This is a genomic window from Methylobacterium sp. OAE515 (genome assembly GCF_041806315.1).
Taxonomy (GTDB): domain Bacteria; phylum Pseudomonadota; class Alphaproteobacteria; order Rhizobiales; family Beijerinckiaceae; genus Methylobacterium; species Methylobacterium tardum.
The window spans coordinates 2845044-2902212 of record NZ_JBGMUV010000001.1 but is presented as its reverse complement, the minus strand read 5'-3'; the positions used below and the strand labels follow the sequence as shown (position 1 = coordinate 2902212).

General features: G+C 70.5%; 47 protein-coding genes and 2 pseudogenes (2 of these 49 only partly in view). 18 read left to right on the top strand and 31 right to left on the bottom strand.

Annotation, left to right across the window (positions count from 1 at the left end):
- Positions 1–556, bottom strand: the 5' end (the start) of a protein-coding gene (locus ABIE45_RS14270; protein ID WP_192711486.1) for an ATP-binding protein. It extends 1484 nt beyond the left edge of the window; the window shows 556 of its 2040 coding nt (coding positions 1–556); its start codon is at positions 554–556; its stop codon lies beyond the left edge, outside the window.
- Between the two features lie 250 nt (positions 557–806).
- Here ABIE45_RS14270 and ABIE45_RS14265 point away from each other — a divergent pair, with 250 nt between their 5' ends.
- Complete coding sequence (locus ABIE45_RS14265; RefSeq protein ID WP_192711485.1) at positions 807–2450, top strand: GMC family oxidoreductase; 1644 nt, start codon at positions 807–809, stop codon at positions 2448–2450.
- A gap of 1447 nt (positions 2451–3897) precedes the next feature.
- Entirely contained in the window at positions 3898–4836 is a 939-nt protein-coding gene (locus tag ABIE45_RS14260) for a LysR family transcriptional regulator (protein WP_192711484.1), read from the top strand.
- Positions 4837–4845: 9 nt separating this feature from the next.
- Here ABIE45_RS14260 and ABIE45_RS14255 read toward each other — a convergent pair whose 3' ends face one another.
- Positions 4846–6336 (bottom strand): DUF2252 domain-containing protein, encoded by a 1491-nt coding sequence (locus tag ABIE45_RS14255; protein ID WP_192711483.1) that lies wholly within the window; start codon positions 6334–6336, stop codon positions 4846–4848.
- A 260-nt stretch (positions 6337–6596) separates the two neighbouring features.
- Between ABIE45_RS14255 and ABIE45_RS14250 the strand changes: the two genes are divergently transcribed.
- The 6 genes from ABIE45_RS14250 (at position 6597) to ABIE45_RS14225 (ending at position 15075) form a co-directional block, all read left to right on the top strand.
- The gene (locus ABIE45_RS14250; RefSeq protein WP_192711482.1) at positions 6597–8249 is read left to right on the top strand and encodes an acetolactate synthase large subunit; all 1653 of its coding nucleotides are present in this window, start codon (positions 6597–6599) and stop codon (positions 8247–8249) included.
- Between the two features lie 43 nt (positions 8250–8292).
- Positions 8293–9468: an iron-containing alcohol dehydrogenase gene (locus ABIE45_RS14245; protein WP_192711481.1), complete on the top strand. Its 1176-nt coding sequence runs from the start codon at positions 8293–8295 to the stop codon at positions 9466–9468.
- Positions 9469–9619: 151 nt separating this feature from the next.
- On the top strand, positions 9620–10450 hold the full coding sequence (locus ABIE45_RS14240) for a poly(R)-hydroxyalkanoic acid synthase subunit PhaE (RefSeq protein ID WP_192711480.1): 831 nt from the start codon (positions 9620–9622) through the stop codon (positions 10448–10450).
- Positions 10443–11573, top strand: a complete 1131-nt coding sequence (gene phaC / locus ABIE45_RS14235; protein ID WP_192711479.1) for a class III poly(R)-hydroxyalkanoic acid synthase subunit PhaC — start codon at positions 10443–10445, stop codon at positions 11571–11573. The genes ABIE45_RS14240 and phaC overlap by 8 nt, the downstream gene beginning before the upstream one ends.
- Before the next feature lie 24 nt (positions 11574–11597).
- Positions 11598–13610 (top strand): acyl CoA:acetate/3-ketoacid CoA transferase, encoded by a 2013-nt coding sequence (locus ABIE45_RS14230; RefSeq protein WP_192711478.1) that lies wholly within the window; start codon positions 11598–11600, stop codon positions 13608–13610.
- Complete coding sequence (locus ABIE45_RS14225; RefSeq protein WP_192711477.1) at positions 13603–15075, top strand: NAD-dependent succinate-semialdehyde dehydrogenase; 1473 nt, start codon at positions 13603–13605, stop codon at positions 15073–15075. Before ABIE45_RS14230 ends, ABIE45_RS14225 begins: the two co-directional genes overlap by 8 nt.
- Before the next feature lie 238 nt (positions 15076–15313).
- On the opposite strand, the gene ABIE45_RS14220 is transcribed toward ABIE45_RS14225, so the two are convergent.
- From ABIE45_RS14220 to ABIE45_RS14195, 6 genes are all read right to left on the bottom strand, one after another.
- Entirely contained in the window at positions 15314–15592 is a 279-nt protein-coding gene (locus tag ABIE45_RS14220) for a hypothetical protein (protein WP_192711476.1), read from the bottom strand.
- A gap of 61 nt (positions 15593–15653) precedes the next feature.
- Positions 15654–16580 carry an HlyD family secretion protein gene (locus ABIE45_RS14215; RefSeq protein WP_192711475.1) on the bottom strand — a complete coding sequence of 309 codons (927 nt, stop codon included), beginning with the start codon at positions 16578–16580 and terminating at the stop codon, positions 15654–15656.
- On the bottom strand, positions 16577–16786 hold the full coding sequence (locus ABIE45_RS14210; RefSeq protein ID WP_010683917.1) for a DUF1656 domain-containing protein: 210 nt from the start codon (positions 16784–16786) through the stop codon (positions 16577–16579). Before ABIE45_RS14210 ends, ABIE45_RS14215 begins: the two co-directional genes overlap by 4 nt.
- On the bottom strand, positions 16783–18840 hold the full coding sequence (locus ABIE45_RS14205; protein ID WP_192711474.1) for an FUSC family protein: 2058 nt from the start codon (positions 18838–18840) through the stop codon (positions 16783–16785). The genes ABIE45_RS14210 and ABIE45_RS14205 overlap by 4 nt, the downstream gene beginning before the upstream one ends.
- Positions 18837–19322: a MarR family transcriptional regulator gene (locus ABIE45_RS14200; protein ID WP_192711473.1), complete on the bottom strand. Its 486-nt coding sequence runs from the start codon at positions 19320–19322 to the stop codon at positions 18837–18839. The genes ABIE45_RS14205 and ABIE45_RS14200 overlap by 4 nt, the downstream gene beginning before the upstream one ends.
- A 436-nt stretch (positions 19323–19758) precedes the next feature.
- Complete coding sequence (locus ABIE45_RS14195; RefSeq protein WP_192711472.1) at positions 19759–20418, bottom strand: response regulator transcription factor; 660 nt, start codon at positions 20416–20418, stop codon at positions 19759–19761.
- A gap of 276 nt (positions 20419–20694) precedes the next feature.
- Here ABIE45_RS14195 and ABIE45_RS14190 point away from each other — a divergent pair.
- From ABIE45_RS14190 to ABIE45_RS14180, 3 genes and pseudogenes are all read left to right on the top strand, one after another.
- Positions 20695–21176 (top strand): annotated as a pseudogene (locus ABIE45_RS14190) (4Fe-4S binding protein); the annotation flags it as partial.
- A complete protein-coding gene (locus tag ABIE45_RS14185) occupies positions 21173–22150 on the top strand; it encodes an FAD:protein FMN transferase (RefSeq protein ID WP_192711471.1) in 978 nt (325 codons plus the stop codon). The pseudogene ABIE45_RS14190 and the gene ABIE45_RS14185, both read left to right, overlap by 4 nt.
- Positions 22151–22449: 299 nt before the next feature.
- Positions 22450–23238, top strand: a complete 789-nt coding sequence (locus ABIE45_RS14180; RefSeq protein ID WP_192711470.1) for an SDR family oxidoreductase — start codon at positions 22450–22452, stop codon at positions 23236–23238.
- A 36-nt stretch (positions 23239–23274) separates the two neighbouring features.
- Here ABIE45_RS14180 and ABIE45_RS14175 read toward each other — a convergent pair.
- Positions 23275–24874, bottom strand: a pseudogene (locus tag ABIE45_RS14175) (ABC transporter substrate-binding protein).
- 191 nt (positions 24875–25065) lie between these two features.
- Here ABIE45_RS14175 and ABIE45_RS14170 point away from each other — a divergent pair.
- Entirely contained in the window at positions 25066–26196 is a 1131-nt protein-coding gene (locus ABIE45_RS14170; protein WP_192711468.1) for a serine hydrolase, read from the top strand.
- On the opposite strand, the gene ABIE45_RS14165 is transcribed toward ABIE45_RS14170, so the two are convergent.
- The 4 genes from ABIE45_RS14165 to rpoN all read right to left on the bottom strand — a co-directional run bounded on the left by ABIE45_RS14165 (position 26193) and on the right by rpoN (position 32529).
- A complete protein-coding gene (locus ABIE45_RS14165) occupies positions 26193–27350 on the bottom strand; it encodes a M20 family metallopeptidase (RefSeq protein ID WP_192711467.1) in 1158 nt (385 codons plus the stop codon). The two genes, ABIE45_RS14170 and ABIE45_RS14165, sit on opposite strands and share 4 nt — an antisense overlap.
- A 169-nt stretch (positions 27351–27519) precedes the next feature.
- Positions 27520–29346 carry a glutamine--fructose-6-phosphate transaminase (isomerizing) gene (glmS, locus tag ABIE45_RS14160; RefSeq protein ID WP_373622346.1) on the bottom strand — a complete coding sequence of 609 codons (1827 nt, stop codon included), beginning with the start codon at positions 29344–29346 and terminating at the stop codon, positions 27520–27522.
- Between the two features lie 155 nt (positions 29347–29501).
- On the bottom strand, positions 29502–30881 hold the full coding sequence (gene glmU, locus ABIE45_RS14155) for a bifunctional UDP-N-acetylglucosamine diphosphorylase/glucosamine-1-phosphate N-acetyltransferase GlmU (RefSeq protein ID WP_192707296.1): 1380 nt from the start codon (positions 30879–30881) through the stop codon (positions 29502–29504).
- 73 nt (positions 30882–30954) lie between these two features.
- Positions 30955–32529 carry an RNA polymerase factor sigma-54 gene (gene rpoN, locus ABIE45_RS14150; RefSeq protein ID WP_192707295.1) on the bottom strand — a complete coding sequence of 525 codons (1575 nt, stop codon included), beginning with the start codon at positions 32527–32529 and terminating at the stop codon, positions 30955–30957.
- Between the two features lie 425 nt (positions 32530–32954).
- On the opposite strand from rpoN, the gene ABIE45_RS14145 reads away from it, so the two are divergent.
- Positions 32955–33674 (top strand): Crp/Fnr family transcriptional regulator, encoded by a 720-nt coding sequence (locus ABIE45_RS14145; protein ID WP_192707294.1) that lies wholly within the window; start codon positions 32955–32957, stop codon positions 33672–33674.
- Here the strand turns inward: ABIE45_RS14145 and ABIE45_RS14140 are convergent.
- Positions 33656–33874, bottom strand: a complete 219-nt coding sequence (locus ABIE45_RS14140; RefSeq protein ID WP_373622881.1) for a hypothetical protein — start codon at positions 33872–33874, stop codon at positions 33656–33658. The genes ABIE45_RS14145 and ABIE45_RS14140 overlap by 19 nt on opposite strands.
- A gap of 471 nt (positions 33875–34345) precedes the next feature.
- On the opposite strand from ABIE45_RS14140, the gene ABIE45_RS14135 reads away from it, so the two are divergent.
- Positions 34346–34630, top strand: coding sequence for a hypothetical protein (locus ABIE45_RS14135; RefSeq protein ID WP_373622345.1), 285 nt, complete (start codon positions 34346–34348; stop codon positions 34628–34630).
- A gap of 9 nt (positions 34631–34639) precedes the next feature.
- Here the strand turns inward: ABIE45_RS14135 and ABIE45_RS14130 are convergent, their stop codons facing one another.
- From ABIE45_RS14130 to ABIE45_RS14115, 4 genes are all read right to left on the bottom strand, one after another.
- Positions 34640–35020 carry a hypothetical protein gene (locus ABIE45_RS14130; RefSeq protein ID WP_192707292.1) on the bottom strand — a complete coding sequence of 127 codons (381 nt, stop codon included), beginning with the start codon at positions 35018–35020 and terminating at the stop codon, positions 34640–34642.
- 4 nt (positions 35021–35024) lie between these two features.
- Positions 35025–35270 carry a hypothetical protein gene (locus ABIE45_RS14125; protein ID WP_192707291.1) on the bottom strand — a complete coding sequence of 82 codons (246 nt, stop codon included), beginning with the start codon at positions 35268–35270 and terminating at the stop codon, positions 35025–35027.
- Between the two features lie 97 nt (positions 35271–35367).
- Positions 35368–36957: a glucan biosynthesis protein gene (locus ABIE45_RS14120; protein ID WP_192707290.1), complete on the bottom strand. Its 1590-nt coding sequence runs from the start codon at positions 36955–36957 to the stop codon at positions 35368–35370.
- 90 nt (positions 36958–37047) lie between these two features.
- Entirely contained in the window at positions 37048–37713 is a 666-nt protein-coding gene (locus ABIE45_RS14115; protein WP_192707289.1) for an SCO family protein, read from the bottom strand.
- A gap of 259 nt (positions 37714–37972) precedes the next feature.
- On the opposite strand from ABIE45_RS14115, the gene ABIE45_RS14110 reads away from it, so the two are divergent.
- The gene (locus ABIE45_RS14110; RefSeq protein WP_192707288.1) at positions 37973–38875 is read left to right on the top strand and encodes an MBL fold metallo-hydrolase; all 903 of its coding nucleotides are present in this window, start codon (positions 37973–37975) and stop codon (positions 38873–38875) included.
- Between the two features lie 181 nt (positions 38876–39056).
- Here the strand turns inward: ABIE45_RS14110 and ABIE45_RS14105 are convergent, their stop codons facing one another.
- Positions 39057–40637, bottom strand: coding sequence for an EAL domain-containing protein (locus ABIE45_RS14105; protein WP_192707287.1), 1581 nt, complete (start codon positions 40635–40637; stop codon positions 39057–39059).
- 189 nt (positions 40638–40826) lie between these two features.
- Positions 40827–41099, bottom strand: a complete 273-nt coding sequence (locus tag ABIE45_RS14100; protein ID WP_373622879.1) for a hypothetical protein — start codon at positions 41097–41099, stop codon at positions 40827–40829.
- A 398-nt stretch (positions 41100–41497) separates the two neighbouring features.
- On the opposite strand from ABIE45_RS14100, the gene ABIE45_RS14095 reads away from it, so the two are divergent.
- Entirely contained in the window at positions 41498–41959 is a 462-nt protein-coding gene (locus tag ABIE45_RS14095) for a cupredoxin domain-containing protein (RefSeq protein ID WP_192707286.1), read from the top strand.
- 10 nt (positions 41960–41969) lie between these two features.
- Here ABIE45_RS14095 and ABIE45_RS14090 read toward each other — a convergent pair whose 3' ends face one another.
- From ABIE45_RS14090 to ABIE45_RS14040, 11 genes are all read right to left on the bottom strand, one after another.
- Positions 41970–42947 carry an NAD(P)/FAD-dependent oxidoreductase gene (locus ABIE45_RS14090; RefSeq protein ID WP_192707285.1) on the bottom strand — a complete coding sequence of 326 codons (978 nt, stop codon included), beginning with the start codon at positions 42945–42947 and terminating at the stop codon, positions 41970–41972.
- 126 nt (positions 42948–43073) lie between these two features.
- Positions 43074–43613, bottom strand: a complete 540-nt coding sequence (locus ABIE45_RS14085) for an inorganic diphosphatase (RefSeq protein WP_192707284.1) — start codon at positions 43611–43613, stop codon at positions 43074–43076.
- A gap of 100 nt (positions 43614–43713) precedes the next feature.
- Positions 43714–44964 carry an O-antigen ligase family protein gene (locus ABIE45_RS14080; RefSeq protein WP_192707283.1) on the bottom strand — a complete coding sequence of 417 codons (1251 nt, stop codon included), beginning with the start codon at positions 44962–44964 and terminating at the stop codon, positions 43714–43716.
- 145 nt (positions 44965–45109) lie between these two features.
- Entirely contained in the window at positions 45110–46633 is a 1524-nt protein-coding gene (locus ABIE45_RS14075) for a lipopolysaccharide biosynthesis protein (protein ID WP_192707282.1), read from the bottom strand.
- On the bottom strand, positions 46630–47967 hold the full coding sequence (locus ABIE45_RS14070) for a glycosyltransferase family 4 protein (protein WP_192707281.1): 1338 nt from the start codon (positions 47965–47967) through the stop codon (positions 46630–46632). Before ABIE45_RS14070 ends, ABIE45_RS14075 begins: the two co-directional genes overlap by 4 nt.
- Positions 47964–49211, bottom strand: a complete 1248-nt coding sequence (locus tag ABIE45_RS14065) for a glycosyltransferase family 4 protein (protein WP_192707280.1) — start codon at positions 49209–49211, stop codon at positions 47964–47966. Before ABIE45_RS14065 ends, ABIE45_RS14070 begins: the two co-directional genes overlap by 4 nt.
- On the bottom strand, positions 49192–50328 hold the full coding sequence (locus ABIE45_RS14060) for a glycosyltransferase family 1 protein (RefSeq protein ID WP_192707279.1): 1137 nt from the start codon (positions 50326–50328) through the stop codon (positions 49192–49194). Before ABIE45_RS14060 ends, ABIE45_RS14065 begins: the two co-directional genes overlap by 20 nt.
- A gap of 44 nt (positions 50329–50372) precedes the next feature.
- Positions 50373–51599 carry a glycosyltransferase gene (locus ABIE45_RS14055; RefSeq protein WP_192707278.1) on the bottom strand — a complete coding sequence of 409 codons (1227 nt, stop codon included), beginning with the start codon at positions 51597–51599 and terminating at the stop codon, positions 50373–50375.
- Positions 51596–53797 carry a polysaccharide biosynthesis tyrosine autokinase gene (locus tag ABIE45_RS14050; protein WP_192707277.1) on the bottom strand — a complete coding sequence of 734 codons (2202 nt, stop codon included), beginning with the start codon at positions 53795–53797 and terminating at the stop codon, positions 51596–51598. Before ABIE45_RS14050 ends, ABIE45_RS14055 begins: the two co-directional genes overlap by 4 nt.
- A gap of 11 nt (positions 53798–53808) precedes the next feature.
- Positions 53809–54978, bottom strand: a complete 1170-nt coding sequence (locus ABIE45_RS14045; protein ID WP_192707276.1) for a glycosyltransferase — start codon at positions 54976–54978, stop codon at positions 53809–53811.
- A gap of 337 nt (positions 54979–55315) precedes the next feature.
- Positions 55316–56416, bottom strand: coding sequence for an acyltransferase (locus ABIE45_RS14040; RefSeq protein ID WP_192707275.1), 1101 nt, complete (start codon positions 56414–56416; stop codon positions 55316–55318).
- Positions 56417–56801: 385 nt separating this feature from the next.
- Between ABIE45_RS14040 and ABIE45_RS14035 the strand changes: the two genes are divergently transcribed.
- Both ABIE45_RS14035 and ABIE45_RS14030 read left to right on the top strand, forming a co-directional pair.
- Complete coding sequence (locus ABIE45_RS14035) at positions 56802–57056, top strand: acyl carrier protein (protein WP_192707274.1); 255 nt, start codon at positions 56802–56804, stop codon at positions 57054–57056.
- Positions 57053–57169 carry the start of an acyl-CoA dehydrogenase family protein gene (locus ABIE45_RS14030; protein ID WP_192707273.1) on the top strand. Its footprint extends 1047 nt past the window's final position, so the window shows 117 of its 1164 coding nt (coding positions 1–117); the start codon lies at positions 57053–57055; its stop codon lies off the right edge, out of view. Before ABIE45_RS14035 ends, ABIE45_RS14030 begins: the two co-directional genes overlap by 4 nt.

Genomic DNA, 57169 nt, shown 5'->3' with positions numbered 1-57169 from the left:
GCATCTCGTGGCTGATGGTGGCCAGGAAGCGCGATTTCGCGACGCTTGCCGCCTCGGCCTTCTCCAGGGCGGCATCGCGGCTGCGGATCGCCTCAACGCGCGCCGTCACGTCCCGGCCGGCGCGCAGCCAGTGCATCGCGTCGCCGTGCGCCACCGGCATCTCCACGAAGGCGAACCAGCGGACCCGTCCGTCGACCGAGCGGACCTGCGCCTCCATGCGGCGCACGCCGTCCTCCCCGACCTCGACCGTGCCGCGCTCCAGGATCTCCAAATCGATCTGCGAGCCGAGCAGCGTGATCGGCTCGCGGCCGAGGAGCCGGGCGAAATCCTCGTTGGCGTAGGTGATGCGGCCGCTCGCATCCCGCTGGACGATGACCTCCGTGGTCGCCGCGACCAGGGCACGATAGCGGTCCTCGCTCTCGCTGATCCGCCAGAGGCGGTCGTGCATCCGCTCGGCCTCGTTCCCGTCGTCGGGCACACCGCGCGCCCGCCAGCGTCCCAGGGCGAGGGTCGCGGCGATCATGAGTGCCAGGACCAGCGCGATATCCTTGATCATCCGTGCCTCCCCGGCGGCAGGCCGGTTCGGTGCAGGATCGCAGGCGAAGCTGAAGGCGGCGTTGGGAAAGGCGCTTAACCGGCTGTTGCGGCATTCGCCGAATGCGGCGCGGCGGCCCTAGACCGGCCGCGGCCCAGGCGTATCTGCCGGAAACGCCGCCACAGCGCGATCCGAACAGCGGCTCGCGAGTTGCCTGCCAAGACCAAGGCCAGGACAAAGGCCAGGACAAAGGCCCGGACGGAGACCGCACATGCCCGGCGAGCATTATGACGTCATCATCGTCGGGTCCGGCCCGGGCGGCGGGACGATGGCGTGGCGCCTGGCCCAGACCGGCAAACGCATCCTGCTGATCGAGCGCGGCGACTATCTCCTGCGTGAGCCGCGGAACTGGGACAGCCAGGCCGTGATCGTCGACGGTTACTACCAGGCCAAGGAGACGTGGTACTCTTCGGACGGCAGCAGCTTCCATCCGGGGCTGCACTACTACGTCGGCGGGAACTCGAAGTTCTACGGCTCGGTCCTGTTCCGGCTGCGCGAGAAGGACTTCTCCGAGATCCGCCATCAGGACGGCATCGCGCCGGCCTGGCCGGTGGGCTACGACGAATTCGAGCCGTATTATCAAGCCGCGGAGGAACTGTTCCACGTCCACGGCCTGCGCGGTGAGGATCCCACCGAGCCGTGGTCGAACAAGCCCTACGCCCATCCGCCGGTCTCGCACGAGCCGCGGATCCAGGAGCTCTTCGACAATCTCAAGCAGGCCGGCCACCAGCCGTTCCACCTGCCGGTGGGCGTGCGGCTCGTCGAGAAGGATGGGCGGGCGGTCTCGACCTCGCCCTGCATCAAGTGCGAGTCCTTCGACGGCTTCCCCTGCCCAACCAACGGCAAGTCGGATGCGCAGACCATGGTGGTCGACCCCGCCCTGCGGGACTGCCCGAACCTCACGCTCCTCACCCGCACCTATATCGAGCGTCTCGTCACAGACGCCGCGGGCCGCACGGTGACGGGCGTGGTCGGCACCCGCGACGGCGATCCCTTCGAGGCCTCGGCCGACATCGTCGTGGTGGCCTGCGGCGCGCTGTCCTCGGCCCTGCTGCTGCTGCGCTCGGCGAGCGACCGGCACCCGAACGGCCTGGCCAATGGCTCGGACCAAGTCGGCCGCAACTACATGCGCCACAACAATTCGACGGTGCTGGCGATCTCGAAGACGCCGAACCCGACCCGGTTCCAGAAGACCCTCGGGCTCAACGACTTCTACTTCGGCGATCCGGATCCGAAGGACGATTGGGATTTCCCGCTCGGGCACATCCAGATGGTCGGCAAGTCCGACGGGGTCCAGATCCATGGCGAGGGCCTGCCGGGCTTCCTGCAATGGTTTCCCAACAAGCCCTTCGACTGGATCGCCAAGCATTCGGTGGATTTCTGGCTCACCTCGGAGGACATTCCTCTGGCCCAGAACCGGGTCTATTACCGGGACGGCAAGGTCCACCTCGATCTTACGGAGACGAACGTCGAGGCGCACAAGCGGCTGCGGCACAAGCTGCAGGAGATCTGCGCCTTCACCGATATCCATCCGCACCTGTTCGACCGCTCGCTCTATCTCGGCAAGAACGTCCCGATCGGCGGCACCGCGCACCAAGCCGGAACGCTCAGATTCGGAGTCGATTCCGCGAACTCCGTCCTCGACCGCAACTGCAAGACACACGAGCTCGACAATCTCTACGTGACCGACGCGAGCTTCTTCCCGTCGATCGGCGCCGTGAACCCGACCCTGACGATCATCGCCAACGCCCTGCGGGTGGCCGACCACCTCGTCCAGCGGATGGGCGCCCGGGACGAGATCGCACCGCCCCGGCTATTCGACCACACCGAGCCGCGCGAGCCTGTCCCGGCGTGATGCCTTCGGAGTTGGTCGGCAAGACCCGCCTGTGGGAGGGCCCGAGCCGCCTGCCGCCACGCCGTCATTCCGGGGCCGCGCAGCGGAGCCCGGGATCCAGAGCCGCCGCGGCGGCAGATCCTGCGACGACGCGTGTCTGGATTGCCCGCCTCCGGCGTGCCCCTCCGAGTCCGGGCTCGCCTGCGGCGCCCCGGAATGACGGCGCAGGGTGGGAAATCGGCAAAGCGTCCGGCAGGCAGGTTACCGCCCGCCATGCGCGATCGTCCCCGCGCGCCGTTCGGCGCCGGGGGCATGGCCCAAGAGACGAACACGCGGGACGCGGGACGCCGCGGGAACCCAGGTGTCGGCCAGTCAACGCGCGGGATCCGATCCCCGCGGCGCCCGCGGCATCGACCGGGCATGGTCCCCGGCCGGTGCCGTCTTTCTCGTCGCGGTGTCTCCGACGTCCCGGTCCTGCGCCGGCCTGCCAAGCGGTCTCGGGCGAGGCGCACGCGCCTCCGGAACCCGCTATCAATGCCGTGGCCTTCCAGCCGTGTGCCCGCCTCGTAGTGGGCGGATCCGCAGGGTGCGTAGGGTCGGCCCAGTGGCGGGTCGGCGCGGGGACATTTCGGCCCCCGCCGGGCAGACTGCCGCCCGGTCTCACGCCCGCCACCGAGACACGCCCCGTACCGGCACGCCGCCCGGGGCGATGGCGGCTGAGAGCCACCGACGCGGGCACCGCCCCGCGCCACGGACCCGCCCGGTCAGCCACCGGGCGGGCCCCGTCAAGGACGCCCCGGGATCGCTCCCGGGCCGCCGTGGGCAGGTGGCGGCTAATGAGCACAAAATAGGAACATTGTCAAGGGCGGAGCGTGCTCTTCGCCGCGTAGCTGTGTGCATAAACCCCCACCGTCGTTCCGGGGCGCCGCAGGCGAGCCCGGACCCGGAGGGGCACGCCGCAGGCGGGCAACCCAGACCCGCCGACGGCGCTAGGTCCTGCCGCGTCGGCGTGTCTGGATCCCGGGTTCCGCTGCGCGGCCCCGGGATGACGGGACGGCTTGCAGTGATGCGACGCTTTCCTCTCGGTGCGGCGCCCCGCATCGTCGTTCCGGGGCGCTGCAGGCGAGCCCGGACCCGGAGGAGCACGCCGCAGGCGGGCAACCCAGAGCCGCCGGGGGTGCAGGTCCTGGCGCGTCGGCGTGTCTGGATCCCGGGTTCCGCTGCGCGGCCCCGGGATGACGGGGCGGCTTGCGGTGATGCGGCGCTTCCCTCTCGGTCCTGCGTCCCGCACCGTCGTTCCGGGGCGCCGCAGGCGAGCCCGGAACCCAGAGACACCGGTGGTGCCGAGTGCTGGCGCGTCGGCGCGTCTGGATCTCGGGCGCCACTGCGCGGCCCCGGGATGACGGCGAGATGCAGACCGCCGCGTCTGCTATGTCGGGCGTCCGAGCCCTCATCGATCGCGACGCGCGTGGCCATCGACCATATCGACCTCACCCGGATCGACCTGAACCTGCTCGTCGCCCTCGACGCGCTGCTCGACGAGCGCAGCGTGACGCGGGCGGCCGCCCGGGTCGGCATCGGCCAATCGGCGATGAGCTCGAGCCTCGCCCGCCTCCGCCGCCTGTTCGACGATGAACTCCTGACCCGGGCGCCCGACGGGATGCGGCCGACGCCGCGCGCGCTCAAGATCGCCGAGCCCCTGCGCGCCACGCTCCGGCAAGTCCAGGCGCTGGTGCACCGGGAGGAGCGGTTCGATCCGAAGACCGTGGAGCGCAGCTTCACGGTCAGCCTGCCCGACAGTGTCGAGGTGCTGCTCGGGCCGCGGCTGATCGCGGAACTCCGCCGGGAGGCGCCCGGCATCCGGCTGCTGCTCCGCTCCGTTGACCGGGCGCGGATCCTCGACGAACTCGACGCAGACCGGGTCGATCTCGCCATCGGGTTGTTCTCGGAAGGGCAGATTCACCACAAGCAGCGGCTCCTCTACCGGGACAGCTACGTGGTCCTGTTCAACGCCGCGCTGATCGGGCTCCAGCCGCCGATCGGCCTCGACGATTACCTGCGCTTCCCCCACGTCCTGACCTCCCTGCGCGAGACCGCGCACGGGGTGGTGGACGACGCCCTCGCCCTGATCGGCCGGTCGCGGAGTCTCGCCGTGACGACACCGCGCTTCCTCGTCGTGCCGTTCCTGGTCCGCGCCGCGCCGGTGATCGCCACCATGCATGCCCGGCTCGCCACATCCTTCGCCAGCGCCCTGGCGCTCAGCGTCAGCCCGGTCCCGGTGCCGCTCGACGACGTGGCGGTCTCGATGCTCTGGCACGCGTCCTACGACCGCGATCCGGCCCACCGCTGGCTGCGCGACCTGCTGGTCCGGCTGGCTCACGAGCCGCCGGAGTTCGGCATCATCTGATGCGCAGCCTCATAGGCACGGGTCCTCGGCCGCCTCCAGGCGCCCGCTCGCGATGGCGTCGCGAAACAGGGCGTAATCCGCCGCGTTCCGCTCCGTGTAGGCGGCCGCCCAGTCGGCGATCGCGCCGCCGAGGTCGTGGTGCTTGCCGCTGCCGCAATAGCCGGTGATCGCCGCCGCGTCGCCGGTCCGGGCATGGGCCCGGGCGAGGAGCACCCCGTAGGCGTACGCGAAGGTCAGGAGCGAGACGCCGGACATGCGGGCCAGCGGGATCGCCCCCTTCAGGTTCTTCATCTGGCGCACGTAGTAGGGCCGGCCCGCGATGCTGGTCCAGCCGAGCAGCGGGTCGCCCACGGCCTGGAGCAGGCGCTGGCCGTAGATCACGCGCTCGCCCTCGTGACCGGCATAGGGCGCCGGCATGCCCGGCAGGTAAGGAGCATGGGCCGGGCGGACCGCTTCCTTGACCTGGAGGAAGAGCGCGTCCGCGTCGGAATTGCCGAACAGGAGCGCGACGTAGGCCCGGGTGCCGACGCTGCCGACACCGACGACGCGGTGGGCGACGTCGACGACGTGATAGCGGTCGAGCATGAAGCGCCGCTCGCGCGGCAGGGTCTCGGCATAGCGCTCCAGCCCCGTCACGATCCCGTCCCGCGTCGCATCGTCCACGGCTGTCAGGATCGGCGGGTCCACCTGCAGGCGCCAGCTGCCGTCGGTGCGCCGCTCGGCCAGCTGGCCGAGCAGGTTGCGGTTGTTGCGCCGCCGCGCCTTGTCCACCGCCCGCCGGACCACCCCCCGGGCCTCGGCATCCATCCGGATCCCGGTGAGTTGCGGGGTGTCGGCCCGCGTGGTCTGGTACCAGACGTCGAGGGAGCCCTGGGGCGCGAGGCGCCGCATCGTGTGCTGATAGCCGGCGACCACCTCCTTCACGGCGGCGCGGCGCTCGCTTCCCGGAACGCCGGCATCGGCAGTGGCGACCGCGATGCCGGCGGCGAGACGCTTCAGGTCCCATTCCCACGGGCCGATCGTGACCTCGTCGAAGTCGTTGAGGTCGAGGACGATGTCGCGCTGCGGCGTGCCGAACAGGCCGAAATTGTCGGGGTGCGCATCGCCGTTCATCACCACGTCGATGCCGCTGCGCGGCCCGCGCGAGAGGTCCCAGGCCATCACGTGGGCGGCCCCGCGCAGGAACGCGAACGGCGACGTCGCCATCCGGGCGACCCGCAGCGGGATCAGGTGCGGCTGCCGCCCCCGGTGCGCCGCCTCGATCAGCGCGATCGGATCGGGACGGTCCGGATCGGACGCGAGCGCGGCCTGCGCCGCGTGGGGAACCTCGCCGCGCAGCCGCTTGCCGGCGTGCCGGCGCTTGTCCCAGGACTCGACGCCGACCCGCAGGTCGATGCGCGGGAAATCCGCGATCGGTGCCAGCACCGGATCATCGGCCCCGTCGTCGGACTGGGCCTGACCGTGCGGCAGTTCAGTCCCGTTGCTCGCCGCCCGATCCATGACTTTCCGATCCCTTCAGGCGGGACAACCTTGACCGTGCCGCGCCGTTCCGAGATGCCGACAGTCTTGCACAGATAGCATCTGCCCGGCTCTGTGACTGTTCAGCCGTGACCGGGCCTTGACCACTCTCCGGGTGAGCCCTCTAACCGTTCGACTATTCGAGGGCGTCTGTCGTCCCGCGCCGTTCACGGTCTCGCGACCAGCGGGCCGGAACCGGGCCGGACGCCCGATCGGCCGCCGTTGCATCAGCGAGACGTCGCATGCCCAAGGGTTCAGATCTCCTCGTCGCCGCTCTCGAGAACGAGGGCGTCGATCGCATCTTCGGCATCCCCGGCGAGGAGAATCTCGATGTCGTCGAATCCCTGCGCAACTCCAAGATCGAGCTGGTCCTGACCCGTCACGAGCAGGCGGCGAGCTTCATGGCGGCCACCCACGGCCGCCTCACCGGCCGCCCCGGCGTCTGCCTCTCGACGCTGGGCCCGGGCGCCCTGAACTTCTCCACCGGCGCCGCCTACGCGCATCTCGGCGCCATGCCGATGATCATCATCACCGGCCAGAAGGGCATCCTGTCCTCGCGCCAGGCGAAGTTCCAGATCGTCGACGTGATCTCGTCGATGAAGCCGATCACCAAGATGGCCCGGCAGATCGTCTCGGCCTCCTCGATCCCCACCATCGTGCGCGACGCCTTCCGGGTCGCCACCGAGGAGCGGCCCGGCCCGGTGCTGCTGGAGCTGCCCGAGGACATCGCCTCCGAGGAGGCCGAGGCGGATCTGGTGCCCTCGCATCCGATCGACATCCCGGTCGCGCACCCGACCGCGATCGCGCGCGCCGCGGAGATGATCCTGAAGGCCAAGCGGCCGCTGATCATGCTGGGCGCCGCCGCGAGCCGCCCCCGCGCCACCGGCGAGCTCGGCGGCTTCGTGCAGCGCACCGGCATCCCGTTCTTCACCACCCAGATGGGTAAGGGCACCGTCGCGGGCGGGACCGACCTCTACATGGGCACCGCGGCGCTCTCGGAGCGCGACTATGTCCACGAGGCGATCGACAAGGCCGACCTGATCATCGCCATCGGTCACGACACGATCGAGAAGCCGCCCTTCTTCATGGGCCAGGCCGACCAGAAGGTCCTGCACATCAGCTACATGCCGGCCAACGTGGAGCAGGTCTACTACCCCGACGCCGAGGTGGTCGGCGATCTCGGCCCGACGCTGAAGCTGCTGGCCGACAAGCTCGACGGCAAGCTGCCCAACGCGGGCGCGCTGCTGCACCTGCGCGAGCACATCCTCAGCCATATCGGCGACCGGGCCGGCGAGGACCGCTTCCCGGTGACGCCGCAGCGCCTCGTGCGCGACGTGCGCCGGGTGATCCCGGAGGACGGAATCGTCTGCCTCGACAACGGGATGTACAAGATCTGGTTCGCCCGGAACTACCGCACCTACGTCGCCAACACGCTGCTCCTCGACAACGCGCTGGCCACGATGGGCGCGGGCCTGCCCTCGGCCATGATGGCGGCGATGCTCTACCCGAAGCGGCGCGTCATGGCGGTGTGCGGCGACGGCGGCTTCATGATGAACAGCCAGGAGATGGAGACCGCGGTCCGGCTCAAGCTCAACCTCGTGGTGCTGGTGCTCGACGACTCGGCCTACGGGATGATCCGCTGGAAGCAGGCGGTCGACAAGTTCGCCGATTACGGCATGACCTTCAACAACCCGGACTTCGTCCTTTACGCCAAGTCGTACGGGGCCACCGGCCACCGGGTCGAGTCGGTAAACGACCTCGTGCCGACCCTCGACCGCGCCTTCGCGGCCGGCGGGGTGCATCTCGTGGCGGTGCCGATCGACTATTCCGAGAACACCCGCGTGCTGGTCGACGAGCTGCGCGCCAAGGTGAAGGATTTCGAGCCCGCCGAGTGAGTTCGGCGTCGCAGTTGGGTCAGGATCAAGACAGGGCAGTGCGATGAACCCGTTCACCTTCCAGACCACGCCGAACGTGCTGTTCGAGGCCGGCGCCGCGAAGAAGCTGCCGGAGATCGTCGGCAGCTTCGGGGCCAAGCGCGTCCTGCTGGTCACCGACAAGGGCGTGCGTAGCGCCGGCCTCACCAAGGCCGCCGAGGCGGCGCTCGCGGAAGCCGGCGTCACCCTCGACGTCTACGAGGACGTGGTCGCCGACCCGCCCTCGACGGTGATCGAGGCGGCGGCCAAGCGCGCCCGCGAGCTCGGGACCGACCTCGTCCTGTCGATCGGCGGCGGCTCGGCGCTCGATACCGCCAAGCTGGTGGCCTATCTCGCCAAGTCCGACGAGCCGCTCGACGCGATCTACGGCGTCGGCCTCGCCAAGGGCGACCGCCTGCCGCTGATCCTCGTGCCGACCACCGCCGGCACCGGCTCGGAGGTGACGCCGATCTCGATCGTCACGACGCCGACGACCGAGAAGAAGGGTGTCGTCGCCCCGAAGCTCCTGCCCGACTGGGCGGTGCTCGACCCGGAGCTGACGCTCGGCCTGCCGTCCCACGTGACGGCGGCCACCGGCATCGACGCCATGGTCCACGCCATCGAGGCCTTCACTAGCAAGAACAAGAAGAACCCGATCTCCGACCAGCTCGCCAAGCAGGCGCTGGCGCTGCTCTCGGCCAACATCCGCACCGCCTGCACGGACGGGAAGAACCTCGAGGCGCGCTCGGGTATGCTGCTCGGCTCGATGCTGGCCGGCATGGCCTTCGCCAACGCGCCGGTGGCGGCGGTGCACGCCCTCGCCTACCCGGTGGGCGCGATCTTCCACGTGCCGCACGGGCTCTCGAATGCCCTGGTGCTGATGGGGGTGATGCGCTTCAACCTCTCGCACGCCGAGGCGCTGTACGCGGAGCTGGCGCCGATCCTCGACCCGGCCGCCGCGGATCTGCCTCAGCCTGAGGCCGCCAAGCGCTTCGTGGACAGCCTCGACGCGATCTGCCGCGACTGCAAGGTGCCGGCCTCGCTCGCCGAGGTCGGGGTCGCCCGGCAGGACCTGGAGCGCATGGCCACCGACGCGATGAAGCAGACGCGGCTCCTCGTGAACAACCCGCGCGAGGTCACCTACGACGACGCCTTCAAGATCTACGCCGAGGCCCTCGGGGAGGCGCGGCCGGCGGCGTGAACACGGGTCGCCGGCTCCGTCATCACGAGCGCAGCGAAGTGACCCAGGGTCGCGCGAGGTTGTCGAACGTAGCGCTGCTGGATTGCTTCGCTCCGCTCGCAAGGACGGAGGCGACGTTTTCAGCCTCGGCGATGTGAGGAGAAACGCCAGCATGGACCAGTTCGACGCGTTCCGGGCGATGAGCGAGTTCTGGACCCGGGCCGGCGCGGGCTTTTTCACCCAGGGCGCCGGGCAGGCCGCGCCCGGCTTCGGCTGGCCGACATTCCCGGGGGGCGACCTCGCGGATCTCGCCGCCGCCCAGGCCAAGCTGACCGAGGCCTGGACGGCCGCCACCGCCCTCTCGCAGACCCTCGCGAAATCCCTCCAGGTCGGCCCCGGCGCGCCGGACCCTACTGCCGGGGCGGTGCTCGCCAAAATCTTCGATCCGCAGGCCTGGCTCGGCGGCTCGGCCGAGTTCGACGCCGCCCTCACCCGCATGGCCGAGGGCCCGCAACTCGCCGACCTGTGGCAGACCGAGCGGCGTTACGCGGCCCTGTTCACCGCCTGGGCGACGCTCCGGCGGGCGCAGAGCGAGCACCAGGCCGTGATGCTCGACGCCTGGACCCGCGCCGCCGGGACCTTCGCCCATGAGGCCAATGCCCGTGCCGAAAACGGCGAGAGCTTCGCCTCCGCCCGCGAGATGATGAGCCGGTGGATCGAGACCGCCAACGCAGTCCTGCTGGAGGTCCAGCGCTCGGACAAATTCCTGGCCTCCCAGCGGGCCGTGCTCCGGGCCTCGACCGATCTGCGCCTCGCCCAGCAGGACGTCGCGGCCTTCCTGTCCGAGTTCTACGGCCAGCCGACCCGGGCCGAGCTCGACGACGTCCACAAGAGCCTGACCGAGCTGCGCCGGGAGGTCCGGGCGTTGCGCCGGGAGCGCCGGCAGGCCGGCAAGGTTGCGAAGGCGGGTGGTTCACAGGTCGGGGAGGAAGCCCATGGCTGATCAGGGAAGCCCGAAGGGGCCGGCCGCGCCGCTGAATCTCACCCCCGCCGCGTTGCTGGCCGAGGTCGGCACCCTCGGCCGCCGGATCAGCGAGGGGGCCAAGCTGTTCGCCGATGTCAGCGATGCGGATGTCGAGATCGCCACCACGCCGAAGGATCTGGTCTGGAGCCAGGACAAGGTCAGCCTCTATCGCTACCGGCCGCTCGCCGAGAGCAAGGGCCTCCCGCCGGTGCTGATCGTCTACGGCCTGATCGGCCGCTACACGATGGCCGACCTGCAGGAGGACCGTTCGCTCGTCCGCAACCTCCTGAAGCTCGGCCTCGACCTCTACGTGGTCGACTGGGGCAATCCGGGCCGGGCCGACCGCTACGTCACCATCGACGATTACGTGGACGGCTACCTCGCCGAGTGCGTCGCCTTCATCCAGGAGGCGGCCGGGCGGGAGACGGTCAGCCTGCTCGGCATCTGCGAGGGCGGCGTCTTCACCACCTGCTACGCGGCGCTCTACCCCGAGACCGTCAACGCGATGGTGCTGACCATCACGCCGATCGACTTCCACGCCGACACCCGGGAGAGCCGGGCCGGCCACGGCTTCATCAACGTCTGGACGCGCTCGCTCACGCCCGAGGATGTCGACCGGCTGATCGACGCGCAGGGCTCCCTGCCCGGCGCCTTCATGGGCTCGGTGTTCTCGATGATGACGCCGATGCGGACCATGACGAAGTACAACCTCGACCTGCTCGACGCCCTCGACGACAAGAAGAAGTTTTTGAACTTCCTCCGCATGGAGAAGTGGATCGCCGACCGGCCGGACCATCCCGGCGAGGCCGCCAAGCAGTGGCTGAAGGATCTCTATCAGGACAACAAGCTGGTCCAGAGCGCCTTCGAGCTCGGCGGCCGAAGAGTGGAACTGAAAGCCATCACCTGCCCGGTGCTGAACGTCTTCGCCCAGGACGACCACATCATCCCGCCGGCCACCTCGCAGGCGCTGAAGGATAAGATTGGCACCAGCGATTACACCGAGATGGGGCTGCCCGGCGGCCATGTGGGCGTGTTCGTCGGCGGCAAGGCACAGAAGCTGCTGGGCTCCGGCATCGTCGACTGGCTGGCCCAGCGGGGGTAGCGTGCAGTCTCGGGGGAGTGCCGCATGGGCAGCCTGAAGAACAAGATCGTCAGCGCCGACGAGGCCGCCGCCATCCTGCAGGACGGCGACATGGTGGCGGTGTCGGGCTTCGTCGGGATCGGCACGCCCGACGAGCTGATCTTGGCGCTTGCCCGCCGCTTCGAATCCGGCAACGGCCCGCACGGGATCGGCCTGATGTTCGCCGCCGCCCCCGGCGACGGCAAGGAGCGCGGTCTGAACAAGCTCGCGATTCCAGGCCTCGTCCGCCGCGTCGTCGGCGGCCACTGGGCGCTCGTGCCGAAGCTCGGCGCCATGGCGGTGGCGGGCGAGATCGAGGCCTACAACCTACCGCTCGGCGTGGTCTCGCACCTCTACCGCGAGATCGCCGCCCACACCCCCGGCCACATCACCAAGGTGGGCCTGCGCACCTTCGTCGACCCGCGGCTGGAGGGCGGCAAGCTCAACGCCGTCACGAAGGAAGACCTCGTCAGCGTGGTCGAGCTCGGCGGCGAATCCTGGCTCCACTACAAGGCCTTCCCGGTCAATGTCGCGCTGATCCGCGGCACCACGGCCGACCCGGCCGGTAACATCACCATGGAGCGCGAGGCGCTCACCCTCGACAACCTCGCCGCCGCCATGGCGGCGAAGAATTCCGGCGGCTTCGTCATCGCCCAGGTGGAGCGGCTGGCCGAGGCCGGCTCCCTCAACCCGCGCGAGGTGCAGGTCCCCGGCGTGCTGGTCGATTGCGTGGTCCTGAGCAGTCCCGAGAACCACCGCCAGACCTACGGCACGCCCTACAACCACGCCTTCACGGGCCGCCAGCGGGTGCCGCTCGACCGGATCGCCCCGATGGCGCTCGACACCCGCAAGGTCATCGCCCGGCGCTGCGCCTTCGAGCTGCCGCCGGGCGGCGTGGTCAATCTCGGCATCGGCATGCCCGAGGGCGTCGCGGCGGTCGCCGCCGAGGAGCGGGTGCTGAAATACCTGACGCTCACCGCCGAGCCGGGCGTGATCGGCGGCCTGCCGCAGGGCGGTCTGGATTTCGGCGCCGCCCTCAACCCGGCCGCTGTGCTGCACCAGAACCAGCAGTTCGACTTCTACGACGGCGGCGGCCTCGATCTCGCCTGCCTGGGCCTCGCCCAGTGCGACGCCGAGGGCAACGTCAACGTCAGCCGGTTCGGCACGCGGCTCGCGGGCGCGGGCGGCTTCATCAACATCTCGCAGAACGCCAAGAGCCTCGTCTTCGCCGGCACCTTCACGGCCGACGGCCTCAAGGTGGCGGTGGAGGACGGCGGCATCCGGATCCTCAGCGAGGGCCGCTCGCGGAAATTCGTCGCCGCTGTGGAGCAGGTGACCTTCTCGGGGGCCTACGCGGCCGAGCGCGGCCAGCCGGTGCTCTACGTGACCGAGCGTTGCGTGTTCCGGCGGACGCGGGCCGGCATGGAGTTGGTCGAGGTCGCGCCGGGCATCGACATCGCGCGCGACATCCTCGGGCAGATGGGCTTCACCCCGATCGTGCAGGATCCGCAGCCGATGGATCCGCGCCTGTTCCGCGAGTCCGTGATGGCTCTGGAGCCCTGGCTGCTGGGCCTCTCGCTGTCGGAGCGGATCAGCTACGACCCCGAGCGCAACATCCTGTTCTCGAACCTCGAAGGTTTCCAGGTCCGGACCATCGACGACGTCGAGCTTGTGCGCCGCGAATACGAGCGCGCCTGCCAGGAGATCGGCCGCAAGGTCCACCTGATCGCCAACTACGACGGCTTCGAGATCGATCCGACGGTGAGCGACGCCTACTTCTCGGCGATCGCCTATCTCGAAAACCGCTATTACGAGACCGCGTCCCGGTATACCACGAGCGCGTTCTTGCGATTGAAACTCGGCGCCTCGTTGGCGAGCCGCGACCTGGCTCCCCATGTCTTCGAGACAAAAGCCGAGGCGCAGGCGAGGAATACGGCCCAGAGCGTGCCTCTCAAGCCGCGGTCCGGCATGTCTCAGCCCGACATGCCGCGGCCGCCGAAGGAACCGTTGGATGCCTGAGTTCGAGACCCTCTCCCTGAAGGACCGCGCCCTGCTGGTCGATGCCTGCCTGATCGGCGGCGCATGGTCGAAGGCCGGTTCCGGCAGCATCGACGTCACCAACCCGGCGACCGGGGCGCTGATCGCCAAGGTGCCGAATGCCGGCGCCGACGAGACCCGGCAGGCCATCCAGGCGGCGCACGCGGCCTACCCGGCGTGGCGCGCCAAGACCGCCAACGAGCGCGCCGTGCTGCTGCGCAAGCTCGCGGCGCTCGTGACCGAGCATCAGGAAGATCTGGCGCAGATCCTCACCGCCGAGCAGGGCAAGTCGCTGACCGAATCCCGTGGCGAGGTCGCCATGTCGGCCGCCTACGTGCTGTGGTTCGCGGAAGAAGCGCGCCGCGTCTACGGCGACGTGGTCCCCTCCCCCTGGGGCGACCGCAAGATCCTCGTCACCAAGGAGCCGGTCGGCGTGGTGGCGGCGATCACGCCGTGGAACTTCCCGTCCTCGATGATCGCCCGCAAGATCGCTCCGGCTCTGGCCGCCGGCTGCCCGATCGTGATCAAGCCCGCCTCGCAGACCCCGCTCTCGGGCCTCGCCTGGGGCGTGCTGTGCGAGCGCGCCGGCTTCCCAGCCGGCACGGTCTCGATCCTCACCGGCTCGGCCCGCGCCATCGGCGCCGAGATGACCGGCAACCCGCTCGTCAAGAAGATCACGTTCACGGGCTCCACCGAGGTCGGCAAGGTGCTGCTGGAGCAGGCCGCCCACACGGTGAAGAAGGTGTCGATGGAGCTGGGCGGCAACGCGCCGTTCATCGTGTTCGACGACGCGGACCTCGACAAGGCGGTCGCCGGCGCGATGCTCGCCAAGTACCGCAACTCCGGCCAGACCTGCATCTGCACCAACCGCTTCCTGGTGCAGGACGGGATCTACGACGCCTTCGCGGAGAAGATGGCCGAGGCGGCCAACCGCCTGAAGGTCGGCAACGGCGTCGAGGACGGCGTCGCCCAGGGGCCGCTGATCGACATGGCGGCCGTGGAGAAGACCGAGGCCCATATCCGCGACGCCGTCGAGAAGGGCGGCCGGGTGGTGGCGGGCGGTCACCGCCACGCGCTGGGTGGCCAGTTCTTCGAGCCGACGGTGATCACCGGCGCCACGCCCGCCATGGCGGTGGCCCGGGAGGAGACCTTCGGGCCGCTGGCGCCGCTGTTCCGCTTCCGCGACGAGGCGGAGGCGATCCGCATGGCCAACGACACGGAGTACGGGCTCGCCTGCTACTTCTACACCCGCGACCTCGGCCGCACGTTCCGGGTCGCGGAGGCGCTGGAATACGGCATGGTCGGCATCAACGAGGGCATCATCACCACCGAGGTGGCGCCCTTCGGCGGCGTGAAGGAATCCGGCCTCGGCCGCGAGGGCTCGTATCAGGGCATCGAGGATTACCTGAACACCAAGTACCTGTGCGTGGGCGGGCTGGGGGCGTAGGGGCCGCGTTCACGATGACCCGCCGGGGACCTGACGGGTGCTCTCACTGCGGGCAACCGGGTTCACACACCTTGGCCTGGCACTGATGCCTTGAGAGAAGGGCGCTTTTCCCTCCCCCTTGTGGGGAGGGGTCAGGGGTGGGGGTGGTGCAGACCGCACCGCACCGCTCGATCCTGCCCCACCCCCACCTCCAACTCCTCCCCACAAGGGGGAGGAGAGCGGGTGCGGTGCCTGCAGCCTACCGGCCGCTTGGCGCCGCACCGCTGCCCGTGGTCCCATTGCCCGAGCTGCTGCCGGCGGGCGCGCCGGGGGTGCTGACACGCGGGCCGCCGCTGGTGCCGGGCGCCATGCCGGTGCCGGTGGAGCCGGTGCTCTCCATCGTCCCGGTCCCGCCCACCGCGCCGGACTTGTTGACGTTGCCCTGGTTGGCGCCGCCGGTCTGCGGTGCCTGGGCCAGCGCCGCGCCGGACGTGGCGAGCACCAGGGACGTGGCGAGGGCGAGGATGGTCTTCGACATGAGGGCTCCTGAACCGTCGGAATGACGTCGTTTCAGGCCAACCCGGGGGTGCGGGGATGGTTCAGCGGGCGAGCGCCTCGCGCCAGGCCGTCCAGGGCCAGCGCAGGGGCTCCCCGCCCGCGGCCGGGGCGATCGAGACCGTCGCGGTTCGACCGCTCACCAGCCGCGGATCCGCGGTGCCGCCGTCGAGGGTGATCCGCACCGGAATGCGCTGGGCGAGGCGCACCCACGAGAAGGTCGGGTTAACGTTGGCCAGAAGGTTGGTCGCGTCGCTGCGGCCGGTCTCGCCGATGCCGCCGGCGATGCTCGCCACACGGCCCATGAGCACGCCGTCCTCACCCATCAGCTGGACGCTGACCGGCGCGCCGACGCGGATGCGCGGCAGCTTGGTCTCCTCGAAATAGCCCTCGATCCGGACGGTGTCGCGGTCGATCAGCGCCATGACACCACGGCCGGTGGTGACGTAGGCGCCCGGCCGCAGCTCCATGTTGGTGATCCGGCCGTTGACCGAGGCCCGCACCGCCGAGCGCTCCAGGTTGAGCTTGGCGAGGTCGCGATCCGCCACCGCCTGCTCGTACGCGGCTTGGGCCGAGAGGTCGGCCGCCTTGGCCGCTTCGACCTTCTGCTGCGACACCGCCGCGTCGCTGAGCTTGCTGTAGCGGGCGTAGTCGGCCGCATTCTGCTCGGCGGTGGCCTTCCGGCCCTGGACCATCGCCTCCGCCTGCCGCAGCCCGAGGCGGAACCGGTCCGGATCGATCCGGAACAGGACGTCGCCCTTCCGCACGACCTGGTTGTCCTCCACCAGCACCTCCGTGACGAGGCCGGACACGTCCGGGGCCACCGCCACCACGTCGGCGCGCACGCGCCCGTCCCGGGTCCAGGGGGCGTCCATGTAGTAGTCCCACAGGCCGAGGCCGACGATCAGCGCCGCGGCGACCATGCCGAGGGTGACCACGAGGCGGCCGAGGACGGAGAACAGGGCGGTCATTGCAGGGTCCGATGGGCGAGGGTCACGACGCCGCCGAGCAGGACGACGTAGAGGGCGAGGTCGAAGAGCGGCCGGTGCCAGACGAGGCGGTAGAAGCCGGTCGCCGCGAGGAGGCGGCGCAGCGGCAGGCTGAGCGCGAAGGCCAGGGCCATCCAGAGGGCGAGGCCCGGCACGAACACGCCGTAGAGGTCGATCTCGCCCATCATGCCGCCATCTCCCGATCGCCCGGCTGCGGCGCCGCCTCCCGATAGGCCGGCGCGTCCGGGAAGAGCCCGCGGCGCAGGCCTGTCAGGCCGATCAGGGCGGCCCTGCGCTCCGGCGAGAGAGCCGCGCCCGCGACGGCATCGAGGCTGTCGTCCAGGGCGGCCAGGAGATCGATGTCCGGCTCCCTGGCCTGCCTGCGCAGCTGGCGCGCCGCCAGAGCCAGGGCGTGATCGATCGACACGCGCGCGACGCCCGAAAGCCGCCGGCGCACCCGCCGGAGCTCCACGAGGTTGATGCCCACCCGCACGTCGGCCAGGAGATCGCCCATCGCGGCCGCGGTCTCGGCGGGCAGCACCGCGAGGCGGGGGGCGATGAGGCCGATGCGGTCGAGCATCAGGGCCGCGAGCTCGAGCCCGTGCCCGGTGCCGCGCCCGTCCGCCGCCGCGGCGAGGCTGCGCCGGTTGATGCGCACGAGCCGCCGGGCGCTCCGACCGGCGCCGATCGAGCGGATCAGCCGGGTCACCACGGCGCCCACCCACATGCCGACCACCGAGGCGACCACCGAATTGGCGAAGGGCGCGAACTCGCCGCTGTAGCCGTTCTGCAGCGCCAGCATGGTCGCACCGTTGAGGGCCGCGCCCATTCCCATCGGGGTGAACCGGGGCTGCGTCATCGCCAGCCCGCACAGGATCAGCGCCGGCGCGAGCGCGAGCGCGAGCATCTCGAACGTGGTCACCAGCGGCAGGACCGCGAACAGGTAGAAGCCCGCCGCCAGGGCGCCGACGAGTGCCGAGTTGGTGAAGCCGAGGATCTGCGGGGTGGGGTCGTCCTGGGTGGCGAAGAGGCAGCAGGCGACGGCCCCCATCATCGGCGCCGCGGATCCGTCGGGCCAGCCGGTCGCGATCCAGATGGCGCAGCAGACCAGCAGGCCGACGAATACCCCGAAGGCCGAGAACGCCGCCAATCCGTGATCGCGATGGCGGATCCCGCGCACGCGGGCCGTGTAGGCGAAGGCGAGCGGCGCCGCCGGTGCCGTGCCGGCGGCGAGATGTCCGCGGAGCACGCGCAGGTCCTGGCGCAGGTCGATGATATCGCGCAGACGCACCGAGAGGCTCGCCAGCAGCAGCGTGGCCCAATCCGGGTTCTGCCCGAGTGCGGGCTCGAACTCATCGACCCGGCGACGCAGCCGCGCGGCCGTCTCCGGATCGTCGTCCTCGCCGGCCAGCCAGACGGCGAGGTCCGACAGCAAGGCGCGGACCCGGGACGGGAGCGCCCCGGCCCGCTCCAGCGTCGCCACGCGGTCGGCGACCGCGGCCACGATCGGCAAGACCATCAGCATGTGCTGCCGGAGCGGTGCGAAGGCTTGCGCGGCACGCTCCGCACCCGTGGCTTCGTTGCGGAGCGCGAGGCCGAGGGCGTCGAGCCCGATCGCGTCCGAAGCCAGCCGCAGGCGCACACCCTTGCTCTGGCCGGTGCTGCCGGCATCCGGCGCCCGGGCCGCCGCGAGAGCGCCCTGCGTCCAGGTCCGGGCCTCGGCGAGCCACAGGTTCAGCCGCTCGACGATCACCGGGGCCGCCGATTGCGGCAGCACCAGCGTGGCGACGAGGCTGGCGCACAGGATCCCCAGCGAGATCTCCTCGGCGCGCGCCACCGCGGTGTCGAAGATCGCGCCGGGATCGTCCACCGCCGGGAAGCCGATCAGCGCGGCCGTGTAGCCGGCGAGCATCGGCAGGTAGCTCGCGGGCGTGCGGTCGAGGAGCGAGACGTAGAGGCACAGTGCGACCCAGAGCGCCACCGCGAGGCTCAGCAGAATCGGCTCGTTGACGAGGTTCGGCACCAGCACGACGCTCACCGCCGCGCCGAGTCCGGTGCCGCAGAGGCGGTAGACGGCCTTGGAGCGGGTCGCGCCGGAGAGAACCTGGCTGGTGATGTAGACGGTGCCGAGCGCCCAGTACGGCCGCGGCAGGTCGATCCAGAGCGCCAGGAACAGGGCGAGCATCGCCGCCGCGTAGGTCTTCAGCGCGAAGGCCCAGTCACGCCATCCGGGAAGGGTCACGAGGCCGGCTCCCATTCGGGCTCGGCGGCCGCGCGGCCGTAGCGCTGAAGCGCCGCGAACACCCGGAGGCTCGCTTCGAGATCGGCGCCATCGACCTCGGCGAAGACACGCGCGCGCAGGGTCGAGAGTTCGGCCTCGATCCGCTCAAAGACCTGCCGGCCGCGCTGGGTCAGGCCCAGCACTTTGGCGCGCCGGTCCGACGGATCCTCGCGACGCACCACCAGCCCGGCGGCGGCGAGCTGGTCGATGAGGCGGACCAGGGAGGGGCCCTCGATGCCGACGGCTTCCGCCAGGACGTTCTGGCGCGGCTCCTCGCCCATCCGGCCGATGATGATCAGCGGGTGCGCGCTCGCATCGGACAGGCCGTGCGCTTCCGCAACGGTGTTGGCCGCGCGGCGCCAGTGGCGTCCGGTCGTCAGGAGGGCGTGGGTACAGGCCTGCTGGAGCTGTTCGCGCGTCTTCGGATCGTCGATGCCGGGCATTGGCCAAATCCATCGCCGCGAGGATCCGGCGAGAGGCAGGATTCATCGGCTCGCATGCTGATAGATAGCATCATATCAATTTGGACAGAGGGACAACTTGAGGCGACAGGGTTGCGGGAGACGAATGGGTTCGCCTCATCTCTCAAGGCGTAGCATCAATGGAAAGCGGAGAGCGTCTGGCACCGCACCGTCATTCCGGGGCGCCGCAGGCGAGCCCGGAATCCAGAGCCGCAGGTTCCGCCAAGGTTAGCCACATCGGCGGCTCTGGACTCCGGGCTCCGCTACGCGGCCCCGGAATGACGGTGCGACGGCCGCGCACCTTCGCGAACGGTATGAACGCCTTATCCGTAAGCCGCCGATCCGCGCTCGTGGGTCTTGGCTCGCTCAGGCACGGCGGACGCCCTATCCGCACCGGGACCGCGCGTCGGCCGCGGCGTCACGCCGGATGCGTGTTGTGGATCTGGTCGAAATCCAGGGACGCCGTATCGATCACGACCTGCGTCCGGCTGATCACCTCGAGCTTGCGCAGGATCTCGGAGACGTGGGCCTTCACGGTCGAATCGCCGACCTGGAGCTCGTGAGCGATCTGCTTGTTGAGCTTGCCCTGCCGGATCATCATCAGAACCCGCAGCTGCTGCGGGGTGAGCCGGGCGAGGCGCTCCGGCAGCGGTGCCTTCTTGCTCCGCGGCGCGGGCGCGCTCGCCTCGGCCAGCCCCGGTGGCAGGAACAGGGCGCCGCTCATCACCTCGGTGATCGCCCGGGTGAGCGTCGCCTTGTCCATGGCCTTCGGGACGAAGCCGGCCGCGCCGTGCTGCAGGGCCTCGCGGACGATGCGCGGATCCTCGTGGCCGGAGACGATCAGGATCGGGATGCGCGGAAAACTCGCCCGGATGGTGATCAGCCCGTCGAAGCCGGTGACGCCCCGCATCGACAGGTCGAGGAGCGTCAGGTCGATGCCGCGGTTGGCCGACAGCACCGCGCAGGCCGCCTCGATCCCGTCGGCCTCGTGCAGCACCGCGTCGGGATGCGCGAGGCGGATCGTGGCCGCCAGGGCGTCGCGGAACAGCGGGTGGTCGTCGACGATCAGGAGATGCACGGAGACCTCGGTCCTTCGCTCGAGATCCTCACGGGATCCGCCGAACACGCGGGCGGGAGGTCCGAAGGTGATCGATGCGGCCCCAGGGCGCAAGCGGGTGTTGAGACGACCGCCCTGCCCCGGAGCCTGGGCGTGCCGGCCCGTGTAGGCCGGCACGCTTCCTGTTGAGCGCCTTCAGCGCGACGCCACCGTCTTCGGCAGCTTGAACACCCAGAAGCTGCCGCCCTGGTTGATGCCGGCGGTGGACTGGGCGACCTCGCCGCCCCAGAGTGGCACCGCGCCGCCCCAGCCGGCCGTGACGCCGACCCACTGCTCGCCGTCCTGCTCTACGATCCGCCCTCGCTGCTCTGGGCCTTCACGTTCGCCGCGCTTTTGGTCTGGGGTCGCGGCACCTTCTGCGGCTGGCTCTGCCCCTTCGGCGCCCTGCAGGAATTCGTTGCCCTGCTGTCGCGGCCGCTGCGCATCCGGCCAGCTTCTGCCGCTACCTGTGCCCGCTCGGCGCCACCCTCGCCCTGCTCGGGCGCGTGCGGGTGCTCGACTGGATCCCGCGCCGGGCCGAGTGCGGATCGCCCTGCCAGCTCTGCAAGGTCCGCTACCGCTACGGCGCCATCGCCCCGTCCGGCCGCATCGATTATCCCGAGTGCTTCCAGTGCATGGACTGCGTCACGATCATCCAGGATCCCGCGCAGTGCGTGCCGCAGGTGATCGCATGCAAGCGGACGCGCCGGGCGGCCCCGCAGCCGGTTCCGGTCGCATGAGTCCGCACTTTCCGCGTGATCCGGCGCGCCGGCACATCCTTGTCGGAGCCGCGGGCGTCGCCGGGGCCGCGGGGCTCGCGGCCTTCCGGGCCGCCGCGGCCATCCGGGGACTAACGCTCCGGACGCGCGCGGGTCTCGCCTTCGGCACCACCGTGGCGCTCACCGCGGCCGGTCCGGACGCCACTATGGTCGAAGCCGCGTTGACGGATGGCTTCGCGGCCCTGCGTGCCGTTGAGCAAGCCGCCAGCCTGTTCCGCCCCGACAGCGCCCTCGCGCGGCTCAACCGCGACGGCGTCCTGACGGCGCCCGATCCGCACCTCGTCGCACTGCTGCGCTTCGCCCTTGCCCTCGCGGCCGAAACCGGCGGCGCGTTCGATCCAGCGGTGCAATCCCTCTGGCCGGTCTGGGCGGGTGCGGCCGCCCGGGGCGCGAGGCCGGACGACCGGGCGGTCGCGGCCGCCCTCCACCAAGTCGGGTGGCATCGCGTCGGCCTCGAACCGGACCGGATCATCCTGGAGCCGGGCACGGCCCTGACCCTGAACGCCCTGATTCAGGGCTACGCCGCCGACAGGGTGATGGCGGCGCTCCTGGCGCGCGGCATCGACGACGCGTTCGTGGATACCGGCGAGTTCGGCGCCTCGGGGGCGCATCCCGACGGCACGCCGTGGCGCCTGGGCCTCGCCGATCCCCGCGATCCCGTCGCACTCGCCGCCGTGATCGCGCCGTTCGCGGGCTTCGCCGCGACCTCCGGCGACTACAACATGAGCTTCTCGGACGACCGGGCGGACCACCACATCTTCGATCCGGCCACCGGCCACTCACCGCGCTACTTCTCGTCCGTCACCGTGACGGCGCCGTCGGGGCTCCTGGCGGACGGCCTGTCGACCGCCTGCATGGTGCTCGGGCGCGAAGGCGGGACGCGGCTCGTCGGCGCTCATGCGGGCTGCGCCGTCCGCTTCACCGATAAGGCCTGACGGCCCACGAGGCGCCGTCCGCCGCGCACCGGCATTCCGGGGCCGCGTAGCGGAGCCCGGAATCCAGATCCGCTGACGCGCCAAGATCCTGCGCGGACAGCGGTTCTGGATTCCGGGCTCGCCTGCGGCACCCCGGAATGACATGGCGAGAACAGGATCCGGACGGCATCCCGCTCGACGTCCGATCCCCATGTGTGGAACCTCACCCGTAAGAGACCCAGCCCGCTTGCTTGCAATCATGATGGGCGTCATGTTTGTCATACATGATGACCATCATGTAGAGCCATCGGAGATCGACCATGTCCAGCAAGCCAGCCGTTCTCGTTACGGGCGCCTCGTCGGGGATCGGCGCCGTCTACGCCGACCGCTTCGCCCATCGCGGCCACGACCTCGTCCTCGTCGCCCGCGACGGCGAACGGCTGAACGGCCTCGCCGAGCGTCTGCGCCGCGAGGCCGGCGTGACCGTCGACGTCGTTCAGGCGGATCTGACCCGGACGGAGGGCCTCGTCCGCGTCGAGGCGCGCCTGCGCGAGGACGCCCGGATCGGCGTGCTGGTGAACAATGCGGGCGCGGCGCTCTCCGGGCCCTTCTCCGAGCAGAGCCCGGATCAGACCGCCGCCCTCATCGGGCTCAACGTCACGGCCCTCACCCGGCTCGCCGGCGCGGTCGCGCCGCGCTTCGCCGCCGCCGGGACCGGAGCCATCATCAACATCGGCTCGGTGGTCGGCTTCGTCCCCGAATTCGGCATGGCGGTCTACGGCGCGACCAAGGCCTACGTGCAGTATCTCAGCCAGGCGCTCCACCTCGAGCTCGGGCCGAAGGGCGTCTACGTCCAGGCGGTTCTGCCAGCCGCGACCCGGACCGAGATCTGGGGCCGCACCGGCATCGACGTGAACGCCCTTCCGGCCGTCATGGAGACGGGCGATCTGGTCGACGCCGCCCTGGTCGGGTTCGACCGCCGCGAGACCGTGACCATCCCGCCGCTGCCCGATGACGGCCAGTGGCGCAGCTTCGACGCGGCGCGGGCCGCGATGATCCCGAATCTCGGCCAGACCCGTCCGGCGGAGCGCTACCGCAACGCGGCCTGATCGCCGCGATCCCGGCTCGGGCTGCCCGGGCCGGGCTCAGGCCTCACGGCGCGCGTTCCAGAACACGAACTGGTCCTGGACGATGTCGCGGATCTCGCGCCGGTACGCGGTCCGGTAGAAGTACTGGCCGAGCGGCAGGTACGGCACCTGGACCATGGCGGCGGTCTGCAGGTCGCGGGCGATCCTCTGCCGCCCGGCCTCGTCCGGCGCCTCGATCCAGGCTTCCCGCAGCGTCTCGATCTCGGGGATGTCCGGCCAGCCGAAGAAGCCCTTCTGGCCGCCGCAGCGCAGCACCTGCTCGCCGACCGGGTTGGTCATGTCGAGGCCGACCCAGGTGGTGCTGAAGATGTTCCACCCGCCCTGGTCCGGCGGCGCCTTGCTGGCCCGGCGTGTCACCAGCGTGCCCCAGTCGGAGACGACGTACTGCACGTTCATCCCGAGGCGCTGGAGCAGGTCGTGCATCACCTCGCCCAGGGGCGCCGAGCACGGGGTTGTCGCTGGCCGACATCAGCACGACGCGCTCGCCCTTGTAGCCGGCGGCGATCAGGTCCGTCTTCGCGCGCGCGAGGTCGCGCTTGCGCGTCAGGATGTCGAGGCCGGCATCGCTGGCCATAGACGTTCCGGGCGTGAAGATCCCGACGCCGGTACGACGGAGCTTCTCGTCGTCGCCCGCCGCGGCGGCCATGAAATCCTCCTGCGTCAGGGCTTCGAGGATGACCCGCCGGATTGCCGGCTTGTCGAAGGGCGGATGGAGGTGGTTCATCACGGCGGTGCCGAGATTGCCGAGGCGCCCGGCGAGCTGCGTCACGATCTGCGGGTTGCCCTGGAGCGTCGGCAGCAGATCGTTGATCGGGTTCTCCCACCAATCGACCTCGCCGTTCTGTAGCGCGGCCGCGGCGGTGCCGGGATCGGGCATGACCTGCCACTCGACCCGCTCGAAATGCACCCGCTTCGGCCCGGCGGCCCAGGAGACCGTGCCGCTCTCGCGCGGCCGGTAATCCGGATTGCGATCGTAGACGACCCGGGCGCCGACCAGCCGCTCCTTGGTGTTGAACCGGAACGGGCCGGATCCGATCACCTCGGGGATCTGCTGCGCCGGGTCCGTGGCGGCCAGCCGCTCGGGCATGATCACCAGAACGGGCGGCCCGAGCTTGGCCAGCGTCTCCAGCATCAGCCCGTAGGGCCGCTTCAGGCGGATGACGAAGCTGCGGTCGTCCGGCGCGCTCATGGCGTCGGTGCGGGCCATCAGCGCCTGGCCGAGGCTGTCGCGCTGCGCCCAGCGCCGGATCGACGCGATGCAGTCGCGGCCCCGGACCGGCTCGCCGTCGTGGAATTTCAGGCCGTCGCGAAGACGGAAGGTCCAGAGCGTGCCGTCCGCCTCGACCGTGTGGCCCTCGACCATCTGCGGCTGCGGCTTCAGCTGCGCGTCGAGGCCGTAGAGCTGGTCGAACACCATCAGCGCGTGGTGGCGGGTGATGTAGGCGGTGGTCGTGACCGGATCGACGATCGTGAGATCGGATTGCGGAACGTAGCGCAGGACGCTGGCCCGTGCATTCTGGGCGAGCGCCGGGCGCGCCGGCAGGAACGGGAGGGTTCCGGCCGCGGCGGCACCGCGGAGAAAGGAACGTCGCAGCATGGTCTCGAACTCCCGACGCGGGCCCGCGCCGCAGGAATGTCCGGGCCGAAGCGGTCGCGGCATTCCGGACGGGGTGCGGACGTGGTGATGCTGCGCGGCTGCAAGAGACACGCCCCTCCCCATGCCCGCGGCGCAGACCCTGCATTCGGAAGTCCAAGGGATTAACGCCCGTGATCGAGAGGAGAGTGCGTGTGACCGAGGCGCTGCAGCCGTATTGGCCGATGGAAGCCTGGGAGGAAGCGGATCCCAGCGCGGCCGGTTTCGACACCGGGCGGCTCGCGGAGGCGGTCGCCTACGCCGAGGCCAACGAGAGCCAGTGGCCGCGCAGCCTGTACTATCCCGACGGCCGCTATGTCGGGATCGTGGAGTGGAACGAGCGCGGGCCGTGGAGCGACATCGCCGGTCCGGTGCGGGCCCGGGGTGGGCCCGCCGGCGTGATCCTCAAGGGCGGCCAGCGCGTCGCCGCCTGGGGCGACACGCGCCGGCCGGACATGACCTTCTCGATCGCCAAGAGCTATCTGGCCGTCCTGGCCGGGCTCGCACACGATGACGGGCTGATCCCAGACGTGGACGCGCCCGTCCGCGACAGCGTGCCGGATCCGCTCCTCGACGGACCGCAGAACGGCGCGATCACGTGGCGCCATCTGCTGCAGCAATCGAGCGAGTGGGAGGGCACCCTGTTCGGCAAGTCCGACCAGGTCGACCACCATCGCCAGATCGGCCCGGGCGCCGACAACAGCCGCAAGGGCGAGAAGCGACCCCTGCGCGCGCCGGGCACGCATTACGAGTACAACGACGTGCGGGTGAACCTGCTGTCCTACTGTCTGATGCGCCGCTTCGGCCGCGCTTTGCCGGAGGTGCTCCGCACGCGGATCATGGAGCCGATCGGCGCCTCGCGGGACTGGGCTTGGCATGGCTACGACAATGCCTGGGTCGAGATCGACGGCGCCCGAAGCCAGTCCGTGCCGGGCGGCGGCCATTGGGGCGGCGGCCTGTTCATCGGCGCCGACGACCATGCCCGCTTCGGGCTGCTCATCGCCCGGGGCGGCGACTGGAACGGGCGCCGGATCCTCTCGGAGGGCTGGATTGGCGCCATGCTGACCCCCTCGCCGACCCTCGACAGCTACGGCTATCTCTGGTGGCTGAACCGCGGCGCATCCGCCAAGCCAAAACTGCCCGCCTCAGCCTTCAGTGCCCTCGGGGCCGGCAACAACGTCATCTGGTGCGATCCGGACCGCGACCTCGTCGCGGTCCTGCGCTGGATCGACAAGGCCGCCCTCGACGGCTTCCTGCTCCGCCTCGTGGCGGCGCTGCGGGATTAGGCCTGCGCCAGTGCCGCGATGGTCTCGGCCATCGCGCGCGCCCGGGGGACGAGCGTCGCGACCTCCAGATACTCCTCCGGCGAGTGCGCCTTCCCGCCGACCGGCCCCACGGCGCAGAGGGTCGGACAGCCGACGCTGGCGGTGAAGCCGGAATCGGCGCAGCCGCCGGCGAACTCGCCCGCGACCGGCGTGCCCTGCTGCGCGCTGACCCGCGCGTAGGTCTCGAACAATGCCCGCGAGGCCTCGTCCTGCACCAGCGGCAGGAACTCGCCCTTGATGGTCAGATGCGCAGTGGTGTCGGGCACGGTCGAGTCCGCCACGATCGCGGCGATCCGGTCCATGGCCGCTGCCCGATCCGGCGGGGTCACGTAGCGCAGGTCGATCTCGCAGGTCGCCCGCGGGGCCACGGTGTTCACCGACTGCCCGCCCGCGATCAGCCCGACATTGACCGTCGTGCCGCGCTCCAGATCGGTGATCGCGTGGAAGGCCACGGTCTTGTGCGCGAGTTCCAGGATGGCGCTGCGCCCGTCGGCGTAGTTGCCGCCGGAATGGGCAGCCTTGCCGCGCACCTCGAGGACCATGAACACGCCGCCCTTGCGGCCCGTGACGACGTTCCCGGTGGGGCGGCCGGGCTCGGAATTCAGCACCGCCCGGGCGCCGCGCGCGGTCTCCTCGATGATCGGCCGGCAGGCCGGCGAGCCGATCTCCTCGTCGCTGGTGAACAGGCCGACGAGCGGCACCGGCGCGCCGGCGTGGTGGAAGGCCGCGAGCACGAAGGCGTTCATCACGAGGCCCGCCTTCATGTCGGCGACGCCCGGCCCGTAGGCGCGGCCGTCCGCGATCCGGAACGGCCGATGGGCCACCTCGCCCTTCGGGAAGACCGTGTCGCGATGGCCCATCAGCACGACCGGTCGGTTGCCGCCGCCGGACCCGGCGACATGGGCCTTCAGCGCGTCGCCGTAGCCCTCCACCGGGACCGTCGTGACCGGGATGCCGTGGCCGGCCAGGAACTCTGCGATGCGGGCGCCGACCGCATCGACGCCCGGCTTGTCGTAGGAGCCGGAATCGATGTTCACCAGCGCTTCGAGGAGGGCCAGCATGGCGTCCTCCTGCGTGTCCAGCCAGCCGAGGGCGTCGGCGTCAGGTGCGGTCATGGGGATCCTCGAATGGAGCGCGTCGGATGATGGGCTCGAGCGCCTTCGCGCGCGGAGCGAAGCAACCCAGAGGCGCTACGCTTGCGGAGTTCGCGCTGCCGTGGATTGCTTCGCGCCGCTCGCAAGGACGGCGCCGTTGCGCCGTGACCCCGCACGAAAAAAGGTGCGCCTATTCCACGGTGACGGATTTGGCGAGGTTTCTGGGCTGGTCGACGTCTTTGCCCATGATCACGGCGGTGTGGTAGGCCAGCAGCTGGATCGGCACCGCGTACACGATCGGCGCCACGCTCGGCTCCAGCGCCGGCATCGTCACCGTCGCCAGCGTCTCCAGACCGTGCGCCGCCGCCCCCTGCGCGTCCCCGATCAGCACGATCCGCCCGCCGCGCGCGGCCACCTCCTGCATGTTCGACACCGTCTTCTCGAACACCCCATCGTGCGGCGCGATCACGATCACCGGCACGCTCGCGTCGATCAGCGCGATCGGACCGTGCTTCAGCTCGCCCGCCGCGTAGCCCTCCGCGTGGATGTAGCTGATCTCCTTCAGCTTCAGCGCACCCTCCAGCGCCATCGGGTAGCTCGTCCCCCGGCCCAGATACAGAACGTCCCGCGCCTGCGCGACCTCCCGCGCCACAGCCTCGATCGCCCCCTCCCGGGTCAGCGCCTCCGCCATCAGACCCGGCACCCGGATCAGCGCCTCCACCAGCCGCGCCTCGCCCGACGCGTCCAGCGTGCCCCGCGCCCGCCCCGCCGCGATCGCCAGGCACAACAGAACCGTCAGCTGGCACGAGAACGCCTTCGTCGAGGCCACCCCGATCTCCGGACCCGCCAGCGTCGGCATCACCACCGACGATTCCCGCGCGATCGTCGAGCTCGGCACGTTGACCACGCTCAAGGTGTGCTGGCCCTGGCTCCTGGCGTAGCGCAGCGAGGCCAGCGTGTCGGCGGTCTCGCCCGATTGCGAGATCACCAGCGTCAGCCCGTCCCGCTCCAGCGGCGCCTCGCGGTAGCGCGCCTCGGAGGCGACGTCGATCTCCACCGGCAGCCGCGCCAGCTGCTCGAACCAGTAGCGCGCCACCAGGCCGGCATAGTACGCCGTGCCGCAGGCGGTGATGTACACCCGGCTGAGCCGGGCGAAGTCGAACGGCAGCGCCTCGGGCAGCACCACCCGGCTGCTGGCCAGGTCGACGTAGTGGGCCAGCGTCCGGCCGACCACCTCGGGCTGCTCGTGGATCTCCTTGGCCATGAAGTGGCGATAGGCGCCCTTGTCGATCCGGTAGGCCTGGGTGGCGATCGTCTGGCGCGGGCGCTGGACGACCGCCCCGGACGCGTCGCGGATCTCGGCGCCGTCGCGGGCGAGGATCGCCCAGTCGCCCTCGTCGAGATAGGTGATCGCGTCGGTGAAGGGGGCCAGCGCCAGGGCGTCGGAGCCGAGATACATCGCGCCCGCGCCGAAGCCGATCGCCAGCGGCGCGCCGTGGCGGGCGCCGATCAGCAGGTTGTCCTCACCGGCGAACAGGAAGGCGAGCGCGAAGGCGCCGCGCAGCCGCGGCAGGGCGGCTTCGACCGCCGCCACCGGCCCGAGGCCCTGGTCGATGGCGCGGCTGACCAGCTGGGCGACGACCTCGGTGTCGGTCTCGGTCTCGAACACGACGCCGTCGGCCTCGAGCTCCTGCTTCAGCGCGCGGAAGTTCTCGATGATGCCGTTGTGCACGACCGCGAGGTTGTGGGTGGCGTGGGGGTGGGCGTTGGTCTCGTTGGGCCGGCCGTGGGTGGCCCAGCGGGTGTGGCCGATGCCGATCGTGCCGGTGAGCGGCTCCTGCGCGAGCCTGGCCTCGAGGTTGGCGAGCTTGCCCGCTGCGCGGCGGCGCGCCAGCCGGCCGTGCTCGAGGGTGGCCAGCCCGGCGGAGTCGTAGCCGCGGTATTCGAGCCGGCGCAGGGCCTCGATCACCTGCCCCGCCACCGCGTCGCGCCCGACGATGCCGACGATGCCGCACATGGATGTGTCTCTCGCTCTCGCGCCCGGAGCGCCGCGCTTTCGTGCCGCGCTAAGCCCGGGCCGCCCCGCTCAGCCGGGCGCCAAGCGTGACTTGTACCGGATGGGGGCGTCGCAGAGCGAGTCCCGGCTGCGCTCGGGCGTTCCGCGCCCCCGAATCAGGAGCTTTTGCCGCGCCGTGCCTTCTCGGCCTGCAAGGCGGCGCGCTTCTCCCTGGCCCAGCCGGGCTTCGTCGCCTGCCGGCCGCGCGCGACCGCCATGGCGTCCGCCGGAACGTCGTCGGTGATCACCGAACCCGAGCCGATATAGGCCCCCTCCCCCACCGTGACCGGCGCCACGAGCGCTGAGTTCGAGCCGATGAAGGCGTTCGCGCCGATGGTGGTCCGGTGCTTGAGCACGCCGTCGTAATTGCAGGTGATCGTGCCGGCTCCGATATTCGCCTTCGCGCCGATTTCGGCATCGCCGAGATAGGTGAGGTGCGCGGCCTTGGCGCCCGCGCCCATATGGGCGTTCTTCAGCTCGACGAAATTGCCGAGCTCGGCGCCGCTTTCCAGCACGGCGTGGCCGCGCAGCCGCACGAACGGTCCGATCCGGACGTCCGCCTCGAGTCGCGTATCTGTCAGATGCGCGAAGGCCCGCACGGTGCAGCCGTCCCCGACGCGCACCCCCGGCCCGAAGACCACGTTCGGCTCGACGATGACGTCGCGTCCCAGCACGGTGTCGTGGCTGAGGAAGACGGTCTCGGGTGCGATCAGGGTGGCGCCGCCCAGCATGGCGCTGCGGCGCAGCCGGGACTGGATCGCGGCCTCCGCGACGCTGAGCTGCGCCCGGTCATTGACGCCTTGAGCCTCCGCCTCGTCCACCGGCACGACGGTGACCGCGAGCCCGTCGGCGACCGCGAGCGCCACGGCGTCGGGCAGGTAGTACTCGCCGGCGGCGTTGTCGTTGCCGATGCGGGTGAGCAGCGCCAGGGCGTGGGGGCCCGACAGCGCCATCAACCCGGCATTGCAGAGCGTCACGGCCCGCTCGGCCGCGCTGGCATCCTTCTCCTCGCGGATCGCCAGGACTCGGCTGCCTTCGGTCAGCACCCGCCCGTAACCGGTGGGTGTCGCGGTCTCGAAGGCCAGCACCGCGACCGCCGCGCCATCGGCCAGCGGTGCCCGCAACCTCAGGAACGTCTCGGCGGTGATCAAAGGCGTGTCGCCGAAGGCGATGACCACGTCATCGTCCGGATCGGCGAGCACGTCCCGGGCCGCCAGCACCGCGTGGGCGGTGCCCAGCCGCTCGGCCTGCGGGAAGACCTGCGCGCCGGGAGCCTGCCGGGCGATCTCGGCGGCGACGTCGTCGCGGCTGGGCTCGGCCACCACGGCGATCCGGCCGGCGCCCGCCGCCTGCACGGCGGCCAGCACGTGCCCGAGCATGCTGCGGCCGGCGATCCGATGCAGCACCTTCGGCAGGTCCGAGCGCATGCGCGTGCCCTTCCCGGCCGCCAGCACGATGGCGGTGAGGCTGCGGGACGGTGTTCCGGTCGCGGTCATGGCAGGTCCAGGCGTCGTCATTCGGCGCCACGGATGGGCCGGACGGCGGTTTCGCGCAAGCCCGGCCGTTCGCTCAGCGCAGGGCCAGGGCGGCGTGGTGGGCGGATCCGTGGGCGAAATGCTCGCGGCGGCGCTCGATCGAGCTCGGGATCCGCAACGATTCCCGGTACTTCGCCACCGTGCGCCGGGCGATGTCGACGCCCTCGCTGCGCAACTTCTGCACCAGCGCATCGTCGGAGAGCACATCGGCCGGCGTCTCGCCGTCGACGAGCTGCTTGATGCGGTGGCGCACAGCCTCCGAGGAATGCGCCGCCATGCCGGCCGCGCCTGGGATCGCCGCGGTGAAGAAGTATTTCATCTCCAGGGTGCCGCGGCTCGTGCCGATCGCCTTGTTGGAGGTGACGCGCGACACCGTCGATTCGTGCATGCCGATCGCTTCCGCCACCGTCTTCAGGTTGAGCGGGCGCAGATGGCTGACGCCGTGGACGAAGAATCCGTCCTGCTGGCGCACGATCTCGGTGGCGACCTTGAGGATGGTGCGGGCGCGCTGCTCCAGGGAGCGGGTCAGCCAATTGGCGTTCTGCAGGGCCTCCGACAGGAAGGCCTTGTCGCCCTCCGCCGACGCGCCGCGCACGACCCGGGCATAGTAGCTCTGGTTCACCAGCACCCGCGGCAGGGCCTCGCCGTTGAGCTCGACCAGCCAGGACCCGTCGGGGGCGGCGCGGACGAACACGTCTGGCACCAGCACCTCGACCGCGCTCGACCCGAAGGCCCGTCCCGGCTTGGGGTCGAGGCGGCGGATCTCGCCCAGCATGTCGACGAGATCCTCGTCGTCGATGCCGCACAGGCGGCGCAGGGCCGCGAAATCGCGCTTGGCCACGAGATCGAGACGGGAGACCAGGGCCTGCATGGCCGGATCGAACCGGTCGCGCTCGCGCAGCTGGATCGCGAGGCATTCCGCGAGATCCCGGGCCGCGATTCCGGGCGGGTCGAAGGTCTGCACGAGGGACAGCACGCGCGTCACCAGAGCCGGGTCGGCCCCGAGACGCTCGGCCACGCCGTCGATGCCCTCGCGCAGGTAGCCGGCCTCATCGACGGCGTCGATCAGGAAGCCGCCGATCAGGCGCTCGGCGGGATCGCGTGTCGCCAGCTCGAGCTGGCTCGCGAGGTGGTCGCGCAGCGACGTCTCGGCCGTGAGACTGGCCTCGAAATCCGGCGCTTCGGCGTCGAAGCTGCCGCCGCCGCTGCCGTAGGGCGGCGGGGTCAGCGAGAGCATGTCGCCGCCGCCTGCCTCGCGCGCCTGGACCGGCGCCTCGTCGGGAAAGACGTTGTCGAGCCGCGTGTCGAAGTCGCCCTCGATCTCACCGCGGCTCGCATTCAGCTCGGTGGAGAGCCACGAATCGGGCTCGGGCGCCTCGAAGCCGTCGGCATGCGACTCGTCCTGGTGGGAGCCGGATTCCGAGGCGTCGCCTGCGCCCGGCAGCTCGGGCTCGGCACGCTCGAGGAGCGGGTTCCGCTCCAGCTCGGCCTCGACATAAGAGGCAAGATCGAGCTGCGACAGTTGCAGGAGCTTGATTGCTTGCAGGAGCTGCGGCGTCATCACCAGGGCCTGGCCCTGACGCACTTCCAGCCGTTGCACCAAACTCATGCGAGGCCCCGATGCCCTTCCAGCGCGGTTCACCAGCCCGAGCGGCGGTGCTCACGGCATGGTTCTTGCTTGTCTTGCTGCTCCGTGTGTAGACCGATGGAGAGCGCACGTCAAAGCGCGGCGACGCGCTCGGTTGTTGGCAAGTGCAGGCCGCGCGGCGCACGTAGCAAAGCAGCCACATCGGCACGGCTGCCCGGGCCAATCTGAGGATCGGTCTTTAAGGAAGCTTTGCATTCCGCATCGAAGCCGATTCTCGTGTGTTGCCGTTCTTCCGAGATCACTGGTCTGTCCGATAGCGGACGCTTCCTGCCTAATGTGCAATATCCGCTCGCGTTCGTGCCGTGATCCGAGCAGGCTCGGCGTGACGCTTCGTCTCACCAAACTGTGTCGGCGCGTTTTCGGCTGCTTCTGCGCACCTCACGGCGATGGCTCATCAGAACAGCTTGCTGGCGTCCCTCTCCGAGGCGGACAACGCGCTGCTCGCGCCGCATCTCGAACCTGTCGAACTGCCCCTCGGGATGGTTCTGGTGGAACCGGCCAAAGTCATTGCGCATGCCGTCTTTATCGAGACCGGCCTGTGCTCGGTGGTTTCGGGCCTGGCGGAGGGCGGACGCGTCGAGGTCGGATTGTTTGGCCGCGACGGCATGGCGGCGCCGACGCTGATCCTGGGTGTCGACACGATCCCCCACCAGATCTTCATGCAGGTCGCCGGCCGCGGGCAACGTATTCCCGTCGCGGACCTGCGCGCGGCCGTCGAGGCCAGCCGGTCACTGCGCGATCTGCTGCTGCGCTACGTGCAGACCTTCCTGGTGCAGGTCGCCCAGACCGCCATCGCCAATGCCGGCACGCCGGCCGAGGAGCGGCTCGCGCGCTGGTTGCTGATGTACCACGATCGCCAGGACGGGGACGATCTGTCGGTCACGCACGAGTTTCTGTCGATCATGCTCGGTGTCCGCCGCCCCACCGTCACGGTGGCGATCCATACGCTGGAAGGGGCCGGGCTGATCCGGGCCCGGCGCGGGCGCATCCGTGTGCTGAGCCGCGCGCGGCTGGAGCAGGCGGCCGGTAACACCTACGGTCCCGCGGAGGCCGAGTACGAGCGCCTGATCGGGCCGCTCAGGGCGCATCACGGAACGCTGGCGTAGGGCTCCTCCGCCACGACGGCACCGCCCTCGTCGGTGATCACGAACGTGTCGGCCCGCCAACGGCGCGGCGCGCCGTAGATGTGAGGCAGGCGCCGCATCTCGCCGACGATCTCGCGGGCGAGCGCCTGGGCGGCGGCGCCGTCGGGCAACTCGTCGCCCTCATCGTCGTGGATCAGCGTGCCGTGCCGGCGAACGTTCAGGTAGAAGCGGGGCAGGTCTTACCTCCGTGATCCTCATTCGGGATCGGCCGCCGCGCCGTCCCGGCATCCTGGCTTTCGGATCCTTCCGGCTGAGCGATCGTGCCGCCAGCGACCGAAGGGGGCGCTCCGGCGCTCGCCGCGAAACGCCGGAGGCGTAGCCTCCCCGCAGCGTCCCGTTCCATTGGACCTTCGTGCAAGTTCCTTCGAGCAAGCCTGGAGGCAGGGCTGCGCCGTGCCAAGGCTCGGAACAGCGGTGCGGCCGCCTTGATGCAGGATCAGCTTTCTCCTAGGGAGTGTGTACTTTCCGACAGTTGCGAGCGGCTGCCAGAGGATTTCCGTCACCTCGTGTCCGCTGGAGAGGCACCCGTGCCTGGGTGAACAGCCGGTCCTGCGGCTCGGGGCCGGTGTGGTTCGACCCACACACAGGTTAGCGACAGGGGATGGGGTGCGGATCACGCTCCGTGTTTGCCCGTGAGGCTCCGCGCCGTGCGCTACTTCACCGACTTCATCGAAGGCCAGGACGTGTCCCGCGACGAGGAGGGGCTGGATTTCGCCGAGCGGCTGGAAGCCTGCCGCTCGGCGGCGGAAGCTCTGGTCGAGGCCGCGCACGACCTGCTCCGCGGCAAGCCGAAGCTTCCGCCGCCCGGCGGCGGCGCCGGTCTGCAGTTGGAGGCCCAGGTTCGGGACGAGGCCGGCAGCGTCGTCTTTCGTGCCCGCCTCGCCCTCGATCTGGAGTGGCAGCCCGCAATCGACTGATCCGGCGGGCTACCAGCCGCAATTCGGCACCGGCGGCTGCGGTTTGGCCAGGGCCGCCTTCTCGATCTTCACCAGCGGCCCCCAGGCGTATTTCTGCGCGTAGGGCGTCACGTTGGCGAACAGGCAGCCGAGCTGGAAATCGGTCGCGCCCATCTCGCCCGAGAAGCCCATGCAGTCGAGGAACGTCCAGGTCTTGGGCACCGGCGTCATCGACCGCCAGCGCGGCATCGCCACCGGCGAGCAGACCTTCACGGCTCCGGTCCCGTCATCCGCGTCGAGCGCGTCGCCGGGACGAGGCTCGACAGCCCAGGCGGAGGCCGTCGCCAGCGCCAGCAGCACCGCGAGGGCGCGGACCGGCAGTCTCGCCGGGGTGAAGCCGTATCGGATCATCGGATCAGCGCATCGTCCGCCACAGCGCCGCGAGAATCGCGAAGCCGATGAGGTTGTAGAGGATCGCCCAGAGCCAGACACCCAGGATCGCGCGGCTCGGCTGGCGCGGCCTCTGACGGCCGAGGCGCAGCCGGTTCCGATCCTCCGGCGTCGGCCAGATGGCGCTCTTGGGCGCCCGGAGCAGGCGCGTGAGCGTCTCGGGCAAGTGTGGGTCGGGCGAGTGTGGGTCGGGCGGTCGTTCGCCGTTCATGACGGGCTCGCATGCGGCGCCGGGCCGACCGGCCGTGGCGCGGTCGGGACTTTCGCGCACCGGGCGGCCCGGTCGCACACAGCCCTGAACCCGCCGGTCAGAGGACCGTTCCGGGGGCTTCCGGATAGTACTGGTAGGCCCAGGTCTCGGAGAGCAACCGCCCGCCGGCCTTCAGCTGCAGCCGCATCTCGACCGGGTCCGGACCCTCGGCGTAGAGCTTGAGGAACACCCGCCAGGGGCTGAGCTTGCCATAGGGCGCCCAGGTGGCGCCGACCTCCTCGGCATGGCCGCGCGTGAGCGTGAGGACCACCTCGGCCTTCTCGGGATCGAGGCCCGCCAGGGCCGCGCCCTCGAATTCGAGCACGAATTGCCGCACGAGGTTGGCGCGGCCGGGGCGCCGGTCGGCCTCGGCGAGCCAGGATCCCTTGGTCGCCCGCGTCGCAACGCAGCGGGCGAGATCGGTCGCGACCGGCTCTTGCACCGGCCAGCGCAGGCGGTAGGCGAAGCTGCGCGCGCTCCCGGCCTTCGGCGGGTCGTCCGGGACCCACAGGGCGACGATGTTGTCGTCGGTCTCCCGATGGGTGGGGATCTCCACCAGCTGCACGCTGCCCGCGCCCCAATCCCCCTGCGGCTCCACCCAGAGGTCCGGCCGGTTCTCCTCGAAGCCGTCGTCGATGTAGTGGTCGAAGGACCGGTCCCGCTGGAGCAGGCCGAAGCCCCGGGGCGACCGGTCCGCGAAGGCGCTGACGCTGAGCCGCGGCGGGTTGTTGAGTGGCCGCCAGATGATCTCGCCGCTGCCGGTCTGCATCAGCAGGCCGTCGGAATCGTGCACCTCCGGCCGCCAGTCGCTGGCGAGGAACCGGCTGATCCCCTCCGAGTACCAGAGCATCGAGGTCAGCGGCGCCATGCCGAACCGCTCGACGGAGCGGCGCATGTAGAGCGTGCAGGCGACGTCGATGACGACGTGCGGCTCCTTGCGGGCGACGAACCGGTAGGCGCCGGTCAGGCTCGGACCTTCGAGCAGGGCCAGCACGGTGACGGCGCCCTCCGCGGCCGGGCTGACGTAGAACCGGGTGAAGACCGGGAATTCCTCTGTCTTGCCCGGTCCGGGCGCGGTATCGATGGCGATGCCGCGGGCGGAGGCGCCGTATTGCTGCCCGTCGCCGGCGGCGCGGAAATACGACGCGCCGAGGAAGGCGAGCCAGTCGGCGTCGTCGCCGGGCTGGCCGGCCGGGGCCTTCTGGAACCGGAACCCGGCGAAGCCGGCCCCGTCCGGGACGTCCTTGGCCGGATTGCCGGCCGGGTAGGTGAACAGGTCGTGGCTGTAGAGCACTTCGCGGGCCTGTCCGCCCTCCAGGGCGAAGACCTTCACGGGGTGCCGGAAGAAGTTGCCGAGATGGAAGAAGGTCACCGGATAGGGGCTGTCGGAGAATAGCGCCCGGCCGGGCGGGTAGCGGATCTCCTGCAGCGGCCCGTAGGTCAGGGCGTCGAGGGCCTTCGCGGCGGGCGCCTCGGGCGGCGGCGCGTAGGGCCGGTCGCGCAGGCTCCGGGCGAGGTCGTTCAGCCGGTCGAGATCCATGGGCTCGGGCGACGCGAGACGCGGCCCTCCGGCAGCGGCCCGGGCAGTGCCGGGGAACGGCGCGAGGGCCAGGAGCCCGAGGGCGGTCAGGACGCGGCGCGTGATCAAGCGGGTGCCTCGGCGATTCGACCCGGGCCTCGCGGCCCGCGTCGCGCTCTAGCCATGCGAAGGCGGCGGCGCAATTTCCTCAGGCGCCGCTCAGCTCCGCGGCCCGCACGTGCCCGTGGCACCGGTCGTCGACCAGAGTTCCGCCCCGCCCCCCGGGGCGCACTGTCCAGGCAGCGCCAGCGTGATCAGCTTGGACAGCACGCGCGCCTCGTCCTCCTGGTAGCCGACCTCCCCGACCATGCGGCCGGTCTTGTCGAACAGCGCGACGGTGGCCGAATGCTCCATCGTGTAGTCGCCGTCCTGGGTCGGCACGCGCTTGTAGGCGACGTGGTAGGCATCGGCCATGCGGGCGGTCTGATCCTTGGTGCCGACGAAGCCGCGGATTCGCGGATCGAACGAGGCGAGGTACTCGCGCAGGGAGTCGGGCGTGTCGCGCTCCGGGTCGAGCGTGACGAAGACCACGTTGAGACGATCCGCGTCGCGGCCCATCCGGCCGAGGGCGCCGGCCAGCGTGGCGAGCGTTGTCGGGCAGACTTCCGGGCAGTGGGTGAAGCCGAAGAATAGGGCAGTCGGCTTGCCCAGGAGATCGGCCTGGCTCACCGGCCGGCCGTCGAGATCCGCCATGGTGAAGGCGCCCCCGGTCTTGCGCGGATGGCTGAAGCGCGAGCCCTGCTGCAGGACGATCGCCCCCGTGCCGGCGGCGACCATCGCGACGAGACCGGCGGAGGCGATGAGGGCGATCGGGCTCGGTGCCATGCTGTGACCTGCGACGGCGCATCGTTGCCCGCAATATGGGGTGCGTGTCGATCCCCGCGATGTTCCTGCGGCGTCCCGGCCGCTCGGCCGAAGCCGGGAACACGCCCTGGCAAGCCCGGTTGGCAGGATACCGGCGGTGACGGGCATCCCGCGTCGAACGCTTCGGCGCCCCGACGGGACAGGTCTGTGCCCGCACGGATCCCGGCGGGGCTCGGCCCGGCCCGGCCGCACCACGAACAGCTATGGGAGCCCGGTTCAGATGGCCCAGCAGATCCCTGTCGACCCGCAGGCCCGGGCCGATGATCCGCACCGCGACGCCGAGCGGGACGACGCCACCCACGCCATCACCGACGACGTCGCGTATCAGCGTCATGTCCTCGTCAACGTGGTCTTCGTCGGCGAGCCAGGCGCGGGCGACCGCGGCTGGGTGCTGGTCGATGCCGGTGTGATGGGCTCGAAGCGGGCGATCGAGGCGGCCGCGCGGGCGCGCTTCGGCGAGGGCGCGCGGCCATCCGCGATCGTGCAGACGCACGGCCATTTCGACCATGTCGGCGTGCTGGAGGATCTGGCCGCGCAGTGGGAGGTCCCGGTCTACGCGCACGCGCTGGAGCGGCCGTATCTCGATGGCAGCGCCGCCTATCCGACGCCCGATCCCAGCGTCGGTGGCGGCCTGCTCGGCCGGCTTTCGCCGCTCTTCCCAACGCAGCCGGTGGATGTGTCGAAAAACCTGAAGGACCTTCCGGAGGACGGGACGGTGCCGCCCCTGCCCGGCTGGCGCTGGATCCACACGCCGGGCCATGCGCCGGGTCACATCTCCCTGTGGCGCGAGGCTGACCGGACGCTGATCGTCGGCGATGCCTTCGTCACGACCGCGCAGGAATCGGTCTACGCGGTCGCAGTCCAGGAGCCCGAGCTGCACGGACCGCCGATGTACCTGACGATCGACTGGGACGCGGCGCGCAAATCCGTCCGGACCCTGGCGGCGCTCGATCCGGAGCGGGTCATCACCGGCCACGGGCGGCCGCTCCAGGGACCGGAGATGCGCCGCGCCCTCAAGGCGCTGGCAGACGATTTCGACCGTGTCGCGGTCCCGAAGCACGGGCGCTTCGTGGAGAAACCGCTCCGCGCCGAGGACGGCTCGGCCTACAAGCCGCCGCGGTGATGGCGGGCTTCTCTGACCGCCTTGTACTTCCGGGGCGCCGCAGACGAGCCCGGACCGGAACAGGCATGCCGGACGCGGGCAATCCGACCCGCGAGTGCTGCACTTAGGCCGCGTCGGAGGGTCCGGATCCCGGGCTCCGCTCCGCGGCCCCGGGATGAAGGCGTGATCGGCAGCTGGACGCCTATGAGGCCAGGGCGAGGCCGTCTGTCGGGTCGACCGCCTCGCCTTTCGCGCTCAGCACGACGTCCATCTCGGCCTTGGGCATGGCGTGGCCGAAGAGGTAGCCCTGCCCGAAATGGCAGCCCTGGTCCGACAGCCAGTCCAGGCTCGCATCTGTCTCGATGCCTTCCGCCGTGGTGGAGAGGCCGAGGCTCGTCCCGAGCTTGATGATGGCGTCGACCAGCTTGGCGCGCTCGTCGCTCATCGTGATCGCGTCGACGTAGCTCCGATCGATCTTCAGCTTGTCGAACTTCAGCTCGCGCAGGTGGTAGAGGCTGGAATAGCCAGTGCCGAAATCGTCGAGCGCGATGCGCACGCCGAGCTGCCGCAGCGACAGGAGGGTGGCGCGGGTCGCCTCCAGATCCTGGATCAGGGCGCTCTCGGTGATCTCCACTTCGAGACGCTGGGGCGGGAAGCCGGTCTCGGTGAGGATCGCCAGGATGCGCTGGGCCAGCCACGCGTCCTGGAACTGGTGCGGCGCGATGTTCACCGCGAGGATCAGATGGGACGGCCACGCGCGGGCATCGAGGCAGGCGCGTCGGATCAGGCTGTAGCTGAGGTCGGCGATCATCCCGGTCTCCTCGGCCACCGGGATGAATTCGGTCGGGCCGACGAGGCCTCGGGTCGGGTGGCGCCAGCGCGCCAGCACCTCAACGCCCACGATCGTCTTCTCGGGTAGGGAGACCACCGGCTGGTAGTAGGGCTCGATCGCCCCGGTCTCGATGGCGGTGCGCAGCTCCGTCTCGATGCGGGCCCGGGCGCGCAGCTCCTCGTCCATGGTGCTCCGGAAGAAGCGGTAATTGCCGCGGCCGTCCTTCTTGCCCTGGTACATGGCGAGATCGGCCGCGTGGAGCACGGCGTCGGGATCGGCGTGGTTGGCGGCCACGACCGCGACGCCGACGGTGGCGCCGACCTTGAGGTCGTTCTGGTTCCAGGAGACCGGCTCGGAAATGCTGGCGATGACGGCCTGCGCGAGGCGCGTCAGCCCCTCGCTGCCCTGCTCCACCGGGACCAGCATGGCGAATTCGTCGCCGCCGAGCCGGGCCGCGACGCCGCCGGGCGGCAGCAGCCGCTGGAGGCGTTCGGCCACGGCACAGAGAACCGCATTGCCGGCCGCGTGGCCGTAGAGGTCGTTGACCGGCTTGAACCGGTCGAGATCGATCAGCAGGACCGCGGAGGACGGCTCCGCACCCAACGCCGCCTGGGCTCGCGCGACCGCATCGATGAAGCGGCGCCGGTTGGCCAGCCCGGTCAGGCCGTCATGCCGGGCGATGGCCTCCGCTTGTGCGGCCGCCGCGTCGCGCTGCAGCATCAGCCGGCGGAGGAGGATGGATTTGCGGACGCTGGCGCCGAACAGGGCCACGCCCATGCAGGCGGCGAGCATCAGGAGGTCGTTCAGACCGTAGGCGGACATCGCGGAGTTCAGGGAGTCGAACGTTCCGAGCGTGACGCCGACGAACCAGATTCCCGCGCCGATGACGAGCAGGCACAGGGTCTCGTATAGCTCGCCGCGTCCCCACGCAGTCGACGACTCATTCGACATGTTTTGTGCCCGTATTCCAGGACACGGACAAAGCATGTCAAATGCTAAGAGGCTGTGAACTTCAGGATCAACAAAGTCTCTGCATCGACCGACGGCTTCTTTGTTTTGGTTGATACGGGCTTAAGGCGATACTCTACGTCTGCCGAGCCCCGGCTTTGCGATGGCACAGGGCTCGGCCGACACGTCGGACTAGCCGCCGCCCTGGCCGGAGGTGCCGCCACCGGCGCTGCCGTTCGGCACGGACCGCTCCGGAAGGTTGGCGTTTCCGCCCGCGGCCGAGTTCGTGGTGATCGTCTCGGCGCCGGTGGCGCCGGGGGCGACGACGAGGTCGGCATCGTTCCCGGTCGTGTTCGGCTGAATCTCGGTGGTGGCGCCGGTCGTGCGCGGGCCGACGAGGCCCGGCCCGGCCGGCACGCCCGTTTGGGCAAGAGCGCTGGCTGGCAGCGTCATGGGCAGCGTCATGGGGAGGAGCACGGCCAACGCCGCGGCTGAGAAGCGCATTTGATGTCTCTGGTTGGGCAATACGCGACTGCGGCTACCGTGACGGCCCGTGAACCGACGGACAAGCAGCAGGGTATGGTTGATCAACCAGCTGAAACGGATCCGGTTTCCGTATAAATCCACACGCACGGACGTTTATTCACGGTACCGAGCCGCCAGAAATATTATTTTATGTTGATTTCTAACCTGATCGACAGGAACGAAAACGCTGATCCATTGATCAATTCGGGCCTCTACGTGCCACATACCTGCGCGCGCGGCTGCCGCCGCACACCGCACGAGCCGCCGGCTTGAACCACAGCTTCTCCGGTGCGGTTGAGCGAGTGCTGACATTCTCAACTGGATACCGAGAGCCCTGCATGAATTCTGGATCAGGTTGCCGCCCCGTCTTCGGATCTCCGGTCGCGCATCTCGGCGCGATCCTCACCGCAGCCCTCCTCCTGACCGGGGCCGCCCGGGCCGCCGAGACGATGCCGGCCGTCGACCTGACCATGACGGTCGAGAACGGGGTGCCGACCTGCGCGCCGGCCGAGCTGCGCCTGCCGGCCGACACGGATGTCAGCATCAAGGTGCAGAATCGCTCCATGAGCCAGTTCGTGCTCACGGCGCCGCAGATCTTCGAGAACAAGAACGTCCTCCATCACGATGGCGACGTCGTGCACGTGGCGAGCAACGACGGCTACACCGTCAAGCAGAACGGCAAGGGCGAGATCCGCGTGCGAACGATCGGTGCGGGCCAGTACCCGTTCGGCTGCACCAGCGTGAACGACAAGTCCAAGCCGTTCCGGGGAACCCTGACGCTGACCCCGGCGGCCCGGTAGCCGCGCGGCCTCAGCGCCGCCGGAGCGCGCCGTCCGGCTCCTCCTCGGTGGGCAGCTCGCAGCGATTGTGGATGTCGGTGGCGGCGACGGCCCCGTGCGCCATCGCCACCACCACCTGATCGAGCCCGCGGACCACGCCGCCGGCGGCGTACAGGCCCGGCACGCTCGTGCGGTTGTGCTCGTCGACCGTGAGCGCCCCCGTGCCGTCGTGCTCCGCGCCGAGGGCGCGCGCGAGGTCGGAGCGGAGCTTCAGTCCGAGGGCCGAGTACAGCACCTCGAACCGGTGTTCCGCGCCGTCGGCGGTGCGCAGCAGGGTGATCCGGCTCTGCTCGATATCGAGGCCGACGACCGGCGCGTGGACGACCGCGATGCCATGCTCGCGCGCCCGCTCGCGCGCCGCTCCGTCGAGGTGCAGATCCTGACCGAGGGTCAGCAGCGTCACGTCCTGAGCGTAGGTGCGCGCCACGAACACCGCCTCGCCGAGGCCCCGGTCGCCGTGGCCGATGACGGCGATGCGCTTGCCCCGCGCCTCGTAGCCGTCGCAGATCGGGCAGTAGCGCACCAGCCCGCGCCGGATCGCGTCCGGCAGGTCGGGGAGGTCCGGCTCGACATCCTCGGCGCCGGTGGCGAGGAGAACCCGCCGGGCCTCGATCGTGCGGATGCCGCGTTCCCCCTCCGCCGTAACGGTGGCGCGCAACCCGCCCGGGTTCCGCGCCAGATCCGTGACCAGCCCCGGCAGGATCATCCCGCCATAGCGGGCGAGGTGCGCGCGCTGCCGCTCGAGGATCTCGGTGCCCGAGATCCCGTCGGCGAAGACCGGGATGTTATGGCTGACCGGGATCCACCCGGTCCGGGACCGGCCCGCATCAACCACGAGGCAGCTGCGGCCGAAACGGGCAAGGTAGAGCGCCGCGGTCAGGCCGGCCGGCCCGCCGCCGATGATGAGGCAGTCGAGCGATTGGCCCACCGAGAGCCGGTCCAGCGGCATGGCCCACCCGAACGTTGTGACGCATCTCACAAAAGGACCCGTTCGGGCGGCCCTGGGTTCCCCATTCTGCCGTCTGCGGACTCCGCGCCCAAGCGCAGGCGGTGCGGTCTTGCGGCGGACGCGCGCTCACGTCGCGCAGGCCTCGATTCCGTTTCGCACCAGCGCCCGGGCCGCCTCGGCGTCGCCGCGGCGAAGCGGCCGGAATTCCCGGCCGGACAGCGCGTTGTACTGCGCGAAGAACGCCTCGACCTCCTCCAGCATGCCCGGACGTAGGTCGCTCAGGGCGTGAACATGCGCGTGGGTCGGGGCGTGTTCCGCCACGGCGATCAACCGGTCATTGCGCTCCCAGGTCCCGTCCCGCTCGCGCTGCTCGGCCTCGATCACGCCGACGAGGCGGCCCGCGACGACGCAGCCGGCGACGGCCGGCGCGTCGAGGAGCAGCAGGACGTCGAGCGGATCGCCGTCCTCGCCCTTCGTCGAGGGGATCATCCCGAAATCGTAGGGAAACGACAGCCCCTCCGGCAAAACCTTCTTCAGCAGGAGCGCGCCGAGTTCGGGTTCGAAGCTGTACTTGTTGCGGCTGCCTTTCGGGGTCTCGACCACGATGTTGAGCGCGTCGCCCGTGAAGGCGGACAGGCGGTGCAGCGGCTGAGGATGAGCGGACAACGGGACGACCTCCGGGACGGGGCCCCCGGCCGCGTCACCGGAGGGGAACCCGCCCTCCCCCGGACAGGATCCGGACGCCGAGATCCTATCGCCCAAGGCGTCAGCCCGTGCGTGGGCGCTCCGGGTCCGGATCGCTCGAGGTCGCCCAGGATGCGAGCACGAACGCCATGAAGAACAGGAAGTACTGATTGACCGACAATTCCTCGAACATCATCGACGGGATGAGGAACAGGGCGCTGTAGGTCAGGAACGGACCCGAGACGGCTGGCGCCAGAAGAATGCGCACCAGCCCGACGATGAGGAGCAGCGCCACGGCAAGGCCGGATTGCAGCGCGAGCGAGACAAAGGCGTTGTGCGGCGTCGTGAGACCGGTGAGCGCGCGCAGCTCGTCCCGCCGGGCGATCTCGCCGACCCCGAACGGGTACTCGACCACGAGCTGAAGCGCGGTGAAACCCGACAGGAACCGCTCGTCGAAATTGCCGGCGACGTTGTGGTCCTCGGTGAAGCGCCGCTCGACCGCCTGAGCCAGCGTCCCGGGCAGCGGGAGCTCGCCGGTCAGCGACCAGGCGAGGAGCAGGACGCCGAGCACGCCGAGGGCTGCCAGGACCATCGAGGGCCGAAGATTGCGCCGCATCAGCACGGCGAGGACGAAGAGCGGCATGAACAGGCCGGCGCGGTTGTTGGTCAGCGGGAAGCTCGCCAGCAGCGCGACGAAGAAGACGAGGTAGATCAGGCGCAGGCGGTAGCGAAGGCTCAGCAGCAGAGCGGCCGCGCCGCCGAGCGCGAAGACGTGGCCCGTCTCGTTGCCAGAGATCCAGAGGCCGCCCAGCTTGTCCTGGAAGAAGAGCTTCAACTCCTCGTCGACGCCGTCCAGCGGAACCGCGAGGCCGAAGCGATCCAGCGCCGCGCCCGTCGAGGCGAGAAACAGCACCGCCAGGGATGCCAGCATGCCCGCGAGGAGGCCGATGCAGAACGCGTTCTCGATCCGGCGGTCGCGGAACAGCACCAGCAGGATGAACGCCTGCACGACGTAGAGCAGCAGCACGAGGGTCAGGTAGACGTCGCCGCCCTGCTGATGGGCCTTCAGCACGATGGAGGCGCCAAGGAGCACGACGATGGCGCCGATCGGCGCGATGTTCCGCAAGGCTTCCGCGATCACCGCGCGGCGCAGTCCCAACCAGGGGATGAGGAGGAATGGCAGGAGGTCGGACAGGCGCTGGAACGGCAGCCCGAAGCTCGAGGTCAGCACGTTGAACTGGAGGGCAACGCCGAGCAGGAAGACGGCCGCGCGGTCGGCCGCGGCGGACAGGGCCGGCGCCTCGTCCCGGATCGGCAACGCCCGTCCCATCATCGTTTCGAACCGTCCGAACGCGCGCCGCCGAAGGCCGGCGCCGGGCAAGGCAGGCGTCTCCGCGCCCCGACCCGACGATGCCGGTCCGGCCGGACGCAGCCCTGCACGCGCAGTCTCGCCCATAAAGGTTGGCGGACCGTGCAGATCAGGCCCTGCGGCGCATGAAGAATCCCAGAGCGCTGCGAACCGTCTCCCGCATGAAGGTCTGGGCCAGCGCCGCGTAGGCCAGGACGCCGATCCCGACGGCCGCGAACAGGCCGAGCCGGTCGCCGAGGGCGGCGTGGATCGGGGTCTGGACCAGCAGGACGAAGCCGGCCATCGCCGCCGCGCAGGCCGTGACCGGCAGGAGCACCCGGGCGAGATGCCGGTTGCTCACCGGCACGAAGCGCCCGGCGCCGACCACGATGACGGGCGAGAACAGGTAGGCCCGCGCCACATGCCCGATCGCCAGCGCCGCGAGGCCGAAGGGGGCCGTCGCGACGGAGGCGAGCGCGCCGAGGCCGAACTGGGCCCCGGCGAGCCGCAGCGCCGTGCCGTTGCGCCCGAGCGCCGTGAAGATCATCCAGAGCATCGAGGTGGCGACGAATTCGGGCGCGAGCAGCGCCAGCATCCGCAGCACCGGGGCGGCCTGGTGCCACTGGTCGCCGAACAGGAACGGGATCAGCGTCGGGGCGACGGCCGCCATGCCGAACAGGGCCGGCACCGCCACGAAGGCCGAGGCCGCGGTGAAGCCGTAGAAGGCCGTCGCGAGTTCCGCCGGCTGGTCCTGGAGCCGGGCATAGGTGGTCAGGCCGACCGTGGTCAGGGGGATGACCGCAACTTGGCTGACGAGATCGATGCAGCGCCAGGCGAGGCGCAGATACCCGACATCGGTCGCCGAGAGGAAATACGCGGCGATCACCTCCTGGCTGCGGATCGAGACCACCAGCAGGAGGTAGGTGCAGAACACCCGCGAGCCGAAGGCGATCTGGGCGCGCGCGGCCGCGAGGTTCACCCGGCGCGCCGGAATCCAGCGGGACGCCGCCCAGGTCAGGAGCGTCGTCGCCGTGGCGGCTACAAGGCGCTGGACCACGAGGCTCCAGACGCCGTAGCCGGCGAAGGCCAGCGCCAGGGCGACCGCCCCCCCGAGCAGGTTGGAGCCGAGCGCCCGCAGGGCGAGCTTGCGGAAGCCGAAGCTGCGCTGCAGGCGCGCCTCGTGGATGGCGCCCGCGGCGGTGATCACGAAGCAGGCTGAGAGCGCGCACAGGACCGGGCGCAGTTCCGGCAGGTCGAAGATCCAGGCGATCGGCCCCGACAGGGCGACCAGCGCCGCCGCGCACAGGCTGCCCGCCGCGAGCATGACCCAGAAGGCCGTGGCGGCGAATTCCTCGTCGCAATCGGCCCGCTGCACCACCGCGTCCGGCAGCCCGCACCGGGCGACGATCTGCAGGATGTCGATGAAGACGGCGGCGATCGCCACCATGCCGAATTCCGCCGGCCCGATCAGGCGCGCCAGCACGAGGAACACCCCGAAGCTCAGGACGACATTGCCCACGGAGGCGAGCGCCACCCAGCGGGCGGCGTCGAAAGAGCGGCCGGTCACGTCCGCACCGGCGCCGAGCCCCGGGACGATCTCGGAGGCGTCGGCGGCCGCCGCGGCCTCGGTCAGGACCGGCGCGCCGGCGCTCACGGGTGGGCTGCCCGGCGCTCGGCGACGAGTTCGGCGTAGAGGTCGAGGTACTTCTCGGCGACGCGCTCGGAGGTCGATTCGCGGATGACGTGCTGGAACGCGCGCTCGTCCGGAAGGTCGCCGCGGCCCCGTGCGATCACCGCCTCCAAGCGCGCGGCGAGTTCGGCATCGTCGCCCGGCGCGAACAGCCAATCGGTGTTGTCCTCGCCGATCAGCTCGGGGATCCCGCCCGAGGCGGCACCGATGACCGGGACACCCATCGTGTAAGCCTCGTAGATCGTCCGCGGGGACGGCTCGGCCCAGAACGACGGCACGGCCAGCACGTCGATCGCGCTCAGGAACTCGGCGGGCTTGGCCCAGCCGACGAACTCGATCGGCAGGCCCTCGGCCTGCGCCTTGAAGCGCTCGATTGAATCGTCCATCGCGTGGCCGGCCACGAGGCAGCGCCAATTGCCGGGCCCGATCCGGCGGAAGGCGTCGATCAGCGTGCCGACCCCTTTCTCGACGTTGATCCGGCCGAGATAGCCGAAGGTCATCGGCTGCGCCGACCGGTCCATGCGGCGCCTCGCCTCGGCATCGCCGTCCGGGACCGTGCAGGAATAGAAGATCACCCGGCGGCGCTCCGGGGCGAGATGCGTGAACAAGCCGTGATTGACGTGCGTCTTCAGGATCTCGGTCCCGACGCTGACCACCGCATCGACCGAACGGTTGGTGATCTGCTTGCCGGCATTGACCACCTTGCAGCCGAGGTGCCAGCGGTCGCAGGGCTTGCCGTTCTTGAACATCGCGGCGTTGCCGCAGATCAGGTCGTACTCGCAGACCGTGTGGACGATCGGGATTCCGCGCTTGGCGGCCTCACGCCAGACCAGGGTCGAGACGTCGAGCAGCGAGTGCGTGTTGACGATGTCGGGCCTGAAGTCGTCGAGGACCCGGCCGAACTCGGCCGCGATGGCGAAATTCCACTGCTGCTTGAGCTTCGCCCAGGCACGGCCGAACCGGGTCGCCTTGGGCCAGTCCTCCAGCCAGAAGTCGTTGTGGTGCGCCATCCGGTAGACCGTGACGCCGCCCCGCACGCTCTTGGGCTCCGGCTCCCGGGCGATGCAGGCCGCCGCCACGATGTGGCCGGCCGCTGCCAGCTCCTCGGCGAGGTGCTCCACCGAGCGCTCGGCCCCGCCGACGATGTAGGGCGGGTAGAGGGCGCTCAGATGCAGGATCCGGAGCGGCCCGGTGACGGCGCGATGCGCGATGCCGTCGCGCGGTGCGCTGTCGACCGCGACACCGCCGCTGCCGAGCAGGTTGCGCGCGTAGGCCGGGGCCAGGGTGGAGGCCGTCATAGGCGGGACTCGCTGAGTTGCGGGCGGCCGAGCGGGGCCGGGACCGTGGCGGAATGGGTGGCGGCGCGGGCGGCGGCGTAGAGGTCGAGGTAGGCGGCCGCCACTTCGGCCGGATCGGTGCCGGCGCGGATGATTGGCGCGCGCGCCAGACCGTCGGAGAGACACTCCGGCTCCGCGATGATCCGAGCCATCGCGGCCGCGAGGGCGGGGCCATCACCGGGCGGAACCAGCCATGGGCCCGGTCCGATCTGCTCGCCGATGCCGCCGATAGCCGAGCCGATCACCGGGACGCCGCGCCCATAGGCCTCCGCCACGGTGCGGCCGAAGGGCTCGGGCCAGATCGGGGGGACCACGAGGCAATCCACCCCGTCGAGGAAGGCGTCGCGCTCTGCGTGACCCAGGAAGGAGACCGGCAGGCCTTCCGTCAGGGCACGGTAGCGGTCGAGCCCGTTCACGGCGCGGCCGGCAACCGTCAGGCGCCAGCCCTGTGCCGGCAGCAGCCGGCAGGCCTCGAAGAGAATGTCGGCGCCCTTGCTGGCCTCGATGCGCCCGAGGAAGCCGAAGGTGACCGGCGCACCGGGTGCCCGGGGCAGGCTTTTCGCCGGCGCGCCGGGCTCGATCGGGTTCCAGATCACCCGCTGGAGATCCGCCGGGACCCCGTCGAAGAAGCCGGCGGCGCGATGGCGGGCCAGCAAATCCGCGCCGACGGCCGCGACGGCCGAGACCCCGCGCTGGCACCGGCGGTGCGGCTCCGCGTAGAGCCGGCACTTGAGGTGCTGGCCCGCGCAGGCCTGGCCGTGGCGGGTCATCGCGCCGTTGGTGCAGAGGCTGGTGAAGTCGTGCAGCGTGTGCACCACCGGCACGCCGAGCCGTCGGAGCAACGGCCAGACCGCCGGGGGCAGTTCCGAGAGCGAGTGGGTGTTCACCAGATCGGGCTCGAAATCCCGCACGGCCCGGCTGAGCTGGACGAGGCTGTGCCGGTTCCACTGCGCGGCGATTTTGTAGCGGATCCGGTCGAGGCGCCCGCGCTGCGGCCAGTCGAGGATGTGGAACGGCGTCCCGTATCCCATCCGGTAGACCGCGACGCCGTCCTGACGGACCGGCGCCTCGGCCTGCCGCGATGCGCAGGCGACCGCCACGGCGTGGCCGAGACCGGCCTGCGTGCGGGCGAGCGTCTCGACCATCAGCTCGGCGCCGCCGACCTGCTCGGGCGGGTAGAGGGAGCTAAGGTGCAGGATGCGCATGCGGCACCTCTCGGGCGGGCGTCGCGCGGCCGGCCTCCGCGAGGGCATCGAGGAGCACCGCCTCGTAGCGCCGGGCCGTCTCGTCCCAGCTGTAGAGCCGGACGTTGTCGTGCCCGCGCGCGATCAGCGCGTCGCGCAGGCCGGGCTCGTCGAGCAGGCGGCGCAGGCATCGGCTGAGCGCCGCCGGATCGGCCGGGTCGAAGGTCAGCGCACCCGCGCCCGCGATCTCCGGGGTCGCCGACCGATCCGAGCAGATCACCGGGCAGCCGAGCGCCTGCGCCTCCAGGACCGGCAGGCAGAACCCCTCCGCGAAGGACGGCACGCACAGGCAGAGGGCGTCCCGGTAGAGGGCGGCCAGCCGGCCCTCGCCGATCCGTGACAGGCGCGTCAGCGGCACCGGGGCGCCGTCCAGCGCGGCGGCGATCGTCTCGTCTGGGTCCTCGCCGACGTGGACGATGCGGATGTCCGAGCGCCCGAGCGCGGCCACGGCCCGGGCCAAGGTCGCGAAGTTCTTGTTGTAGAGCGCGTTCCCGACCGCCAGCACATACGGTCCCGCGGGAATCCCGGTGGTCGCGTCCACGTTCGCCGGATCGAGCATCGGCGCGGAGGGCACGGCGTCGGTCCGGCCGGCGAGCGACGGGTAGCAGCGCCCGAGGTCGCGCCGGGTCGTCTCCGAGACGGCGATCACCCGGGCGCTGTTGCCGAGGACGAGGCGGAAGATCGGATCGGTCGTGAGCGCCTCGCGCGAGCCGATCCGGTCGGGCATCGTGCGGAAATAGAGGTCGTGGACGACGCTGACCCGCGCCCGCGCGCCGAACGCGGCCCCATAGGGATCGGCGTTGAGCACCACGTCGATGCCGTGAGCGCGGCAGAGCGCCGGAACCGTGACGGCCTGCCGCAGGACGTCCAGCAGCATGATCCGCGGGCGCGGAACCGTGACGATTGCGATCCGATCCCGGATCGCCGGGGGCAGCTGGTCGCGGCTCCAGGGCGAACGGAGCACGATATCGAAGGTGCCGCGCGCGATGAGCCCGGCGATGACCCGGAAGGCGACGAGGGCGACGCCCGACGGCCGGCCGGCGAATTGGCTGGGCATGTTCACGAGGACGCGCGGCATGGCGGCTCTGGCGGCTCGATCGTGAGAGGAGGATGGCCCGACCGTCAGGGTCGGCCAGAAACCTGAAGAATCAGCTGTGCGAGCTCGCGCTGCATGGCGGCGGCCCCGTAGTGGGAGAGCGCCCGCGCGCGGGCCAGGTTGGTGCGCGCGACGGCGGCGTCCGGATCGGCGAACAGGTCGGCGAGGGCCGCGGCGAGGCGATCAGGCCGCCGGGGCGGGACGAGGATGCCGGCCGCGCCGCCGTCCAGGATCTCCGCGGAGGCGCCCGCCTCGGTGGCGATCACCGGCACGCCGGCGAGCATCGCCTCGACGAGGGTCCGGCCGAACGGCTCGGGATCCACCGACGGGTGCACGACCGCGTCGACCGCCTGCATCAGGCGGGGCACGTCGGCCCGCTGGCCGAGGAACAGCACGCGGTCTGCGAGGCCCCGCGCCGCGACGCGCGCGCGCAGATCCGCCGCGTACGCGTCTTCGCCGAACAGAGCGGCGCCCACCACGATGCAGCGGACATCCGGGAGCGCCGCCAGGGCGTCGATGACGACATCCTGCCCCTTCCAGGGCGCGAGACGGCTGAACACGCCGATGAGCGGTCCGGCGGGCAGGCCGAGTTCCGCGCGCAGCGCCGCCGGCATCCGCGGGTCCAGGTCGAGATCGAGGCCGTTCGGCACGATTGTGACCCGGGATGGCCGCCCGCCGGCGCGGACGAAGGCGTCCGCCGCGGCGCTGGACGGGACAACGACCCGGGCCGCGCAGGCATTGGCGAGGCGCACCTGCACGGCCCGCTGGACCCGGCCGAAATGGGCGCCGTCGAGGATGTCGTGCAGGTGCCAGATCAGCGGGCGCCCGGCCAAGCGCGCGGGCAGCGCCGAGAGCAGGAAGGCCTTCTGCGAATTGGCGTAGACCACGTCGCAGTCGCGGGCCGCGCCGAAGATCTCGACCGCGATGGCCGCCAGCCGCTGCAGCACGGGCAGCGCCCGCATCGGCGACGCGTCGCGCCGGAGTCCCGAGAGCCCGGCCCCGCGGCGCGCGACCCGCGTCTCGAGACCCAGCCCGCGCAGGGCCTCGCCCAGCGCGCCGTCCTCGAACAGGAACGCCCTGGCGTCCGCCCAGGGGCGCACGGCGTCGCGCAGGACCAGCTCCGCCCCCGACATGGTGCCGGTGTGGCTCACGAACAGGACCCGCGGGTGGGCGCTGCGTCCGGGCTCAGCGACCCGCGCGCCGGGCGCGGTGCCGTGCTCCGAGAGACCGTCCGCGGGACAGGCGTCCGTCATCGGGCGGCCCCGGCGTGGCGGGATTGCGGGAGCGGCATCGCGTCGTAGGTCATCTGCCGTCCGGAATTGACCATCGTCATGGCGATGCCGAGCACGTGCACGCCGGCCTGGCGCAGGTTCGCCACGGTCTCGACGGTGTCGGACAGCTGCGAATGGCCGTAGCGGGTGCAGCAGAGCACGCCGTCCACGTGACGGGCCAGCATCGCGGCGTCCATCAGCAGGCTGGTCGGCGGCGTGTCGAGGAGGACGAGGTCGTAGCGACGGCTCCAGCGCAGGAAGTCGGTCATCCGGGCGCTCATCAGCAGCTCGGTCGAATCCGGGGTGGGCGTGCCGGCCGGGATGACGTCGAAGGCACCCGCCGAGACGACGGCCTCGGCCGGGCCGATCTCCCCGCGCAGGATCCCGCCCAGACCCGGCCCGCGTCCGAGCCCAAGCGACGCCTCGAAGTTCGGCCGGCGCAGGTCGCACTCGACCACGAGCACCCGGCGCCCGCTGGTCGAGCCGATGCCCGCGAGGGCGAACGCCGTGAACGACTTGCCCTCGCGCGGCTTCGATGAGGTCACGAGGACGACCCGGGATTGGCCGCCGCCAGCCAGCATCAGGTGCGCGTGCAGATTGCGCAGGACGTTCTGCATCACCGGATCGACGCGCGCCCGGTCCAGGGCCTCGGCGAGCTGGAGTTCCCGGTGCCGGTCGGAGAACCGGCCGACGAGGCCCGGGGCTTCCAGGTACGGCAGCTGGGCGAAGACCGGGGCGCCGGTGCCGGCCAGGAGCTGGGACGGCGTGCGGACCCGCTGGTCGGTCGAGTCGCGCAGCAGCGCCGCCGCGGCCGCCAGGACGCCTGCGAGCACGATGCCGCCTGCCACGAACGGCACGGTCTTGGGCGAGGACGGCTCCTGAGGCAGTTCGGCCAGGCTGACCAGCCGCGTGCTTCCCGTGAGGATGCGCCGCTCGGTCTCCAACTCGCCCGCCCGCTTCACCAGATCGGCGTAGCGGGTGCGCTTGATCTCCGCGTTGCGCACCATGCCCTCGATCGAGGCCTCGTCGTCCATGGCGGCCGCGGCCTCGGTCTTGGCGGTCTCCAGCTGGGCGCGCAGCGACTTGGCGAGGGCGTTCGACGCTTCGTAGGACTTGCGCAGGCCCCGCGCGACGTTGGCGATCTCCTGCTCGATGCGCTCGCGCAGGCTCGTCTGCTCGGTCACGAGCGCTCGGATCGCCGGATGGTTCGCGCCGAGGAGCGTGCTCTGATTGGACAGCTGCGCGCTGACGGTGCTGAGTTGCTGCTTGAGCGCGATCACGGTCTGGCTGGCCAGGACCGCCGGGGCGCTCTCGGCGCCGCGTCCCCCGCGGCTCTCGATCTCGCCGAGACGTGCGGCCGCGTCGGCCTTGGCGGCTTCGGCGGCGTTGAGCTGCTGGCTGATGCTGGTGAGCCGCTCGGCGCTGATCGGGGCGCTCGACCCCTTCAGCAACCCCTTGCGACGCCGATAGGTCTGGATCCGCGTCTCGTCGGCGCGGATCGATTCGTCGAGCTGCGTGATCTCGGTGTGCAGCCAGTCCGAAGCGGCCTTGCGGCTCGAGGCCTGCGCCTCGCGCTGATCCTCGAGGAACGCGTTGATGAGCGCGTTGGCCATCGTCTGCGCCACTTCGGGCAGGGGCGACCGGTACGCGATGGTGATGATGCGCGAGCGGCCGGAGCTTGCGACCGTGAAGCGCTTGAGCAGGTACTCGACGAGGGCGTCGTGATTGCTCGTCAGCTTCGTGCACGCGGCCTGCTTCGTCTCCGAGATCTCCTCCGGCTGACCGCGCGTGGCGGCGTAGCGGCACTCGGCCATCACCGATGCGGCCAGGCCGCTGTCGATTGCGAGCCTCAGCAGCCGGGGCGAGCGGATCACCTGGATCTGGCTCTCGATGTCGGCCGGATCGCCGAGCTTCTGGATCCAGGCCATCGAGGCGTTGTGGGCGCCGGGCTCGGCTTCCGCCACGATCACCGAGCCGGTGGCGACGTATTGCGGCTGGATGATCATCAGGGCGGTCGTCGCCAGGGCGACGACGAGGGTGAACACCGCCGCGAACAGGGTGCGGCGACGCCAGATCCGCGTCAGGGGGGCGGCGAGCGCGCCGCGGCGCTCCGGCCCGAGGGCTGTGGCGGAAGTGCGGGCCGGAACCCGATCCGCCAGATCGACAGTCAGGAACGACATCGGCGCTGCCCTCAGCCCACGGCTTCGAGGCGCGGCAGAACGCGCGGCCGCGTTTCGCAGGAGGCCCGGTGGGCCGCCATCTGCTCGTCGACGAAGGTCGAGAACCGCATCCGGAACAGATCAGCCGAGAAGAGCTCGGCCTGAGCGCGACACGCCTCGCGGCTGAAGTGGCTCTCCTGCTGGAGGAAACCGCGCACGCAATCCGCGATGGCTTGCGGTTCGGGCGTCTCGAAGAACATCCCGGTGCGGTGGGGGCCGCGCACCTGCACCGTCTCTCGGGCACCGCCGCGGCCGAGCGCAAGCACCGGCGTGCCCTCGGCCGAGGCTTCGAGCACGATGATCCCGAAATCCTCCTCCGCCGCAAAGATGAAGGCGCGGGCCGTGGCCATCAGATGGCGCAGCTCGTCGTCGGAGACGAAGCCCGAGAAGGAGACGTTGGGACCGGCGATTTCCCGCAGATGCGCAGCGTCGGGGCCGGTGCCGGCGACGACCAGCTCGAGGTCGGGCAGCATCGCGAAGGCGCGGACCACCGCCTCGACGTTCTTGTAGGGGACGAGACGGCTCGCGACGAGGAAGTGGTTTCCGCGCGGCCCCTCGAAGCGCTGGCGCGACAGGGTGATGGGCGGGTGGATCACCTCGGCGGAGCGGCCGTAGACCTTCTGGATGCGTCGCGCCACGAAGGCCGAATTCGCCACGATGGCGTTCGGGCCGGCCGCCGTGCGGACGTCCCACACGCGCATCTGGTGCAGGATCAGGCGGGCGATCACGCTCTTGATGCCGGCATCGCAGCCGCTTTCCCGCAGATAGGTGTGCTGCAGGTCCCAGGCATAGCGCATCGGCGAGTGGACATAGGAGACGTGAAGCTGATCCGGCCCGGTCAGGACGCCTTTCGCCACCGCGTAGCTGCTCGAGATCACGAGGTCGTAGCCGGCCAGATCGAACTGCTCAATCGCGAGCGGCATCAGCGGCAGGTAGTTCCGGTGCCGGGTCCGCGCGAAGGGCATGCGCTGGATGAAGCTGGTCCGCGCCTGCTCGTAGCCGAGCCGTGCCCGATCCTCTTCCGACAGGAAATCGAACAGCGCGTAGACGTCCGCACCGGGGTAGATTTTCAGCAGTTGCTCGAGGACGCGCTCCGCGCCTCCGACGACATAGAGCCAGTCGTGAACAATCGCGACACGCATCGCAGCTTCCTCGTGGATATGCCGGACGCTGGAAGAAGCGGTTCCGTCCCGGAGTCCAAGACCGGTCGATGTCTCTGGCCGGTCTGCATAGAGAGACTAGGGATCGGGGGGCTAAAAAAGAAGTCAACGGCGGCTTGAAATCTGCAGATCCATGTCAATCGGGTCAGAGAGCGCGATGGTAGTGTTAATTTAAGCGTTCGATTAAGGTTAAATTTCGGCCTTAGAGCAGTCTTGGCCGGGCGATCTGGCCCTTCTCGTCCGCGCGGGAACCGGCCTATCGCGGCGAATGTCTGCAGGACGCGAGTGAATTCGCGGCGTCCGTGACGCCGACGTCGGATCAGGTGGTGATCGTGGCGGGCAGGGCTGCGGAACCGATGCGCCGCTCGTGCCAGCGCTCGTACCGCCGTCGAAGGGCCACGCTCCCGGGTGCCTCGACGAACCGAAATACCAGATCCCCGAGGAATGCCGCTGCCGCGAACGCGCTGACGAAGATCAGGGCGGCGCTGAGGATGCCCGGCGTGACCAAGGCCAGAACGATCTTGGCGGCGGTATGCAGCAGCACGTTGTGGATCAGGTAGAACGCGTAGCTGGCGTTGCCCTGCGTGAACAACCAGCGCGCACGCAACACGATTCCGGCACGCTCCAGCAGGAGCATCGCGCCCACGATCAGGACCGCCGCGGATCCCCAGACCAGGGGCCTGTAGAAGCCCTGAAGCTCGGGGCTGACGCCCAGGGCGTAGGCGCCCCCCTGCCCGCCGAGAAGCAGAAGCGCGGCTGCGAGGACGGCCAGGCTGGCGACGCGCCGGACGGGGAACCCGGCGGGCAAGGAGCCCAGGCGCTGATATGCGTAGCCGAGCCCGATGCCGAACGCGAATTCGATCACGATCGGCTTCGTGTAGAACGCCCAATAGATCCCCGGCACCGGGACGAGTCCGAGCAGGATCAGCCCGAGAAAGAGGCCGGCCGCCGCCAGGACCCGGTGGGCGGACGTCCGGATCAGCAGCAGCCCCGCGAAGACTGCGTAGAAGAACATCTCGTAGTTGAGCGTCCATCCGACCGAGTTCAGCGGTTCGATGTATCCGCCCCGTGAGAAGGGCAGGAACGCCAGCGACTGCAGCAGGTATTCCGGCCGGAATTCAACGATCCCGACCGGCTTCAGGCCCACCAGTGTCATGAGCGCGAGACCGACGGTCACCAGCCAGTAGACCGGGACGACGCGCGCCACCCGCCGCACCAGGAACGCGCCGGGGCGCTCGGCACGCCCGTGCGTGCTGACGAACATGATGAAGCCGGACAGGACGAAGAAGATGTCCACACCGGCCGCGCAGAAGGCGAGGAGATCCGGCCGCGGCAGGACCTGGCCCGCGTAGAGGCTGAAGTGCAGCAGGAACACGAGGTAGGCCGCGAGGGCGCGCAGGACTTGCAGACTGTAGATCATGCGCAGCGGCCACCCGCGGGGCTCGACCCACCCGGCCCGGGCGAGACCGCAGCACCATGCCTGACCGGGGCCCGACAAGTCACGGATTCTCGGGAAACGTGCTGAACAGGCCGCCACCCTGCGTTGAAGAATTAGTCCATACAATTCATTGCAAGGCGCAAGCGCGCCCATTTCTGTGCAGAGACAATCAAAAACACGTCATCGAAAGTCATTTGAAAGGTGTCGGCGCTGAATATGGTTCGCCCGACATTGCCCCGCCCGGCAGCCTCCGGCACGGTTTCCTGCCCCGCTGAGGGGGTTCATATTTACTATTAACAAACGGCTTATTTGACGTCGATAGAATCTAATCAATAGTGTGCCCTAAATCGAAGCACGGAGATCCGCCTTGAACATCACCCAAGACATTCGCGAGATCCTCGGGTCGACCGAAGCCTTCGCCGGACGGGCCGATCAGCTCTCCGAGGACGACAGCCTGTTCGACATGGGGCTCGACTCGTTCGGCTCGGTGCAGCTGATGCTGGCCCTCGAGGAGCGGTTCGAGGTCGAGTTCCCCGACGCGCTCCTGAACCGCAAGTCGTTCTCGACGATCCGGTCGATCCGCGACGCGGTTGCCACCTTGATCAATCGGGAAGCCGCATGAGCACCCTGGCCGCGCGTGCCGAGCGGGCGGCGGCGGTGGCAGCGCGCCACGCCGACGCTGTCGATCGCGAAGGCCGCTTCCCCGCGGAGGCAGTCGCTGCCCTGAAGGCCGAG

Coding starts and splice junctions, on each gene's coding strand:
- ABIE45_RS14240 (WP_192711480.1), top strand. CDS start 9,620: ATGGACCAGTTCGACGCGTTCCGGGCGATGAGCGAGTTCTGGACCCGG.
- glmU (WP_192707296.1), bottom strand. CDS start 30,881: ATGACCGCGACCGGAACACCGTCCCGCAGCCTCACCGCCATCGTGCTG.
- ABIE45_RS14255 (WP_192711483.1), bottom strand. CDS start 6,336: ATGGATCGGGCGGCGAGCAACGGGACTGAACTGCCGCACGGTCAGGCC.
- ABIE45_RS14245 (WP_192711481.1), top strand. CDS start 8,293: ATGAACCCGTTCACCTTCCAGACCACGCCGAACGTGCTGTTCGAGGCC.
- ABIE45_RS14200 (WP_192711473.1), bottom strand. CDS start 19,322: ATGCCCGGCATCGACGATCCGAAGACGCGCGAACAGCTCCAGCAGGCC.
- ABIE45_RS14055 (WP_192707278.1), bottom strand. CDS start 51,599: ATGACGGACGCCTGTCCCGCGGACGGTCTCTCGGAGCACGGCACCGCG.
- ABIE45_RS14145 (WP_192707294.1), top strand. CDS start 32,955: ATGGCTCATCAGAACAGCTTGCTGGCGTCCCTCTCCGAGGCGGACAAC.
- ABIE45_RS14215 (WP_192711475.1), bottom strand. CDS start 16,580: ATGACCGCCCTGTTCTCCGTCCTCGGCCGCCTCGTGGTCACCCTCGGC.
- ABIE45_RS14115 (WP_192707289.1), bottom strand. CDS start 37,713: ATGGCACCGAGCCCGATCGCCCTCATCGCCTCCGCCGGTCTCGTCGCG.
- ABIE45_RS14210 (WP_010683917.1), bottom strand. CDS start 16,786: ATGATGGGCGAGATCGACCTCTACGGCGTGTTCGTGCCGGGCCTCGCC.
- rpoN (WP_192707295.1), bottom strand. CDS start 32,529: ATGAGTTTGGTGCAACGGCTGGAAGTGCGTCAGGGCCAGGCCCTGGTG.
- ABIE45_RS14060 (WP_192707279.1), bottom strand. CDS start 50,328: ATGCCGCGCGTCCTCGTGAACATGCCCAGCCAATTCGCCGGCCGGCCG.
- ABIE45_RS14095 (WP_192707286.1), top strand. CDS start 41,498: ATGAATTCTGGATCAGGTTGCCGCCCCGTCTTCGGATCTCCGGTCGCG.
- ABIE45_RS14100 (WP_373622879.1), bottom strand. CDS start 41,099: ATGACGCTGCCCATGACGCTGCCAGCCAGCGCTCTTGCCCAAACGGGC.
- ABIE45_RS14250 (WP_192711482.1), top strand. CDS start 6,597: ATGCCCAAGGGTTCAGATCTCCTCGTCGCCGCTCTCGAGAACGAGGGC.
- ABIE45_RS14065 (WP_192707280.1), bottom strand. CDS start 49,211: ATGCGCATCCTGCACCTTAGCTCCCTCTACCCGCCCGAGCAGGTCGGC.
- ABIE45_RS14080 (WP_192707283.1), bottom strand. CDS start 44,964: ATGATGGGACGGGCGTTGCCGATCCGGGACGAGGCGCCGGCCCTGTCC.
- ABIE45_RS14040 (WP_192707275.1), bottom strand. CDS start 56,416: ATGATCTACAGTCTGCAAGTCCTGCGCGCCCTCGCGGCCTACCTCGTG.
- ABIE45_RS14180 (WP_192711470.1), top strand. CDS start 22,450: ATGTCCAGCAAGCCAGCCGTTCTCGTTACGGGCGCCTCGTCGGGGATC.
- ABIE45_RS14125 (WP_192707291.1), bottom strand. CDS start 35,270: ATGAACGGCGAACGACCGCCCGACCCACACTCGCCCGACCCACACTTG.
- ABIE45_RS14230 (WP_192711478.1), top strand. CDS start 11,598: ATGGGCAGCCTGAAGAACAAGATCGTCAGCGCCGACGAGGCCGCCGCC.
- ABIE45_RS14045 (WP_192707276.1), bottom strand. CDS start 54,978: ATGCGTGTCGCGATTGTTCACGACTGGCTCTATGTCGTCGGAGGCGCG.
- ABIE45_RS14105 (WP_192707287.1), bottom strand. CDS start 40,637: ATGTCGAATGAGTCGTCGACTGCGTGGGGACGCGGCGAGCTATACGAG.
- ABIE45_RS14090 (WP_192707285.1), bottom strand. CDS start 42,947: ATGCCGCTGGACCGGCTCTCGGTGGGCCAATCGCTCGACTGCCTCATC.
- ABIE45_RS14050 (WP_192707277.1), bottom strand. CDS start 53,797: ATGTCGTTCCTGACTGTCGATCTGGCGGATCGGGTTCCGGCCCGCACT.
- ABIE45_RS14110 (WP_192707288.1), top strand. CDS start 37,973: ATGGCCCAGCAGATCCCTGTCGACCCGCAGGCCCGGGCCGATGATCCG.
- ABIE45_RS14165 (WP_192711467.1), bottom strand. CDS start 27,350: ATGACCGCACCTGACGCCGACGCCCTCGGCTGGCTGGACACGCAGGAG.
- ABIE45_RS14265 (WP_192711485.1), top strand. CDS start 807: ATGCCCGGCGAGCATTATGACGTCATCATCGTCGGGTCCGGCCCGGGC.
- phaC (WP_192711479.1), top strand. CDS start 10,443: ATGGCTGATCAGGGAAGCCCGAAGGGGCCGGCCGCGCCGCTGAATCTC.
- ABIE45_RS14070 (WP_192707281.1), bottom strand. CDS start 47,967: ATGACGGCCTCCACCCTGGCCCCGGCCTACGCGCGCAACCTGCTCGGC.
- ABIE45_RS14225 (WP_192711477.1), top strand. CDS start 13,603: ATGCCTGAGTTCGAGACCCTCTCCCTGAAGGACCGCGCCCTGCTGGTC.
- ABIE45_RS14220 (WP_192711476.1), bottom strand. CDS start 15,592: ATGTCGAAGACCATCCTCGCCCTCGCCACGTCCCTGGTGCTCGCCACG.
- glmS (WP_373622346.1), bottom strand. CDS start 29,346: ATGTGCGGCATCGTCGGCATCGTCGGGCGCGACGCGGTGGCGGGGCAG.
- ABIE45_RS14185 (WP_192711471.1), top strand. CDS start 21,173: ATGAGTCCGCACTTTCCGCGTGATCCGGCGCGCCGGCACATCCTTGTC.
- ABIE45_RS14130 (WP_192707292.1), bottom strand. CDS start 35,020: ATGATCCGATACGGCTTCACCCCGGCGAGACTGCCGGTCCGCGCCCTC.